The following is a 53,976-nucleotide window of genomic DNA, read 5'->3' on the forward strand; positions in this document are numbered from 1 at the left end:
CGCCGGCAGTGCCTTCGCGCTGTTCCTGGTGATGCTGCTGGGTGCGGGCGCCGCGATCGGGGGCGGGATCGTCGCCGCCCGCCGCTCCACCGAAACCGAAATCTGACGTCTAGCAACCAAGGAGAAGAAGCATGGATACCCATCGTATCGCAGGTGCCGTGAAGGAAGTCGTCGGCGGCGCCGAACAAGGTCTCGGCAAGGTCACCGGCGACCGCGAGACCGAGGCGCGCGGCGCCGCCCGCAAGGTAGAAGGCGGGCTTGAGCGCCGCTTCGGCGAAACGCTCGACCAGGTACGCAGCGCGGTGCGCGATCACCCGCTGCTCGCCCTGGCCGCCGCCGGCTCGGTGGCACTGCTCGCCGGGGCCGCGCTGATCGGCCGCCGCGACTGAATCGACCCGCATCACCGAAAGGAAGTTCGCATGATCCGCAAGACCATCCCCCTCGTCGCCGCGCTCGGCCTGCTCACCCTCGGTGCCTGCAACACCGTGAACGGCGCCGGCAAGGACATCCGCTCGGCCGGCTCGGCCATCTCGGATGCCTCGGGCCAGAGCCACAAGAAGTAACCGATCCGGCATCGCGGGCAGCACCGCCCGCGATGCCTCCCCTGGAGTTGCCGTCCGTGAACGATCCCGAACCCGACTATCTACTCAAGCGTCTTGCTCAGTCCCGCCGGGCCGCAGCCCGTGCAGCGGAGAGCAGCGCCCGCACCGCCCACCTCGCCATGGCCGACCATTATGCGGCCCAGCTCCGAGCCGCCGGGCATCCGGTGCCGGCCGACTTGGCCGGCGAGACACCGAGCTTCTCCTGATCTCGATCAGCGTGCTGGTGCCCGATCGCCATGTCCCCCCCCCCCGGTGCTGCGCGCCTTGATCGATCAGCTCCGCTGGCAGGTGGCTCGGCTCGGATGTAGGTGCAGCTGCCGTCGACTCTAAACTCTACACGCGTCTTTCGCAGATACAGGCCGCACCTCCAGCCCGAGCAACCGATCGAGCGACCAGGCCCCCGGCCCGGCGGCGATCAGCGGGAGCAGCAGCCCGGCCCAGCTGAGATGCGTCGGCCAGGCATCGGGGTAGACGAATACTTCGATCACGGTCGTCATGCCGAGCAGCGCCAGCGCGGCGGGCCGGGTGAAGAAGCCGAGCACGAGCAGGATCGGGAAGAAATGCTCGGAATAGGTCGCGAGATGCGCGGCGAGCACCGGCGGCGCGAAGGGCAGCGCATAATCGGTGCGGAACAGCTCATAGGTGGAGTCGGTGATCGTCAGCCAGCCCTCCACCTTGGTGCGGCCCGACAGGAAGAAGATCGCCGCGATGCCCAGGCGTGCTACGAGCAGCAAGAGCGAGGGCTGCAGGATCTGCGCGGCGAGTCTGCCGGCGCGCGTATAGAGAGATACGAAAGATCGCATGGCGGACTCCAGGCGTCGGAGGATGCCCGGCCACGCGCGGCCGGGCAGAGGCGTTATGCCTTGGGGGTCAGCGAACCATTGCCCTTGGGAGTCTTGATCGCGGTGCAGGTACCCGCCTTGACCAGCTTCCAGGCGTTGCCCTGATAGTTCTTGGTCGACGTGCCTGCACAGCTGGTGCCGGCACCTGCCTTGCAGTCATTCTTGCCGGCGAGCGCGACGCCGTAGCATTTCTCCATCTTGGGCTGCTGAGCATGGGCAGCGGTGGCGGCAATGCCGAGGGCGAGGGTCGCGGCGAGCGCGGCGGACGTCTTGATCATGGGACTACTCCGTTGAGAGGAGCCTCTCGCGCGCGACCCGCAGGGGGGCGCGGCCGCCGCGCGGTGACCCCGGGGAACGCGGAGGCTGCGGGTCACCTTTCGCCGTACGCGGAGCCCAGGACCGCGGTTACAAATCTGGTCCGGAAGGCCCGGCGATTTCTTTTCCGCACCGCTGCTGTAACCTGCCGCCGTTCGCCCACGTACGCCGGACCAGGAGTGGGAATGCGGCACAGCGAAGCAGAGCTACGAGCGTGGATGACGGCGGGACTGGACGGCGATGCCGCAGCACATGCGGCGTTGCTGCGCGCGCTCGTGCCGCTGCTGCGCGGCTTTTTTCGTCGGCGAATGCGGGGGGATGAGGATATCGAGGATCTGGTGCAGGAAACGCTGATTGCCATTCATACCAAGCGCGGCACCTATGATCGCGATCGTCCGTTCACCGCCTGGCTCTACGCCGTCGCCCGCTACCGGCTGATCGACCATCTCCGCCGACGCCGGGTGTCGGTGCCGATCGAGGAGGTCGAGGCGATCCTGGTGACCGAAGGCTTCGAGGACGCGGTGACGGCGCGTGTCGACGTCGAGCGGTTGCTTTCCAACCTGTCGGGCAAGCAGGCCCGCGCGATCCGCGACACACAGCTGGAAGGGTTGAGCATCGCCGAAGCGGCCGAAGGTGCGCGGATCGGCCAGTCCGACGTGAAGGTCTCGGTCCATCGCGGGCTGAAAGCCCTCGCCGCGCGGCTGCGGGGGCACGAATGATGGCGCCCGAACCCGATATCCACGGCACCGAGCGGCTGATCGCGGCGCTGTCCGCCGATGTGCAGCCCATCCCGCCCCGGTTCATCGGTCGTCGCATCGCGCTCGGTATCGCCGGCGGCGGGGTGGTGAGCATCGGGCTGGTCTTCGCCCTGTTCGGCATGCGCCCCGACTTCCCGCAGGCGATGTTCGGCTTCTCCTTCTGGATGAAATGGGCCTACACGCTGTCGCTCGGGCTGATCGCAGTCGCGGCGACGGTACGGCTGGCCAGGCCGACCGGCGGATCGCTGCGCGTGCTTTGGCCGCTTGCGCTGCCCGTCCTGCTGCTCGCGGCGCTCGCCATCGAGGAAATGTCGCGCACACCGATGCGCGACTGGCTGTCGATGTGGCTGGGCGGCAGCTGGAACCGCTGCCCGTGGCGCGTGCTGCTGCTCGCAGTGCCGATCTTCATCGGCCTGCTCTGGTCGTTCCGCAAGCTGGCGCCGACCAACCTGCGCGTGGCAGGCGCCGCCGCAGGGCTGGCGGCGGGCGCGTGGGCCGCCACCATCTACTGCCTGCACTGCGACGAGTTTGCCGCAGTGTTCGTGCTGACCTGGTACAGCCTCGGCATCCTGCTGGCGACGGGTCTGGGGGCGTTGCTGGGGCCGCGCGTGCTGCGATGGTGAGCGTGTAACCGGCCTTAGCGCCGGCCCGTAGAAGGAAGGCCGAACCGGCATCCATCCAGCCAAGGGAACCACTTCATGATCACGCTCCACACCGGCGCCAGCATCGCCGCCACCGCCGCCCTCGTCGCCCTTTCCGGCGCCAGCGTCGCCGCGTATGCGGCACCGGCCGGCAAGGTCGTCCACTGCTACGGCATCAACAGCTGCAAGGGCACGTCGGACTGCAAGTCGGGCACCCATGACTGCAAGGGCCAGAACGAGTGCAAGGGCCAGGGCTTCAAGGCAGTTTCCGCCAAGGCCTGCAAGGCGCAGGGCGGCAGCCTGACCGAAAAGAAGTGACGCGCCCGGCGGCCCGACCTCTCCGTCGGGCCGCCCCGTTTTGAAGGACGAGGGCATGACCCACCCGCATCGCTTCGGCCTGGGGCTCCGCAAGCCGCATTATGCCGATTTCCTGGAGACCGCAGCGCCGGTCCCGGTCGACTTCGTCGAAGTCATTTCCGAGAATTTCATGGTCCCCGGCGGCCGCCCGCGCGACGTTCTCCGCCGGGTGCGCGAACGCCATCCGGTGGCGCTCCACGGCGTGTCGATGTCGATCGGCTCGGCCGACGGCGTGGACCGTGACTACCTCATGCGCCTGCGCGCGCTCGTCGACGCGGTCGAGCCGCTGTTCGTCTCGGACCATCTCTGCTGGACGCGGTTCGGAGGCTTCCAGTCGCACGACCTGCTGCCCCTGCCCTATACCGAGGAAGCGCTGCGGACCGTGTGCGACAATGTCGATGCCGCGCAGACCACGCTCGGCCGCACGATGCTGATCGAGAATCCGTCGAGCTACGTCGCCTTCGAGGGCACCGAGATGACCGAGTGGGCGTTCCTCGACGCATTGTGCGCCCGCACCGGCTGCGAGCTGCTGCTCGACGTCAACAACATCTTCGTCAGCGCGACCAATCACGGGTTCGACGCGCATGCCTATCTGGCCGGCATTCCCGCCGCGCGCGTGCGGCAGATCCACCTTGCCGGGCATAGCCGCGGGGAGACGCTGCTGATCGACACCCATGACCGGCCGGTACCGGACCCCGTCTGGGCGCTCTACGCCGAAGCATTGGAGCGTATTGGGCCGGTCGCCACGATGATCGAGCGCGACGACGCCATTCCGCCGCTCGCCGAGCTGCTCGACGAACTCGATAACGCCCGCGCCATCGCCGCGCTGGAGATGGCGGCGTGATGCTGGCAACCCTCCAGGCCGATTTCGGCCGCTGGCTGCAGACCGAATGCCCGGACGCGGCGACGCGACTGGGCAGCGGTCCGGGTCTGGATGTCTATCTCAACAATTATCGCAGCCAGCTGGTCGCCGCGCTCGAGAGCAGCTTTCCGCAGCTGCAGCGCTGGCTGGGGGAGACCGCGTTCCTCGCCGCCGCCGCGCGGCATATCGAGACCGCCCCGCCCTCCGCCTGGACGCTCGACGCCTATGGCGAGGACTTTCCCGCCACCGTCGCGGCGCTCCATCCCGACGATCCGGAATGCGCCGAACTGGCGAGGATCGAATGGGCGCTGGCGGCCGCGTTCACCACGCCCGATATTGCCCCCCTCTCCGCGGCGTCGCTCGGCGCCGTGGAGTGGGAGATGGTGCGCTTCGCCTTCGTTCCCAACCTCGCCATGCTGCCCGTTACCACCAATGCCGCCGCCTTGTGGCAGGCCCTTGTTACCGAAACCGTTCCACCTGCCGCCCAGCGCCTGCCCGCGCCAGGGGCCGTGCTGCTCTGGCGCGACGGCTTCAACCCCAGCTTTCGCACGCTCGAGCAAGCCGAAGCGAAGGCGATCCTTCAGCTGGAAACGGGCATGCCGTTCGGCGCGCTCTGCGCGGCCCTGGCGGCCGAACACGGCGACACGAAGAGCGCCACGATCGTCGGCACCTGGCTGGGCAGCTGGCTGCGCGACGGTCTCATCGCTGCGATCCGCTGATCGCTCCCAGCACCTGGTGCGGCATCTCGGCCGCACGGCCTGCAGCGCAGGATGCACATGGCGGTACGTCACGGCGAAGCCCGCGCCTTCCTACCGCACCGTCGCGACAGACCATCGGGGGTGGGGAGACTCCGATGCGCCGCAATGCGGATACGCACTGGCGGGTCTCGCAGCGGACGCGCTGGTCGGCCTCGTCCTCATTGTACCCACGCCGCCGACGCCGATCGCGGGCTTTGTCGATCGCTTGACTTGACCGCCGAGACCTGCCCGCCGAACCCTACAACGCCGCACCCTTCTTCGCAGGAGTCTGGTGGGACGCAGGTGTTGCCTCCATCGTGCCAAGCCGTTATGCGCCGCACATTCGCAAGGACCCGGTGAAACTCCGGGTGGCTATTCCGGCCGCCTATCCGCCGGACAACAACACGCACCAATCCTGTCGGCGCTGCTTTGCGCCCTGTGCCCTGTTGTGGATATCCAATGACTTTCGATTTTACCGCGTACCGCCGCCAGTGGTTCACGGGCGGCATCGCCGCTCGCCGGGACGTGCTGGCCGGCATCGTTGTCGCCCTGGCGCTGATCCCCGAAGCGATCGGCTTTTCCATCATCGCCGGGGTCGACCCACGCGTGGGGCTCTACGCTTCCGTCGCGATCGCGATGACCATATCCCTCGTCGGGGGGCGTCCCGGCATGATCTCGGCCGCGACGGCGGCAGTCGCCGTCCTCGTCGGGCCGCTCGTGCGCGAACACGGAGTCGAATACCTCTTTGCGGCGACGATCCTGATGGGCGTGATCCAGATCGTCGCGGGCGTGCTGCGGCTCGATCTGGTCATGCAGTTCGTCTCGCGCTCGGTCATCACCGGCTTCGTCAACGCCCTCGCCATCCTGATCTTCCTCGCGCAGCTGCCCCAGCTGACCAATGTCGGCTGGCAGACCTATGTGATGGTCGCTGCCGGTCTCGCAATCCTCTACGGTTTCCCCCGCATCACCAAGGCGGTCCCCTCGCCGCTGGTCGCCATCCTCGTGCTGAGCGCGGTCAGCATCGCGTGTGCGCTGCCGGTCCATACGGTAGGCGACATGGGCAAGCTGCCGCAGGGCTTGCCTAGCTTCGCCCTGCCGCGCGTCCCGCTCACCCTGGAGACGCTGCGGATCATCCTGCCCTATGCGCTCACCATGGCGGCGGTGGGACTGCTGGAATCGCTGCTCACCGCGCAGATCGTGGACGACATGACCGATACGGACAGCGACAAGCGCCGGGAGTGCGCGGGTCAAGGCGGCGCGAACATCGTCGCGGCCCTGTTCGGCGGCATGGGCGGCTGCGCGATGATCGGCCAGTCCGTCATCAACGTCACGTCCGGGGGGCGTGGGCGCCTGTCCACCTTCGTCGCGGGCGCGTTCCTGATCTTCCTCCTCGCCGTGCTGGGTCCCTATGTCGGGCGTGTCCCCATGCCGGCGCTGGTGGCGGTGATGATCATGGTCTCCATCGGCACCTTCAGCTGGAATTCGATTCCGAACCTTCGCCGTCACCCGCCGACCTCCTCCGTCGTGATGCTGACCACGGTCGGGGTGGTGGTCGCGACGCACGATCTGTCGCTGGGCGTTCTTGCAGGCGCCCTGCTTTCCGGCATCTTCTTTGCGGGCAAGGTGCAGCGCATGTTCTCGGTGGAGCGGGAGCTTTCCACAGACGGGACGCGTGCCGTCTACCGGGTGTCGGGCGAAATCTTCTTCGCCTCGGTCAACCGCTTCACCCGCGCCTTCCAAGGGGAGGATCGCGCGGGCCAAGTGGTGATCGACGTGACGGCGGCCCATTTCTGGGACATCTCCGGCGTCGGCGCGCTCGACAAGATCGTCGCGCGGCTACGTCGCGATGGCCGCGACGTCGAAATGGTCGGCTATAACCGTGCCAGCGCGGACATCGTCGATCGCTTCGCGCTCCACGACAGAACCGGCGTCGAACTGGGACTTGCGCCGCATTAAGCGCCCAGGTGGCTCTCGACACGCTTCGGACGGGCTCCAAGGCACCACACGGGCGAGGTTCGAAGGGGCAGCCGCGTGCGCCGTCGCCAGCGGCCACCGCTTCGCCCGGCGGGCGTCCGGCGGTGCAAGGATGCCGAAAGCTGCAATCAACCCTCGCGTGTTCTCAGGCCCCCCAGCGCTCATCGCATCACCAGGCCGGGTCGGCTTTGTCCACGTCCCGGGCCACACGCCCGGCTCATCGCACACGGCGGAAATGAAAATTCCGGACGAAGGGCGTTCCGCCGGAGTCCGCCGCAGCAGCAGATTCTGTCATTTCCTTGCCGTCCGACGAGATCGCATAGACCCGTACCGAGCCGAGCATCTTGTTCTTCGAAAGGCTCATGACCAGCACATTGGGCGCGGGCTGGTTGATCGCGGCGCTATCTGCTTCCGACTGGTCGCCTTCGCCTGCCGACGCCGATCCGTCGCGTGCGTAGCGCACCGCCATGTGGCGGATGCTGCCATCCGGCGCGGTGATGTCTACGGTTGTCCGCCAATGGCCGTCGCCGGCATCCTCGAAGGTGTAGAGGACCCGGCGGGGCGGCGGGCCATAGTTGGCCGGCATCCGGCTGAGGTCTAGCTCCCAGGTTCCCAGGAAGGGGGACCGGCCGGCGGCGGAGTCCTCCTGCCCCGCGACGGCCGGCACGCCCGCCATCAGGAACAAGGCTGTCCCCGAACAGCGCAGGATGGAACGCAGGACTGCGGTTCGCATACGTCTTCTCCTTCTCCTTGCCCCGAGGGTGCGGCGGGGCTTCCGCGGCGACGAACGCGTCGCTTCGCGACACCGCTTGCGGCCATGCGGCCTCACGCTCCGGGGCGGTGCACCCGAAGGCCGTCGAATTCTGTCATCGTGCGACGCGCTTACCGGGCCGGATCGGGCGCAGGGCCGGGCGAGAAATGCGTGTGCCAGCGCGCCACGCTGGCGATGATCGCCAGCTCGATCGCCAGCACCGCGCTTTGAAGCAGCGCCTGCCGGCCATCGATGAACAGCACGCTCAGGAAGGTCACCAGTGTCGCCGATGCGGCTAGGCTCAGGCTGCCCCAGCGAAGCGCTGCCGCCCAATCGCGCTCCAGCACCACCCATGCGATCCGCAGATGCCCCAGGCCGATCAACAGCTGGAGCAACGCCAGCGACGGGATCGCCGCTTGGTAGACACCGCGCAGCAGGCTCTCCTGTAAGTCGCCGTCCATCATCGCGCCACCCAGCCCGTGATGACCGGGATAGAGATAGGGCAATCCGAACAGCGCGCAGCCGATCTGCAGCGCGGCCATCGGCAACAGGACACCAATCGCCACGGCATAGCTAGTGAGGACGAATTGTCCTTCCTCGGCCGCGAACAGCCCGCGCCCTGCCGCCAACAGGCACCCGAATGCGAACTGTACGGGCGCGCCTTCGGCGATCGCCGTGTCCAGCTCCGCTTCCATCGCCATGGCCCAGTCGCGCTTACGCTCGCCGAGACAAGCAGCCGTCAGGCGGAGTAGCGCGCGTGCGAAAGAAGCCTTCATGCCAGCGCGCCCTTGAACGGTTGGCCCGGCACACTGCCGGCGCGGTCACGCGCGAGGGCGGCGCCTGCAGAGGTCAGGCGGTATGCGTGCCGCGCGGGTGGCCCAGGCTGTGCGGGCTCGCGCCACTCGGCCTCCACGAGCCCCTCCTCCGTCATCCGCATCAGCAGCGGATACAGCGTCCCGGACAATAGGCCGGTGACCTTCATCAGGTCGTACCCGTGCCGCCATTCGCCATGCGTTCCCGAAAGCGCTTCGAGGAGGCGGCACATCTGTTTCGAGGGCTGGCGTTTTCGAACCATGGCGCCATGCAAACATATGTAGATTTAGGAGTCAAGCGCATGTGCCGTGTTGCCTGCGTCAGCGCCCCTTACCTGACGCCGCCGGCGCGCCCGCATCCGCAACGTCAGTTTAACGGCGCTCAGTGCAACCGACCTGGTCGGAAAGCCCCTTACGGCTCCTTACCGAATGGCTTCGGGAACATGACGTCCTGGGTGCGGGAATGGCAAGCCTCGGCAGTAGCGGCCGTTCGAGCGCGAACGGGGAAACGTCTCGAGTTGGTCGGTACCAGACAAGCTCACAGGCCGAGCTCTGACAACCCCGGATGATCCATTGGCCGCGCGCCAAGCGGCCAGAGGAGCAACCGTTCGCCTTCCGCAATGGGGTATTCGTTGATGCTGGCGTGACGCTCCTCCATCAGTCCGTCGCGGTTGAACTGCCAGTTTTCATTGCCATGGGCGCGGAACCAGGTGCCGCTGTCGTCGCGGTACTCGTACACGAAGCGGACCGCGATCCGATTGCCGGCCTGCGCCCACACCTCCTTGATCAGCCGGTAATCAAGCTCGCGTGCCCACTTCCGGGCGAGGAAAGCCTCGATCTCCCCGCGCCCGGTGACGAACTCCGCCCGATTACGCCAGCGGCTGTCGGGCGTATAGGCGAGGGCAACGCGCGCCGGATCGCGGCTGTTCCAGGCATCTTCGGCGGCGCGGGCCTTCATCGCGGCAGTTTCATCGGTGAAGGGCGGAAGCGGCGGACGGGTCATGGTTCGATCCTTTCGAGTTGTGCGCGCAGCGCTGCGTTTTGCTTTTCCAGCGCCGCAATGCGTTCCTCGAACCTGGCAATGGCGCTGGCGACAGCGTTCGCCTCGAGCTTGCGCGGAATGTGCTGGGGGCAATTGACGTCCCAGGCCGCCACGGTGAACAGGATCGCCTGCTCCGGTTGCGCGGGATAGTCGGCCGGCATCAACCGATCGATCAGGGCCGGGTCGTCGCGGACGATCTGCGCGCGGCCCCATAGCTTGATCCGGCGCCGGTTGGCATAGTCCATCAGGAACAGGAATGCCTTGTCGTTCTCGGCCAGATTGCCCGCGGTCAGATATTGGCGGTTGCCGGTATAGTCGGCAAAACCCAGCGTGTGCTCGTCCAGCACCCGGATGAACCCCTTGGGCCCGCCGCGGTGCTGGGCATAGGGCTGGCCGTCGGCCGTGGCTGTCGCCAGGTAGGCCGTATCGATCCCGGCCAGGAAGTCGGCGAGATCTGCGGTAATAGCCGTGCGAAAGCCCCCGCGCTGCTCGATCCTGGCATAGATCTGGCGCGATCCGCGCGCAGCCTGCAACGCTTTGACGGTAGGTGTGAAGGCAATGTCGCTGGAGGGATTCATGGCGTGCGCTCCCGGGCGTTGCAGGTCGGGAAACGGCGGGTGCCCGATGAAGCAGGCGCCCGCCCTCCTTCCGGTCAGGCAGCCTTGCGGCCGGTGACGACCGGGAAGTCGATCTCGGTCTGGAAAACCGAGTTGAACGTGTTGGTCCAGGTGTTGAGCGCGACATGCTGGACGATCTCGATGATCTGCGCATCGGTATACCCCGCCAGCTTCACCGCAGAGAATTCCGCATCGGTGACGTGTCCGCGGCTCTCGGCCACCCGCGCGGCGAACCGCACTGCGGCGTCGGCCTTGGGATCGTTCGACGCGCCGCTGCGGTTGGCGGCGATCTCGGCGTCGTCGAGCCGGGCGACGTTCTTGCCGAGGAAGGAATGGGCGGAGAGGCAGTAGTCGCACTGATTAATCTCGGCGACCGCGAGCGCGATCCGCTCCCGGGTCGCGGCCGGGAGAGCACCCTTGGCCAAGGCGCCCGATAGCGCCAGGTATCCTTCCAGTGCCTGCGGGCTGGTCGCGACGAGGCGGAACAGGTTCGGCGCGGAGCCGATTTGCTTGACGACGGCTTCGAGCAGCGGCTGCGAAGCGATAGGGGCGTCGGCGATGGTGGCGGGTTGGGGAATGCGGGGCATGATGAGATCCTTGCGATGGCGGCAGCCGGTATCGGCCGCTGCACAATCGCTAGAACCTTCGTGAATTTCTGAGTATCTGCTGAAATCGAAACCGTTCCTTCCGAAAAATGGAAGATCCAATGGACCGCTTCGAAGCCATGCGCACGCTGGTCGCTGCCGTCGACGGCGGCAGCCTTTCAGCCGCCTCGCGCCAGTTGGGCGTGCCCTTGCCGACGGTCAGCCGGCGGGTGTCGGACCTGGAGGCGCACCTGCGCACCCAGCTCGTCGTACGAACCAGCCGCAAGCTGCTGCTGACCGACGCCGGTCGGTCCTACCTTGACTCATGCCGGCAGATTTTGGACGATCTCGACGACGCCGAGCGCCTTGCCGCCGGCGAATACCGCATGCCCCGTGGGCAACTGGTCGTCACGGCGCCCGTCATTTTCGGGCAGCTGCATGTCGAACCGGTCGTGCTCGCGTTCCTTCGGGCCTATCCAGACATCGCGGTTCGCCTGACCCTGGCCGACTACTTCATCGACCTCGTCGAGCACCGCATCGATCTGGCGGTGCGGATCGGGCCGCTGCCGGACAGCGGGCTGATCGCCACCCGGCTGGGCACGGTGGATTGGATAACCTGCGCCAGTCCGGCCTACCTTGCGGCGCGCGGTATACCGGACACGCCGGGCGATCTTGCCCAGCACGACTGCATCGCGTTCGAGCGGCTCCAAGCCGGAAGTTCTTGGGCCTTCGGTGGGCAACAGGTGGACACACCCTGCCGGTTCTCGGTCAATACCGCCGCCGGTGCGATAGACGCCGCCCTCGCAGGGGCCGGCATCGTCCGCGTCCTGTCCTACCAGGTCGCCTCTGCCATCGCCGAGGGACGACTGGTCAGGGTGCTCGAGCCCTTTGTGTCGGCTCCGCAGCCGATTCATCTGCTCTACACGGCCCAACCGGCCATGCCGCTCAAGCTGCGCGCCTTTCTCGACTTTGCCACCTCCCGGCTCAGGGACAGGCTGGACGGTTGATCAATTACCAACATCGCGTGCAAGGACATCGCCACCTTCTGAACATTGCCGCTGCGCTTCCAAGGGCCGTTATTGCGTACGCGGACGTTCAGGTGCCTGTTGCTGGATGTCGTATATTGTTCGGGAGCAGGCATCAGCGGCGCGTATCTTGCGCGGAATGATGCCACGGTGCGGGACGACAGTCAGAACCTGCCCGGCGACTCCTGCCTATCCGCGCGTTCGCAATTTCGACTTGCTCACTGCGCCGCCGACCCGAAGCTGGCCAAGCTAGTCAGCCCGCGACGATCTCGAATGGCCCTTCGCCTTGTCGCCAAACACAATGAAATCGCGGATCAGCGCCAGCAGATTTTCGCGGGTGAACACCCCCCGCAGCAGCGTTTCGAGTTCCGGTGTGCCGCGATGAGCGAAGTCCTGCCCGTCTACCGTTCGCCACGGCATGAAGCGTTCATCATCGGCAGTGATGGAGCCGATCCGGGCTTCCATGCCATCGAACGTAACCAGCACCGCGTTGGTGCTGAACAAGCAAGGGATTTGATGGAGCTAGGTTTGAAGCTGGTTGAATGCGTCGGCAAAGCGAGCCGCGTGATCTTGTCTACACCACCGAGCAGGTCGCGGCGCTGCTGGAAGTCGCCTGGGCCTACGAGCAACGGCACCACATCCACATGTTTATCATGATCATGTTGAACACCAACGCGCGCGTGGAGGCTGTTCTCGAACTGGACAAAGACGTACAAGTCCGTGACGGACTCATCTACTTCGATGCACCTGGCCGTCAGCAGACCAAAAAGCGTCGGTCAATCGTTCCAATCTGCCCAACCCTGGCCCCTTGGCTTGAGATTCATCGCGGACGCGCAATCCAGTGGCGGAAGCCTCACCCTAATGCGATCACCGGTCAGACGGCCTGTCGCCTTGGACCGGTCGACAGCATTAAAACCGCTTTCGCCAAAACTCTCATTGAGGCGGGTCTATGTGAGCAAGCCGTTGATCCAGCCGGCGCTGAATGTTGGCTGCCGCCGCACCGCAAGTTTGGTGAAACGATGCCTCGCCCTAAGCTTATAGGCATCGGATCGCCTAACACGCTACGACACACCGCAAGCACCGAGAAGCACCGCCGCGGCGTGCCTGAACCGCAGATCGAGACAGCAGCGGGCCATCGAGGCACCGGCACGAACCAGAAGCATTACCGCCACCTTCGCCTTGAATATCTCAGCGACTTTATTGACGGGGTCGAGTCGTTCTGGGCGGAAGTCGGGCGCCACACAGACGCTCACCTGCGATACCGGCGCGATACCAAAATCATTGATCTCGCAAGCGCCCGGAACTCACCAAGCAAAAAACACAACGACGTCAGGAAGTTGAAATGGTGCGCTTATTGACCCCGGAATAGGTCCGACCGGTCAGCGCGTTGCGCGGCAGGCCGGGCTCGGTGCCCCCCCATGGCTGGACCCAGGGCAGCCGCCCGGCTTCGAGTTCGGCGACGATCCGCGCGGTTACCTCGTCATAGAGATTGGTTCGGGTCGCAGGCTGGCGATCCCCGCAGGCACCGCGCGAGCGGGCAGATCGGCGGGTGGCTTGGCGCATCGGTTCCTCCTCGCCGCCCCAAAAGGCACCATGCCTCCCCGCAAAGGCGGGGGGTGGGCGGCAGCAGCGACCCAGAGGCCCGGCTCCAGGGGCCGGCGGCACCGAAGGGCGGAGCGGAGCGGAGCACCCCGGAGCGCGAGCGAAGGGGTTGCCGCCGGCCACGCCGGGCCTAGCCGGGCGCGCCGCCCTCCCCCGCCGCGCCGGGAGAGGCACAGGCACGCCGCCGCGCGGGAGGCGCGGCGTCCACAGCCATCGCCCCAGTGCTCCGCCAACGGCGTGCACCAATCGCTTGAAGCCGAGGTAGCAAATTGCTACCTATGTACCTGGAGGTACGGGATGGCGCAGTCGATCAAGCTTGGCGACGACCTGATGAAGATCGTGCGCCGCGAGTCCGAGTTGCAGAGCCGGTCGCTGGCCGGGCAGATCGCCCATTGGGTCCGGATCGGGCGCGCGATCGAGAAATCGGGCAATTTCGACCATGCCCGCATCACTTCGGCGCTGACGGGCGAGATCGAGACGACGGCGCTCACCGAAGAGGAGAAGGACGTCTGGCTCGACGGCTTCGTCGAGAAGATGGGCCAGCCCAGCCCCGAGGAAGAGGCGTTCTTCGCCCAGCGTCGCCAGCTCGGGCTGGGCGTCGGGCTCGATGAAGGCGGCAACCTCGTGCGCGAGAAGGCCGGCCGCAAGGCATGAAGCCGACGATGATCGTGCTTGCCGGACCGAACGGCGCCGGCAAGTCGACGCTCTATGCCACGCGCGTCGCGCCGAGCTTCGCGGGCCCGTTCATCAACGCCGACCTGATCCAGCGCGACGAACTGCGCGATCCCTCGCCCGCAGCGTCCTATGAAGCCGCGCGGATCGCGACGGCGAGGCGTGCCGACCATCTCGCCCGGGCCCGCGACTTCGTCACTGAGACGGTTTTCTCGCACCCGTCGAAGCTCGACCTGATCGACGAAGCGAAGGCGCGCGGCTTCACCGTGGTGCTGATGCATGTCGGGGTGGAGACGCCAGAACTCTCGGTGGCGCGCGTCGGCGCGCGGGTGGAGGAAGGCGGGCATGTCGTCCCCGACGATAAGATCCGCGCGCGCTATGTCCGCGGCGCGCCGCTGATCCGGGAGGCCACGCTCCGGTCCGATCGCGCGATGGTGTTCGACAATTCGACGCTCAACCGACCGACCCGCCACTGCCTGACCTTTGCGAACGGAAGACTGGTGTTCGCCCTTCCCCACCTGCCCGCCTGGGTCCGCGCGGTGTACGCGGCGGACCTCCAACTCTAGCGCGGGCCAAGAGCCCGATCGTCGCGCGAACCGGCGCCCGTGCCGAGCAGCATGCGCCAGCCACCGGCGGCCATGCGCGCCGCCTCGTCGGCACGTCTACGGACGCGCGACAGCAGGAAGTCTGAGCGGCCCTTCCATTCCTCGCGGACCAAGTCCTCGCCGTAGAGCGCCGACGCCATCTCGCGATAGGTGGCACCCGCCGCAACCGCATCGCCGACGCGGAGCGCCTCGATCCTCCGCTCGATCCCCGGTTCGGGCGGGTGGAGTTTCCGGGAGAAGCGGCCGGTGCGCCACAGCTCCAGCATGCGCCGCAGGGTCAGGACATGGGCATCGACCCGCGTCATGCCCGACAGAAGATAGTCGAGTCGCGCCGGTGCTTCCTCGACGAGCGACCCGCCGACCACGTCCAGCCGGATCCGATGCCATCCGTCGGAGAGCGCGACATGCTCGCGGCCGCCGCCGCGGACGATGGTTGCCCAGCGGAGCAGGCGGGGGAGGTCGATGCCGTCAGACGTACCACTCGCACCACCGTCGATCCCAGTCGATGTACATGCCAGCCTGCACCGAACAGTACCATTTCAGCCCCAGACCAACCCTTCTGCCGGCAAGCCGTTCGGGTCCATCTTGCGTCGAAGCCCTCCACCAACCCCCGAACGATGCAAGGTGATAGCAATGCACTCCAACGCAACGGACCGCATCCTCCGGCTCAAGGCCGTCCTCGCTCTAACAGGCCTCACGCGTTCCACCCTTTACTGGAAGATGGAAGCAGGCACCTTCCCAGCTAGCATGCAGATCAGCACCCGCTGTATCGGCTGGCGCGAGTCTGCTGTTACCTGCTGGCTTAATGATCCGATGACATATGAGGCTGGCCCGCCTCCGGAGCGATGAGGTAACGATTGACCGGGTGTGGGACGAAGCGGCCGTTCCGAAACGGCTTGCTAAACGACGGTCTCTGACGACAGCCGCCGATCGCGTACCTGGCCTTTATCGGTTCGCTTCCGGTGAACAGCGGGCCTCTTGCTATTGGCGAGATGACCCAATCCCGGCCATTCACGGCCGCGGAAGCGGTCGTTCGTTCAGGTGCCGCTTGACGCTCGGAACTTGGCCGTTAGTTGGCAATCCGCGCGCTTGGAGCCGAGATGAAAATACTAAAGTTCCACTCGACATCAGTGGCGATTGCTGAGCCGCACGTTCAAAGCGAGCGGCCGTTCACAGCCGCTGATGGGAACGGCTTGAGTTGGCCAGGAGCTTCTTTAGTCGACAGCGCTACGTCGCCTGAACGTTGCGGCAGCAGTGAAAATGCCTCATCCCCACCGAGCCTGTACGAACCGGGACATCTCGACCGCGAGCTGATCGTCCTCCGGCGTGTTCCCCTGGAACCCTCCGTGCGGCATCGCCTCGAACACGTGCAGTTCGGCGGCCACGTTTGCCTGACGCAGCGCCCGGTGCATTCGTACCGCATTGGACAGGAACAGGTCGCGGGTGCCGGATTGGACGAAGGTCGGCGGAAAGTCCGTCAGGTCTCCGAACAGGGGTGAGAGACAGGGGTGAGAGACAGGGGTGAGAGACAGGGGTGCGACAGATCGGCCCCACCGGCATAGAGTTCATTGTTCCGCATCAGCGACCTGGGCAGCACCACATCGACCATCTGGTTGACCTGGAAGCTGTCGCCGGACTCGGTCAGGTCGACCTGCGGAGAAAGCAGGATCAACCCGGCGGGCATGGGAAGCCCTTCCTGCTTGGCGCGAAGGAGCATCGCGGCGGCCAGGTTGCCGCCCGCAGACCGTCCGCCCACGACGATGCGCGACGGCGCGTGCCGCTCCAGCACATAGCGGTACGCAGCCAAAGCATCGTCCAGGCCCGCAGGATAGGGATGCTCGGGCGGCATCCGATAGTCGACGCCGTAGCAGATCGCCTGGTGCTGATCCGCCTGCATCTGCGCTTGCATCCGACAGGCCTCGCCGCCACCAAACACGAATGCTCCGCCATGGAAATCCACATAGGCACGATCCGGGGCACCCACGGCTTCGGGCCTCGCGACATGGATCGTGGCCGTACCGGCTCGAACCGTCTCGATTGTGGCGCGCAAGGTACCGGCCAGCCCCTTTACCGCCGCCGCATAGTGCCCGTCCGCGGCGGCCTTGAGCTGCATCCAGCCGGCATGATCGTCCGGCGAGGGCATGGTGTAGCGCGCATTCAGCGGAACGCCGTCCTCGTTTACCTGCCGCCCGAGACGGTCACGCGCCGCCTCGCTTATCGACGTGGGGAAAGGGATCAACCGGGCTTGAACCAGGACGCCGTTTTTCCGATCGCTCATGTCGTTACGCTACTCGCCATGCTTGCCGGGTCGCGGGTACACCGACCCGCCGACCTTGGTGGGGCTGCTGCTGTAGCGCGCCCTCCCCGATATCCGCAAACGAACCATGCCTTGGAGACGGCCCTCCCTCTGATCCAGAGGGAAGACCGCCCAGGTTCGGTCGCTCAGACGCCTTGCTGGTAATCGGTCGAGCGCGTCACCGTTTCCCAGCGATCGATCTCGTCGATCACCGCGTCGAGTTTCTCGCGGGCGCGCCGCAGCGCGTCGCTCCCGAGCAGCAGGTGCAGCGGCGGGTTGGGCGCGTCGACCAGCGCGAGGATCGCCGCGGCCGCCTTGTCCGGATCGCCGATCTGGCGCCCAGCCATCGCATCCAGCCGTGCGATCCCCGACCCGACGCTTTCCGCATAATGCGCGCCGCCACCCTGACTGCGCCGGATCGAACGGTCGCTGAGAAAGTCGGTACGGAAGGCACCGGGCGCGATCGCCGTGGCCTTAAGACCGAAGGGCGCGATTTCCTGCGCCAGGCTCTGCGTCAGCCCTTCGAGCGCCGACTTGGTCGCGGAATAGAGGCCGGAGGACCCCGCCGGGGCACGCCCCGCAATCGAGGTGATGTTGAGGATGTGACCGCTGCCCTGCCGCCGCAACGCCGGGAGCGCCGCCCGGATCACCGCGAAGGGTGCGAAGACGTTGACCGCGAACAGCCGCTGGAATTCCGCGTCGGTCGCTTCCTCCAACGCGCCCAGCAGGCCGTAGCCGGCGTTGTTGACCAGAACATCGATTTGGCCAGCCTTGTCGAAGGCCGCGCCCACGGCGGGCGCGATCGCCGCCGCGTCGGTCAGGTCGACGGGGATGACATGCAGCGTCCCGCTGCCCGCATCGAGGTCCGGTGCCCCCTCACGCACCGTGCCAACAACGGTGTCGCCCCGCGCCAGCGCGGCCTGCGCAAGGGCCTTGCCAAGCCCGCGGGAAATGCCGGTGATGAACCAAGTCTTCATAGCTGTTCTCCTTCGATCCCGGAGATAGCCTTTAATTCGAGCGGGATAATCAGCCGGCTGCTACCCGGGCTTGTAAGACCAGCTTCACAATGCTGAGATGCGCCGCATGATCCATCCCAGCGAGTTCGGTGCCCTGCGCGCCTTTGCGGCCGTGGCCGAGCAGCGGAGTTTCAGCAGGGCGGCCGAGCAGCTGGGAGTATCCTCCTCAGCGCTAAGCCAGCTGATCCGCGGGCTGGAGGAGCGGCTGGGAATCCGGCTGCTCCATCGCACCACCCGCAGCGTCTCGCTCACCGAAGCTGGCGCCGCCCTGCTTGCCGAGGTCGCGCCGGCGATCGACAGCCTGGCCGGCGCGCTGGAACAGGCCCGCAGCGCCGCGCGGCAGCCGACCGGTACCGTGCGCCTGCACTGCTTCCATGCCGCCGCCGACCGGTTCGTCGTGCCGATCCTGCCGAAACTGGCGTGCGCCTTCCCCGACATCACGCTGGATCTCACCATCGACGACACGGTCGTCGATCTCGTCGGCAGCGGCTATGACGCCGGGATCCGCATCGGCGAACTGATCGAGCGCGATATGGTCGCACTCCGGCTTGGCGGCGATATTCGGCAGCTGGCGGTCGCTGCGCCTGCCTATCTTGCCGAGCACGGGGTTCCGCAAACGCCGAAGGACCTGCTGCAGCATCGCTGCATCCGCTGGCGCTGGCCGGGGCAGCCGGGCCCCTATGCGTGGGAGTTCTTCGAGAAGGGGCACTGGTTCTCGGTCGCCGTGGAAGGCCCGCTGATTACCAGCAGCCGCGCGGTGATGGTGGAGGCGGCGCTGGCCGGCGTCGGCATCGCCTTCCTCAAGGAGGAGTCTGTGGTCGACGCCTTCGCCCGGGGCGAGCTCGTCCCGCTCCTGACAGACTGGTCGGTCCCCTTTCCCGGCTATTATCTATGCTACCCCCAGCAGCGGCAGATGGCGCCGGCCCTTCGCGCGGTGATCGACACCATCCGCGCGGCTGCGCCCGAGTAGCAACAGGGTGCTTGATCGCGGGTTTCTTCGACCGCTTGATTTGGCTGCCGAGACCTGCCCGCCCGGGCCCTACCCCGCACCACCGTCGCAGGCGTCTTCGTGGCGCAGACATGTTGCGTCGAGACCGCCAAGCATCTATGCGCCGCACATTCGCAAGGACCCGGTGAAATTCCGGGTGGCTATTCCGGCCGCCGATCCGCCGGACAACAACACGCACCAATTCTGTCGGCGCTGCTTGGCGCCCTGTGCCCTGTTGTGGATTTTCAATGACCTTCGATTTTACTGCGTACCGCCGCCAGTGGTTCACGGGCGGCATCGCCGCTCGCCAGGACCTGCTGGCCGGCATCGTCGTCGCTCTGGCGCTGATCCCCGAGGCGATCGGCTTTTCGATCATCGCCGGGGTCGACCCGCGCGTGGGGCTCTACGCTTCCGTCGCGATCGCGATGACCATATCCCTGGTCGGGGGGCGCCCCGGGATGATCTCGGCCGCGACGGCGGCAGTCGCCGTCCTCGTCGGGCCGCTCGTGCGCGAACACGGAGTCGAATACCTCTTCGCGGCAACGATCCTGATGGGCCTGATCCAGATCGCGGCCGGCATGCTGCGGCTCGATCTGGTCATGCAGTTCGTCTCGCGTTCGGTCATCACCGGCTTCGTCAACGCCCTCGCCATCCTGATCTTCCTGGCGCAGCTGCCGCAGCTGACGAATGTCGGCTGGCAGACCTACGCGATGGTCGCCGCCGGCCTGGCGATCCTCTACGGCTTTCCCCGCATCACCAAGGCGGTGCCCTCGCCGCTGGTCGCCATCCTCGTGCTGAGTGCGGTCAGCATCGCGTGGTCGCTGCCGGTTCACACGGTGGGCGACATGGGCAAGCTGCCGCAGGGTTTGCCGAGCTTCGCCCTGCCGCGCGTCCCGCTCACCCTGGAGACGCTGCAGATCATCCTGCCCTATGCACTCACCATGGCAGCGGTGGGGCTGCTCGAATCGCTGCTCACCGCGCAGATCGTGGACGACATGACCGACACCGACAGCAACAAGCGCCGGGAATGTGGCGGACAAGGCGGCGCGAACATCGTTGCGGCCCTGTTCGGCGGCATGGGCGGCTGCGCGATGATTGGCCAGTCCGTCATCAACGTCACCTCCGGTGGCCGAGGCCGCCTGTCCACCTTCGTCGCAGGCGCCTTCCTGCTCTTCCTCCTCGCCGTGCTGGGTCCCTATGTCGGGCGGGTGCCGATGCCGGCGCTGGTGGCGGTGATGATCATGGTCTCGATCGGCACCTTCAGCTGGAACTCGATTGCGAACCTTCGCCGTCACCCGCCGACCTCCTCCATCGTGATGCTGACCACGGTCGCGGTGGTGGTCGCGACGCACGATCTGTCGCTGGGCGTCCTTGCGGGCGTCCTGCTTTCCGGGATCTTCTTCGCGGGCAAGGTGCAGCGCATGTTCTCGGTGGAGCGGGAGCTTTCCGCAGACGGCACGCGCGCCGTCTACCGGGTGTCGGGCGAAATCTTCTTCGCCTCGGTCAACCGCTTCACGCGCGCCTTCCAGGCGGAGGATCGCGCGGAGCGGGTGGTGATCGATGTGACGGCGGCCCATTTCTGGGACATCTCCGGCGTCGGCGCGCTCGACAAGATCGTCGCCCGGCTACGTCGCGACGACCGGGACGTCGAGGTAATCGGCTATAACCGTGCGAGCGCGGACATTGTCGATCGTTTCGCGCTCCACGACAAGACCGGTGTCGAACTGGGCCTGGCGCCGCACTGAACACTCCGGTGGCGCGCGACGGCAGTTGCCGCCACCTTTTCGCCCGACCAGCGTTCAGCGTGCACATATGCTGAAAAGTGCAATCAACCCCCGTGTGTTCTCGGGCGCCTCGGCGCTCATCCTGGCGTTGCTCGGCGTCACCATCGCGATGCCCGGCAGCGCCGACCTGGTCTTCAAGGCGGCGCAGGCCTGGACCATCGACACGTTCGGCTGGTTCTACATCGCCGCCGTCGCGGTGTTCCTGGTCGTCGTCCTCACGCTCGCCTTCGGGCCGGCGGGCAAGCTCAAGCTCGGGCCGGACGATGCCGAACCGGACTTCCCCTATCTTTCCTGGCTGGCGATGCTGTTTGCCGCCGGCATGGGCATCGGGCTGATGTATTTTGCCGTCGCGGAGCCGATCCAGCACTATATCTCGCCCCCCGAGGCCAAGAGCGGCACGATCGACGCGGCGCGGGAGTCGATGGCGATCACCTTCCACCATTACGGCGTCCATGCCTGGGCGATTTACGCGCTGGTCGGGCTGAGCCTCGCCTATTTCACCTATCGCAAGGATCTGCCGCTCACCCTGCGCTCGGGGCTGGCACCGATCCTCGGCAAGCGCATCAACGGACCGCTCGGCGACGCCATCGATATCTTCGCGGTGTTCGGCACGGTGTTCGGCGTCGCCACGTCGCTGGGCTTCGGCGTCTCGCAGATGACGGCGGGCCTGGCCTATATCTACGCGCTCCCCGACACGCTGACCGCCAAGATCGTCGTGATCGTGCTGGTGATGGGGGCGGCGACGCTGTCGGTGCTGAGCGGCGCGGACCGCGGCGTCCGGCGTCTGTCTGAGCTGAACCTGATCATGGCCGTGCTGCTGATGCTGTTCGTACTGGTGCTTGGCCCGACCCTGTTCCTGCTCCGCGCGCTGGTGCAGAATTTCGGCCTGTATCTCGATCACTTCGTGATGCGCACGTTCACGCTCTACGCCTATGAGCCGCGCGCCTGGATGGCGGATTGGACGCTGTTCTACTGGGCGTGGTGGATCGCCTGGTCGCCCTTTGTCGGCATGTTCATCGCCCGCATCTCGCGCGGGCGGACGATCCGCGAGTTCGTCATCGGCGTGCTGTTCGTGCCCACCGCATTCACCTTCCTGTGGATGACGGTGTTCGGCAACACCGCGATCTCGCTCGACCTGGGCGCGGCATCGGGCGGAATCGCGCAGGCGGTGCAGGCCAATCTCTCCACCGCGCTGTTCAAGTTCCTGGAGTATCTGCCCGCCGCGAGCGTCACCTCCACCCTGGCCATTCTGCTCGTGGCCGTGTTCTTCGTCACCTCCGCCGACTCCGGCGCGTTGGTGATCGACACGCTCGCCTCCGGCGGCAAGGAAGACACGCCGCGCTGGCAGCGGATGTACTGGTGCGTGCTGCTGGGCGCGACGGCGACGCTGCTGCTGGTGGCGGGCGGGCTCGGCGCGCTGCAAGCGGCGACCCTGCTGGCCGCCCTGCCCTTCTGCTTCATCATGCTGCTGCTCGCCTATGGACTGGTGAGACAAACCAACGCCGACTTGGCCGGCGTGGCGATCCCCGACGAGGCACCTGCGATCAGCGAACGATTGAAGCGGCTGGTACTCCCTGCGCGAAGGTCCGACATTCTCGAACAGATCCATCGCAACGGCGAGCCGGCGCTGCGCGCCGTCTACACAGCGATGCAGGCTGAGGGTTGGACCGATCTGCTGCTCGAGATCGAAGAAGGGCAGGTGGCGCTTATCGTCGGCAGCCAGAGCGAACGACCATTCACCTACCGCTTGTTGCCGCGCGCTCGGCCCCTGGCCGCCTATACGGCGCTGGAGGCGTCCGAAGCGCGCCGCAGCATCGGCTGGTCACTTGCCGTCGAAAGGCTTCCCCCCGCCAAGTCGCGCGACCTCACCGGATTCTCCAGGCGGCAGATTACCGGGGAGGTGCTCAGCGCGCTGGAACGATGGAAGCCTCGCTGATCGCACAAGGATCGTCGACACCGGAGATCATTCCCTGGCAGACAACGACATGCTCGACCGGAATGAAACCCAGGACATGATAGCGTGCGCCGTCGAGGGAACGGAAATTCATGGCCATAGGAAACGGATTGCCCCTCCCCGCCGGGTTTCGCCACGCTATGGGAGGGCAAGGACCATCGCCGCCGTCCCGACGACGAGCACGACGAGGACGGCACCCATGCGCGCATAATCGGTGAAGCGGTAACCGCCGGGCCCCATCACGAGCAGGTTATTCTGGTGGCCGATGGGTGTGAGGAAATCGGCTGAGGTGCCAATCAGCACCGCCAGTAGCGCCGCGTCCGGTCCGATGCCCAGCACCCGCGCGGCATCGATCGCGAGCGGACCCATGATGATCGCGGTCGCAACGTTGTTGAGGAAGATCGACAACAAGAGCGTCATGCTGCAGAGCGCGGCGATTACCACTACGGGTGGTAGGCCGGCGAGCGTAGCACCCAGCCATTCGGCGGCGATGGCGGCGGCGCCGCTCGTCTCGAAGCTGTGGCCGACGGGTATCATTGCCGCGAGCAGTACGATCACGCTCCAGTCGATCGCCTGGTACACTTCGTCCGCTCCCATCAGCCGTGTCGCGACCAATGCAACGGCAGCAGCCAGGAAGGCGAGCGCCGGTGGCGCTCCGAACCCAACAATCGAGACGATCGCGGCGATGAAAATCATCAGGATCGGCGCCGCCTGCCTACGGGCGACGGGCAGGCGATCGACCCGGTCGACCTCGAGCAGTCGCGCAGTGCCGACGAAGCGCGCGAGATCCGCCGGGCGGCCGCGCACGAACAGTTGATCGCCCGCCTCTATACGGAGCGAAGCGAGCGGCGCGCGCCGCCGCGCAGCGCGCGGCCCCACGGCGACAACGGTAAGCGTGTCGTTGCTGCGGATCCGGATCGCCTCGTGACTGAGGCCGATGAGGAACGAACCATGGGCGACGACGACACGCGCTGTAACGCTGTCGCCCTCCGCTTCCTCGATGTCGGACCGTAGCCCGGTGGCCTCCGCAGCGATCCATTGCTGGCGGCGCGACACCACCAGCAGGCGGTCTCCGGCCTCCAGACCGGTTTCCAGCCGGATCCGATGCCCCTCCCGGAAGACGGCAAGCAGCCGTACCGCTGCCGTCCGTAGGCGCGGAAGCAGACCGGCGAGCGACACGGCAGCCGGTACGGTCAGCTCATAGACCCGCCAGGGCGGCCGCACCGGTCGGTCCATCCCCTGCCGCACCGGCAGCAGCCGCCAACCGACCAGCACGAGGTACAGCAGCCCCACCGCCGACACCGCCACCCCTACCGGCGCCATCTGGAAGAAGCCGAAGCCCGTGCCCAGCTCCTTGGCGCGCACCGAGGACAGGATGAGGTTGGCGGGCGTCCCGATCAGCGTCGTCATGCCGCCCAGGATGGTGGCGAAGGCAAGCGGCATCAGCGTCGCGGCAGGCGGCCGCTTCGCCTCCCTAGCCACCTGCGCGGCGATCGGCATGGTGACGACCAGCGCGGCGATGTTGTTCATGAAGGCGGAAAGGAACGCGCCCAACACCAGCAACACCGCGAGCCGGACGGTAAAGCCTGCGCGCGCCGGCATCAGCACACGCGATACGCTGGCAGCGACGCCGGACAGCTCGATCGCGCGACCGATCACCAGTACAGCCGCCACCGCGATCACGGCGGGATCGGCGAAGCCGGCAAAGGCCTCTCCCGGTGGCGTAAGGCCGAGCAGCACGCAGGCCAGCAATGCCAGCAGCGCGACGAGATCGTGGCGCACGCGCTCCGAAACGAACAGCACCAGTGCGCCCAGTAGCACGGCGGCGCTGAGAATCGCCGGGGTCATCCGCGACCCGCCCGCCCAAGCGCGGCACAGGCACGATGGACCGATCTGCGGCGCGGGGGCGTTTGCAAGGACATGACTGTTTCAAACCTTCGGTTTCGCTGCATGGTTGCAGCCCCGCTTCTCCTGTCCGTTGCACCTCCCGCTGCCGCCGCTGCCGTTCGCCAGGGTGCCGCTGTTCTCAAGTCCGCGGGGCAGGCGCAGGCTGCGCTCCGGTCGCTCGCAACCGAGCCCGAGCTTCAGCGCTTCTATGATCGGGCACAGTGGCGCCTCGTCTGGACCGACGCGGCCGCGCGCGCCCTCGAAGATGCGATCGCGCACCGTGCCGATCATGGGCTGGATCGGCTGTCCTTTCCGTCCTCTGTCGAGCCTGCCGCAAGTCCCGAGGCGCTGGATGTCGCGCGCACGCGCGCCGCGCTCCGCTATGCCCGCGCGCTGGCCATGGGCGTGGTGGATCCGGCAACGCTGCACGCCGTGTATACGCTGCCCCGCCCCGACGTCGACATCGTCGCAGGGCTCGGTACCGCACTCGACCGCGGCGACCTGCCCGCCTGGCTTGCCGGCCTCGCCCCGCAGGAAGCAGACTATCGCCGCCTTTCCGAGGCCTATCGCGCCGCGGTGGCCGAGCAGCGCCTCGGCAACGGCTCCGCCCCCCCAATCGCAGCGAACGGCCTGATCCGCCCCGCCGACCGCGACGATCGCGTTCCAGCGATCATCAAGCAACTCGCGGCGGAAGGCTATCTGCTGGACCTCGGTACGACCTCGCCCCCTGCCCCCGCCCCCTCGCGCCTCTACACCAGCGACATCGTCGATGCGGTGCGCGCGCTGCAGCGCGACTATGGCCTTGCCGAGGACGGGGTCATCGGTCCGCGCACGATCGAAGTGCTCACCCTGAGCCCCGCCGACCGCGCCCGGGCGCTCGCTGTCGCGCTCGAGCGGCTGCGCTGGCTGGCCCGCAACCCGCCGGCGACGCGCATCGACGTGAACATCGCCGCCGCGCGCCTAACTTACTATCGCGACGGCGTGCCGGTCGACAGCCGCAAGGTCATCGTCGGAAAGCCGGGCCGAGAAACGCCGCTTTTGTCGTCCCCTATCTATCGCCTGGTCGCCAACCCGACCTGGACGATCCCGAAGTCGATTGAGAATACCGAGCTGGCACATGTCGGCCCGGACTATCTCGCCAACCACAACATGGTGCGCCGGGGCGGCTATATCGTCCAGCAGCCGGGGCCGGACAATGCCCTGGGAATGGTCAAGTTCGACATGGTCAACGACCAGGCGATCTACCTTCACGATACCAGCGCGCCGGGCCTGTTCGAACGCAGCCAGCGGCATCTCAGCCATGGCTGCGTGCGGGTGGAGGACGCGCTGGGCTTCGCGCAACGCATTGCCGAGGACGAAGGCGTGGCCGATCGCTGGCAGGCGGCGAGCGCCAGCGGCGCGCAGACCTTCGTGGCCCTTCCGGTACGCATCCCGGTGCGGCTGCTCTACCAGAATGCCTTTGTCGACGAGATCGGCCGGGTGACGGTCCGCACCGATCCCTATGACTGGAACGGCCCGGTGGCGCGGGCGCTCGGCTTCGATGACGGTTCGCACACTAAGACCCAAGCCGACGCCATCGACATCGGCCCTTGAATCAATGTTCGGCATCCTCCGCGCCGGTCAGCTTCCACCGGCGGAGCAGCGGCGGCATGGTAAGTCCCTGAGCGAAGACCGAGAAGGCGACGACGCCGAAGGTGACCACGACGATGGCGCCGCGCTCAGCGACGTTCGCCGGCACCGCCAGCGCCAGTGCAAGCCCCACCGCCCCGCGTAGCCCGCCCCAGACGAGCACGTGCTGATAGGTTGCCGGCAGCCGCAGCTTCGTATGCGCAAACAGCGCCGCCAGCGGATAGACCGCCGCCGCCCGACCGAGTAGCGTCAGCAGGATCCCGGCGATCAGCGCGCCGCTGACCAGTGCGATCGGCTGGTGCGCCTCGTGGCTACCGATCAGCAGGAACAGGCAGGAATTGGCGAGGAAGGCGGCATAGGCCCAGAAATCCTGGACATGCTGGCGCCCGGCAACCGAGATCGAGCCGCGCGGGCCGATCGCGCCGACGATGATCCCGGCAGCGAGCGCGGCGAACACGCCCGAAGCATGGACATGCTCCGCCAGCAGGAAGCTCGCCCAGGCGATGACGGTGGTCAGCGTCACCTCGACAAGATGGTCCTCGGTCCGCCCCGCGACGGTCAGCACCACGAAGGCGATCCCGCCGCCGATCGCCACGCCGCCCAGCACCGTCCAGAGCAGAGAGGTCGCGACGCTACCGACGCTGAGCCCGCCGCCCTCGGCGACCGCAATGAGGATCGCGAAGCCCACCGCGGCAACGCCGTCGTTGAGCAGGCTTTCCGATTCCACCACCATGCTCAGCCGCGGCTTGGCCTTCATCTCCTTGAAGGCCGCGATCACCGAGACGGGGTCAGTCGCCGCGATCAACACGCCGAAGAAGGCCGCGCCCAGCCAGCTCCAGCCCAGCAGCCAGTGCATGCCGACGGTGACCAGCAGCGCGGAGATGGCGACGCCGAGGAACGCCAGCACGATGGTGAGCGGCAGCTCCTCGCGGAAGCGCTGCCAACGCAGCTGCAACGCCGCCTCGAAGATCAACGGCGGCAGGAATATGTTGAAGATCAGTTCGCGCGACAGCGGCAGGTTGGCGCCCACCGGCAGGAACGCGAGCGCGATCCCAGCCAGCACCAGCCCGGCCGTATAGGGCAGCCCGATCCGCCGCGAGATCATCGCCACCAGCGACGCGACGATCAGCAACGTGCCGAGTTCGGGAAGACCGATTTCGTTCAACGCGGGCACTCCTGTTGCGGCTGGGCGGGAGAAAATCCCTAGGGCAGAACCGGTGCGGGCACGAGCGCAAAGCGCTGCCCGGCAGGCGGGGCTGCGCTTGGAGCGAGACCGGCGCGGCGCAATTGCTCGGCAATGGCGAGCGCGCGTCGCTGCGTGAGGTTAGGTTTCGCTGGCGCATTTCCCGTGGGCAGCCCCGGCACGCCGAGCGCACCGATGTTCCAGCGCCTCGCCGCCCAGATCGAGGCAGCGACGGCCTCGGTCGCCCGCGCGTCGAGGCTATCGACATTGTCCGCGAAGCCGATCTCCGGCAGCGGCCCCTGCGGCGGAACGATCGCCACCGTCCAGTCGCCCGCGCGCTGCGCGGCCCGCGTCTCAAGCATGCGGTAGGTCTCGATCCGTGCCCCCGGCAGCGGCGTCGCGGCGGCGGTGGCGCGGTGATGGTCGCGGTCGACGGTCACGTCGTCGGGCTTCAGGCCCGCGATCAGCGCCACCATCTGCGCGATTTCGGTCGCGCGCTGCGTCTCCTGGTTCGACGCCTCCCCTGCCCGCCGCAGTTCCTCGCGCTGCGCTGCAAGCGCGTCGGCGCCTGCGCCGAGCAGCACCTGGTCCAGATTGAGGCGGACCGGACGGCCGAGTTGCGTCGCCAGCGCCTTCTGGATGGTCGCGGTCTTCTGCATCGCGTCCTGCGGGGTGATCACCACGGCGCGGACGACGAGCGGCTCGCGGGTGAAGTCGAGGTCGAGCTGGGTGACCCGCGCCTTGGCGCCGAACCGCTCCGCCAGCAGCGATCGCGCCTGCGTCACCGCCACCGCCTCGCGACCGATGCGGTTGAGCGAGATGCCGAGCGGGATCGCCATCGCGACGAAGACGAGGATCAGGATCGCCGTCTGGGTCCAGGTCTGGCGGCTCGATAGATGATGGCCGAAGCCGTAGAAGCGCGCCATCGCCGTGGCGGAGAGCGCAATGGTGATGAAGTTGGTCACGAACAACGCCAGCGCACCCATCCCCACCGGCGCGTTCCAGGTGGCGATGCCATAGCCGACCACCGCCAGCGGCGGCATCAATGCGGTGGCGATGGCCACGCCGACAATGGTTTCGCCGCGCCCGCGAATGATCGCATAGGTGCCCGCCAGCGCCGCGAACAGCGCAACGGCCAGGTCGAACAGATTGGGCCGGGTGCGCGCCACGATCTCCGAGGTTGGCGCCTGCAGAGGCGAGATGGTGACGATGAGCGCCGTGAATGCGACGGCGGCGAAAGCGCCGATCGCCAGCGCCTTGAGCGACCTCCGCAGCTCGACGAAATCGAACAGCGCGAGGCTGAAGCCGAAGCCGAGGATGGGGTTCATCAACGGAGAGATCAGCATCGCGCCGATCACCACCGCCGGCGAGGACAGCAGCAGCCCTAGCACCGCGATCCCGGCGGACATCATCGTCATGAAGGCGAAGCGTCCCGACCAGCCGCTGTCCTCCACGATGCGGGCGACCACCGCCTCGTGGTCGATCGGCGCAACGACCGACTGGCGCCACCAGCGATACAGGGCCAGATGCAACAGGCGCTCGCGAATGCGGGCACGACGATCCGTTGCTTCGATGGCGTCGTCCAAGGCGATCTTCGTCCCTTTTTCTGTTCGTCGGACCCAGGTTAGGCGATTTCTACCCGGAAAGCGAAGACGCGCCTCCTTCCGCCGTGCGGATCACCGCACGGGTGACGTCACCCATCAGCCGCATCCGCACCGGGATCGGCTGGCGCGTGCTCGCGATCATCACCGCCACTGCATAGCGGTGGCCGTCAGGAGCGGTGAGCAGGCCGACATCGTTATAGCCAGTGGCGAGATTGCCGAGTTCCTGGCCGGTGCCGGTCTTGTGCGCTATCTTCCAGCCTGGGCGCAGGCCGGACTTCAGGCGCAAGGGGCCGGTCTTGCTCGCGAGCATGATCCGGAAAAGCCTATCGGTAGAGCCATGGCTGAGCAGCTTGTCCTGCGCTAGCAGCGACAGGCCCAGCGTGATGCCATTGGCAGTCGCGCCGTCATAGGGCGCGGCCAGATAGCGATCGAGCGCCTTGCGGCGTTCTGCCGCAGGCATGGCCGCGCGCGCCTGGAGGAAACCCCAGCCTCCCGCCCATTCTTTGCGCCAGACCAGACCGGCGGTCTTGGCTTGCAGCTCACGCTCGCCGGGGCCGAAGCCGACGCCGTTTACGCCTTTCTCCTTCAGCATGCGGCGGATGGCGGCGGGACCGCCGACCTTCCACAAGAGCACGTCGTTGCAGGTGTTGTCGCTGCGGGTCAGCGCGCATTCGAGCAGCGCGCCGACCGTGGTGCGATAGCCGTTCGGCCCGACCAGCGGGCGGATCGGCTGATGGAAGACGGTAAGGTCGCTGCGGGTTACCGTCACCGGCGTGGCAAGCGACAGCCGAGCATGATCGATCGCGTCGAACACGGCGATCGCCACCCACAGCTTGCTGACGCTCTGCTGCGGATGCGGTCGGTCACCGTTCCATGCGACCATCCAGCCACGATCGACATCCCGTACCGAGATTGCAACCTGCCCCTGGAACCCGGCGCCGAGGGCCTGCACCGCGTTGAGCAAGGCGGCCGGCGGCTCATCGGACCGCCTGGGCCTTGGCGTTGCGGAGGTTGCGTCGATCGGCGGCGCGACCAGCGTCGGGCGTGCAACGGGCGGCGGCGGTGGCGCCTTTACGGCGACAGGGGGTGCAGCGGGTACACAGGCGGCGAGCAGGATAGCCGGCGCAACGTGCGCGCCGAAGCGGACGACAGTATCGATACGTGGCAAATAGCCCTCCTTTCCAAACGGCTTACCGTCGGAAGCTCAGGAATGCAGGGCGCGCTGCCTCGGTTCGTCGCCCAGCAGTGGTCATTCGTCGCCAACGAGGATCGTTGCCCGCACCGCGCGCGCTGCCGCGACGACACGTCGCGCATCATGGTCCAGGAGAGCCTCGTTCGCCTTGAACTCGATCCGGTCCACCCACCGCGCGAGAAGCGCGCGGCGATCGGCATTGTCGCAGTCCGCGGCAATCTCCCCCAGTGTGTGCAGGTAATGGAGCGCCGCGATCGTGCTGGTCCCCGCATGCTGCAGCAGTGCACCGAACGAACGTTCCAGCAGCGCCGGGAAATCAAGCGGATGCGCGATCACCCGCACCACGCCCGCCTCGTCCCGACGCAGCGGCTCCGGCAGCTTTCTGCGACCGAGATCCGAAAGCGCCGCCCCGAGCCAGTCCATGCAAGTGACCGCAGTGAAGGGATCATTGATGCCGGGAGAGAGCGCCCGGTCGGCAATCTCGACAAGTTCGTCGATCAGAAAGCGCAGGTCCTGCAACGCGGTACGCTGGGCGCCGAGCGCGAAGGCGCCTTGCAGTTGGCCTATGCACGCATCGTCGCACCGCTCGGCCGGCCACAGCTCCAGCAGCGTTCGACCTTCATGCACGAAATCTCCCGGCCGGTAGCGGATGCGGCACACCAGATCGGAATCCGTAGCGGTCCGCATCAGCAGATCCTCGTCGATCAGCTGGATATAGCCGGTGCCCCGCGCCCCGACCGCGCGCGGGCTGCCGTCCGGCTCCAGGCGATCTTTCGCTTCCGTTTCGGCGGCATCGGGGTCGGCGGTACCGATCACGCTCGGGAAGCGGCGGTCCACTTCGTGCAGCAGGCGGCGACCGATATCCTCGATCACGCTGTTGATGTGGATGCGCTGCGGCACGTGGTGGATGAAGAAGATCAGCACGCCCACGGAACAGACCGCAAGCAGCAACGCCACCAGCACCGCGAGATTGGGCACGAACGCGGCGGCACCGGACTCCTCCGGGGACCGCACCGTCCGCAGCACGATGATACAGTAGAGGAAGGTGGCGATAAAGGTGCCAAGCGTGATCTGGTTGCCCCGATCGCGCATGAAATTGCTGAGCAGTCGCGGCCCGTATTCGCCCGAGGCATAGACGACCGCGGCAATCGTCACCGAGAAGACGGTGCCGGCCACGGTGATCATCGATCCGCCGATCGCGGAGAGCAGTTGCCGCGCGCCGCTGGGTCGCGAGGCATGCAGCCAGGCAAAGCGGTCCATCCAGCCCGATCCGTCCTGCCCGTCCAGCCACACCATGCCGCCGGCCAGCAGTACCGCCGCCAGCGTCATTACCGTGGGGATGAACCAGTAGCTCTGGCGGAGCTGATCGGCGAGGCGGACCATCACAGCTTTCATGCCAGCTCTCGAGCAAGCGCCGTCGTGGCGAACACCATGCCTGTTTCTCCTTCCGCATTCCAACGCATCGACCAGCCGGAAGGCGCCGTGGCTGCTCGCTTATGCCCGTGACGTTTCGCGCATCCTGTCTTCAAGCCGCAGCCGCTCATGCGCCAAGGCAGCCTGCGCGATCAGCGTGTGCAACAGCAGTTTCTGCACCGCATTCACCGGATCCCGTCCGTCGTCGCGCGCGATGCCGAGCACGGCGAGCATGCCAAGTGAGGTTTTCAATGGATGGAACTGCCAGTCCGCTGCGCCCAGCACGGCGGTTCCGACACCGGCCGCCTCCCCATTCGCCCAGGCCCAGTCGAGCGCGGCCTGGTTGACCGGGCCGAGCCGGATCTGGCTGGGGATCGACGCCACGTGGCAAATCGCACCGTCGACTTCGCGGTACATCGTCGCCTGCACGTCGAACAGGCGATGGACGTGCTCGCAAACCGTCCGCGCAGTCGTCTCCCAATCGGCGTCCCGCGTCAGCTTCTGCGCGAGCGCGGCGATGCTCGCATTCTCCTGCGCGCTGCGGTCGCTGAGCACCAGCCGGCCGCGCAGCCGTGCGGTAATCGTGCTCGTATAGACCGCCACTGCCCCGAGGACGCCGCCCATCACCAGGTTGAGCGGGGCGTGCAGGTTGAACGCGTTGAGCGGGCGCATGAGGAAATAGTTATAGCCTAGCACCGCGAGCGCCACGGCGAGCAGGGCCGGGCCAAGCCCCAGTCGCGCAGCGACAGCGATCACCGGGAAAAGGAACAGCAGATCGAGCGTGCGAAGCCCGACAAGGGCCTGCAACAGACCCGCTACCACCAGGGTTAGCGCTACAGCGCCAGCCGAAAGCAGATAATGGTGGAAGGGTATCGAAGCGGCCGGCCGGCCGGCGCTGTTCCACCGGCCGCGATCCTCCTCGCGGGCATGGGGGAAGCGATGGACCGCCAGGCGCTGTTCGTCCGCGAGAAGGCGGTCGGCGATGCCGGGGCTGCGAAACCAGCTGCGGCGACCTTCCGCGGTGTGGCCCAATACGAGATGCCGGATCGGCGTGGTTCGAAGATGCGCCTGGATTCCGTCTGCGGCCGATGCGGCGGGCACCCGCGCGATGGTGGCTCCCAGCTTTGCCGCCGTGGCAAGCGCCGCCGCGGCCCGAAGCCCGCGAGGCGAATCGCGGTCGGCGGCAGGCGTCTCGACATGCAGCGCTTCCCAGGGAACGCCGAGCCGCGCCGCAAGCGATCGTGCCTGCTGTACAAGCCATTCGGAATGCGGCGAGCCGCTGACGGCGACGGTGAGCATCCCCATCCCCTCCGGATGATGGGAACCGGCGCCGGAGGCGGAGGGACCCGTTGTCATGCCGCAGCCTTCCCATACGGCCTGCCGCCAATGGGGTAGCGTAGCGATCCTCCGCTTGGGGCGCGCAGCGTCAGGACGGCAAAATGGGCGTGTCGCCGAGCCGCTCCGCGCCCGAAAACAGGCCTTCGAGCCTGCGCCGGAGATGCGCTGCGAAGGCCGCGTCGTGCCGGCGCGCAGGGGCGGCCTGCTCCATCAACTCGTTGAACATGGAGTCGCGCACGCGATCGATCGCATCGGGAGATAGAAGCTTCGCCGCTTCGAGCTCCCGGCAAAGCTGCAACAGGCCGGCGGCGGTCGCCAGCGCGCGGAAGCCCGCCAGATTGAGCGAATGGTGTAATTCGGTCCTTGATTCCTCTGCCATAAGTCTTCCCGGTTCTATGCCGTGAATGATCGTGTAGCCCGTCGCCCGCGAAAGGCACGCTCTTCTCTAGTCGGGCTGAACAAAGGATACGCCCAGCAACCCCTTGGTACCATTGCAGTAAGAACAATCGCGGGTGCGCTTCCCCGAAGGCGGTACAGGTCTCCATCAACGCCCTAGGACGGCAGCGCATAGGCCACCACTTCATCGCCGATCGGCGTCTTCATGAAATGATGGCCGCCCGCATAGATCACCAGATACTGCCTGCCGCCGATCTCGTAGGTGATCGGCGTCGCCTGGCCGCCGGCCGGTAGCACGTCCTTCCACAGCGTCTTGCCGGTGCGCAGATCGATCGCGCGGATCAGGTTGTCGGTGGCGGCCGCGACGAAGATGAGCCCGCCCGCGGTCACTACCGATCCCCCATTGTTGGGCGTGCCGATGGTGATCGGCAGCATCGAGGGAATACCGAACGGGCCGTTGGTGCGCGCCTCGCCCAGCGGGCGGTCCCAGATCGTCTTGCCGGTCGCCATGTCGATCGCGCGAATGCCGCCATAGGGGGGCTGCTTGCAGAGCATGCCGGTGAACGGCAGCTGCCAGCCTGCATTGACGTCGATCGCATAGGGGGTGTGCGCCTGGGGATCGCCTGCGCCTTCCGCTCCGCCGATCTTGCCGCGGGCCTGATCGCGCGGTTGCCATCCCCGCTTGTTCGCCTCGGCGCGCGGCACCAGCCGGACATAGTTGGGCATGTCGTTATAGTTGGCGACGATCACGCCGCGTTGCGGATCCACCGCGATGCCGCCCCAGTCGGTGCCGCCATTGTACCCGGGATATTCGATCGAGTGCCGGTCGGCCTCGGGCGGGGTGAAGAAGCCCTTGTAGCTCGCCTCGCGGAACTGAATGCGGCACACCATCTGGTCGATCGGCGACATGCCCCACATGTCGCGCTCGGTCAGGTCACGCTTGCGCAGCGTGTGCCACAGCGACACCGGCTGGGTGGCGGCGCGCTGCTGCGGCTCGACGCCGATCTGCGGTGCCTTGATCTCGCCGACGGGCGCCAGCTGACGACCGGTGCGGCGGTCGAGGATGTAGATGTCGCCCTGTTTTGACGGCAGCACCATCGCCGGGACGCCCTTGTAATCGACCAAGGTCGCCTGCGCGCCGAAATCATAGTCCCATACGTCCTTGCGCACCGCCTGGAAGCGCCACCGCGGCTTGCCGGTGGTCACGTCCAGCGCGACCAGCGAGGTGGCGAACTGGTTCTCCTCCGGGCGACGCAGGCTCGAATAATAGTCCGCCGCCGCATTGCCCATCGGCAGGTAGACCAGACCGAGCTGCTCGTCGCCGCTGGCCATGGTCCACATGTTCGGCGTGCCGCGTGCCCATTCCTGCCCCGCGGGCGGATAGCCGTTCCACTCCGGGTGCATCATGTCCCACGCCCAGCGCAGCTTGCCGGTGCGCGCGTCGAAGCCCTGGATCACGCCCGAGGGCGCCCAGCGGTCCTGCCCGTCGAGCACCTGGTGGCCGACGACGAGGATGCCGCGCACCAAGGTCGGCGGCGAATTGATCGAGACATAGCCCGCCGGTACCTGCCCCATGCCCTGCTTGATATCGGCCTGGCCGTTGGTGCCGAAATCCGAGCACGGACGGCCGCTGCGCGCATCCACCGCGATCAGCCGCGCGTCGAGCGTGCCTTCGATCACGCGCGTCGCGCAGGGCTGGTTCGCCGCCATGCCGGGCACGGCATAGTAGACGACCCCGCGGCACGCAGCAGTGTAGGGAATCGCTTTGTCGGGCACGTTGGGGTCGTAGCGCCAGCGCTGCTCGCCCGTGGCGGCATTGAGCGCGATCAGGATGTTCTTCGGGGTGCAGAGGTAGAGGCTATCGCCGATCTTGAGCGGCGTGTTCTCGGCTCCATAGGTCTTGGCGATCCTGGGCGAGCTCGGCATGTCGCCGGTGTGGATCAGCCAAGCGCGCTTGAGGCTGCCGACGTTGGACGCGTTGATTTGCGCGAGCGGGGAATAGCGCCGGGCGCTACCCGTACCGCCATAGCTCGGCCAGTCGGCGCCGGTCTGCTGGCCCGACGGATCGGCCATGCCCTGGGTACCCGGCGCGGGCAGCGCACCCTGCACCCAGTCGGGCTGACCGGCCGCGGCCACAGCAAGGTCCACGCCGGTGATCGCCACCGCGGCCAGCACGCCGGCCAACGCGAACCGCCACCGCTCACGTCGGACGCTCATCGTCGCCATCGCCGCGAGCACCGCCACCAGCAGCACGACCGGCGCGATGATCCGCGGCACCTGCGCCCAGGCATTGGCGCCGACTTCCCACCAGGCCCAGAGGAAAGTGAGGACGACGATCGCGAGATAGAGCCAGCCGCCAAGCGTCCGCCCGCGCACCAGCAGCACCCCCGCTCCCACCATCGCGACGCCGGTGACGAGGTAGTAGAGCGAGCCGCCGAGCACCGCCAGCCAGGCGCCGCCGATCGCTAGCACCAGCCCGATCAACGCCACCACCGCACCCACTACCCGTCCGGTCCAACTCAGATGCGACGGATCGCTGAAAATGGCGCGAGTGATGGTGCGGGCGTCGGACATCAAGGGCTCTCCCGAGAGCGCGGAACGGCAGCGGCACAACCGTTCGGCCTGCGAAGGCAACAGGTTCAGACCCCAAGCGATTCCTCGGCAGCAATGTTCCGTAACAGTCGAAAAAGCACCGCAGCGCTGCGGTTGCTTCCGCGTCCGGCATCACGCTAAACCCCCGACCGATGGCCCGGCGCAATCCTCGTCGATGGATCGGAGAAGCGCCCGTCCTGCGCCATCGTGGGCGTACGCCCGCCTGGGTGTCGCTGGGCTGGCGGATGGCACTGGCACTTGCGCTGATCGGGGTCGCACTTGCCGGCCACTGGTTGGATCGGGACGGGCTGCGCGACAACACCGACGGCAAGGTCAGTTTCGTGGACGTCGTCTATTTCACGATGATCACCGTGACGACGGTGGGCTATGGCGACATCGTGCCGGTGACGGACCGGGCGCGGATGTTCGATACGTTCGTCGTCACCCCCGTGCGGCTGTTCGTCTGGCTGATTTTTCTCGGCACGGCCTATGATTTCGTGCTGCGCGGGGTCTGGGAGAAGTGGCGGATGCGAAACCTGCAGCGCGATCTGAATGGCCATGTCATCGTCGCCGGCCATGGAACGAGCGGCACGGAGGCGGTGGCCGAACTGCTCCGCCGGGGCAAGCCGCACGATGCCATCGTGGTGATCGACCCGGACGCGGATGCGGTGGCCCGCGCGGAAGCCGAAGGCGTGATGGTGCTGGAAGGCGATGCCAGCCGCAACGCCACGCTCGACGCCGTGAAGGTGGCAAAGGCGAGCGCCATGATCGTGGCGGCGGGGCGCGACGACACGTCCATCCTGATCGTGCTGACCGCGCGGCGCCTGGCCCCGACGCTTCCGATCAGCGTCGTCATCCGATCGGAAGACAATGAAGCCCTGGCCGTGCAGGCCGGCGCCACCACCGTGATCAATCCGGCGAGCTTCGCCGGATTGCTGCTGGCGGGATCGACGACCGGCCCGCATCTCGCCGAATATATGATGGACCTGGCCGGGCTGCACGGCGCTGTCTCGCTCCGCGAGCGCCCGGTGGCCGCGAGCGAGATCGGCTCGCCGCTGTCCGCCATCACCACCGGCGCAGGCCTGCGCCTGTATCGCGGAGGCCAGCGTTACGGATTCTGGCAAGCCGAGGCACGGTCGCTCCAGCCCGGCGACACGATCATCGAGGTCGTCCCCTCAGACGATGCTTAAGCGGGCGGGCCTCCCTTCGTTTTCCACTTCACCGGGATGCGCAGATAGGTGACGCCATTTGCCTCGGCCTGGTGGAAATGCCCGGCGCGGATGTTGACCTGGATCGAGGGCAGCAACAGCTTGGGCACGGACAGCCCGGCATCGCGCTGCTCGCGCATCGTCACGAACGCATCTTCACTTACACCGTCATGGATATGGACGCTTGATCGGCGCTGTTCGCCTACCGTCGTCTCCCAGCGATAGTCGTCGCGCCCGGGCGCCTTGTAGTCGTGGCACAGGAACAGCCTAGTGGCGTCGGGAAGCGCGAGCAGGCGACGGATCGAGCGGTATAGCGTGCGCGCATCGCCGCCAGGGAAGTCGGCGCGCGCAGTGCCATAATCCGGCATGAACAGTGTGTCGCCGACGAAGACCGCATCTCCGATCCGGTAGGCCAGATCGGCGGGCGTGTGGCCGGGCACGTGCAGCACCTCTACCGCCAGCGTGCCGATTGCGAAGCGATCACCGTCCTCGAACAGCCGGTCGAAATCCGAACCGTCGGTCTTCAGGTCATCCATCGCGAAGACCGGACGGAAGATCTTCTGCACATCGCGGATATGCACGCCGATACCGACCCAGGCCCCGGTCTGCGCCGCGAGAAACGGCGCGGCCGACAGGTGATCGGCATGGGCATGCGTCTCCAGCACCATCTCGATCCGCCAGCCATGATCGCGTGCAAAGGCAAGGATCGCCTCGGCCGAGCGCGTATCGGCGACGCCGCTCGCCTGATCGAAGTCGAGCACCGGGTCGATCACCGCGGCAACGCGCGTGGCGGGATCGCCGACGAGGTAGCTGATCGTATTGGTGGCATCGTCGAAGAACGCTTCGATGCAGGGCTGCGCCATGATTTCCTCCGTTAGCACTTGCTAATATATTAGAGGATGCTACATAAGCAAGTGCTAATGGAGTTTGCACAATGCTCAAGCCACCGATGGACCTGGCGACATTCGAGACAAAGGCCGGCCTGGTTGCCGACACGCTGAAGGCGATCGGCAACGCCCGGCGACTGATGCTGCTGTGCAAGCTCGTCGAGCATGGCGAGAGGACGGTCGGCGATCTCGCCCGCGAGGTGGGGCTGTCGCAATCTGCCTGTTCGCAGCACCTCGCCAAGATGCGCGACGAGGGCCTCGTTACCTATCGGCGCGAAAGCCAGACGCTCTGGTACGCCATCGCCGACCCGCGCGTCGAAACGCTGCTCGCCACCCTGTACCAGCTCTACTGCAAGGATTGATGCGATGACGCTTGCGCCCCTTTCCCCCGCCGACACCCGCGCCGCGATCGAGGCCGGCGCGCGACTGGTCGACATCCGCGGTACCGACGAACACGCGCGCGCGCGCATCCCCGGCGCGTTGAACCTCCCGCTCGAGCGGATCGGCGAGATGCCCCGCGACGGGCGCCAGGTCATCTTCCACTGCCGTTCCGGCATGCGCACCGCGGCGAACGCGGCACAGCTACGTGCTGTCGCAGCAGACGCCCCGTCCTATGTCCTCGCAGGCGGAATCGATGCATGGCGGACGGCAGGCCATCCCGTGATCGCCGACCCTTCGCAACCGATCGAGATCATGCGCCAGGTGCAAATCACGGCAGGCGCGCTGGTGCTGGCCGGGGTGCTGCTCAGCCTCTTCGTCGCCCCGGGATTTATGGGCCTTTCCGCCTTTGTCGGCGCAGGGCTGATGTTCGCCGGCATTACCGGCTGGTGCGGGATGGCAAACCTGTTGCGGTTGATGCCTTGGAATCGGCGCGCAGGCGCTTGAGGCGAGAATGGACACCGCCACGCTTCTCGCCACGCTCGCCTCGGGAGGCGTGATCGGTCTGGTTCTCGGCCTGGTCGGCGGGGGAGGATCCATCCTCGCCGTACCCCTGCTAGTCTACGTCGTCGGCATCGGATCGCCGCACGCCGCGATCGGCACCGCTGCCGTTGCCGTCACGGTCAACGCGCTCGCCAGCCTTCTCGGCCATGCCCGGGCCGGACGCGTGAAATGGCGATGCGCCGGCGTCTTCGCAGTCTCGGGCATGATCGGGGCGGCATTGGGCGCCGAACTCGGCAAGGCGTTCGACGGCAAGCGGCTGCTTGTCCTGTTCGGGCTGCTGATGATCGGCGTCGGCCTGTCCATGCTACGCAAGCGCCGCGCAACCGAGGCTCCCGACGTCCGCCTCACCCGCAGCAGCGCCGCGACGCTGCTGCCCCGGCTTGTACCGATTGGCCTCGCCGTCGGGCTGGCGGCTGGCTTCTTCGGGATCGGCGGCGGATTTCTGATCGTGCCCGGGCTGATCCTCGCGACGGCCATGCCCCTCCCCTTCGCGATCGGCACATCGCTGGTCGTGGTGAGCGCGCTCGGTCTCACGACGGCGACCTCCTACGCCCTGTCCGGTCTGGTCGACTGGAGCGTAACGGCGGTGCTGATCATGGGCGGGGTTGGCGGGACGCTGGCAGGAATATCGCTGGGCAAAATGCTCGGCGCCAGGAAGGGACTGTTAGAACGTGGATTCGCTGCCGTCGTGATCAGTGTTGGCGGCTACGTCATCGCCTCAGTGTTATAAAATTCGCTTCCCAGTCTAATACAGAAGCAGTGTCCCGTAAATAATTTACCATGCATATAGGAAAAATACTTCCCAGGCACAAAGCAAAAAATACTTAAGATCCGCTGACGCGATGGATAAAAACCTAAACTTCGCCGTATCATCGGTCAGATCCAACCCACCAAAATGCACGCGCGCTGCCTCGACGCACGCGCGCACGTTGACCGAAGCGCGTCGGGCTTCGTCGCCTGCCTATCCGTCATGACCGGCGCACTCGCGACGGCGGAGAGTGGCGTGTTCCTGTTGACTCAGGCCGCTATAGAGACGCTGCCGTTGCCAGGCCGATCGCCAAACGACGCATTCTGGTCGAGGCTGCCGAGCGATCATGGGACATCTCCGACGTTCGTAGTTGCCCAACCCGATACGTTTGTGCTTCGAACCCGATTTACGAAAAGGGGAGTGGGGCCTGACCCCTGGGGCCCCGTTTTTGCTGCAGCGCGGTAAGTACTTGTTTTGATGTGCGCATTATGATGCGTTCGATTCCTGCAACCGCAGGCGAATAGGCCAACTCTACCCGCGCTTTCGGAATTTCGCCTTGATCACCGCACCGCCAACGCGAAGCTGGTCAAGGTAGTCAGACCACCACTGCGCCATGCGGACCCGCTCATCCCAGTGGGCGCCCCGGTGGTACGCTGCCCGGACGCGATCCCTTTCGCCGTGCGCCAATGCACGTTCAATGACATCAGGATGCCAGAGGCCAGATTCATTAAGCAGCGTACTCGCCATGGCGCGGAAGCCGTGGCTGGTCATTTCGTCATGCTCGAAGCCCAGGCGCCGAAGTGCGACATTCAGCGTGTTGTCGGAGATCGGACGCAACGTCGTATGCAGCGCGGGGAAAAGGAACTCGCTGGATCGCGCAAGCGACCGCAGATCCTGGAGCAGATACAGCACCTGCCGGGAAAGTGGCACAGCATGCGGCTGCTTCATCTTCATGCGCTCCGCAGGCACGCGCCAGACCTTCTCGGCGAAGTCGATCTCGCTCCACTTAGCCTGCCGGAGCTCGCCCGGTCGCAGGAACACATGCGGCGCGATCCGCAGTGCATACAGCGTCTCCGGGCGACCCTGATAGTCTTCGATCGCGCGAAGTAGTTCGCCCACCTTCTTCGGTTCAACGATCGCGGCGTGGTGCTTCACACGAGGTACGGTCAGCGCCCCCCGGAGAATGTCCGCCGGGTTCTTTTCGGTGCGTAGCGTTGCGAAGCCATAGCGGAACACGCGGCCCGCAAAGGAGCGCAGCCGCACCGCCGTTTCATGATGCCCTCGGCGCTCGACCCGCTTCAGCACGTCGAGCAACTCGTGCGGGGTTATCGCCGCGATCGGCCGCCGGGCTATGCCCGCTAGCAGTTCCAGAAACCAGCGCGCCTTCTTGAGGGTGGCCGCCGACTTCCCCTCCCGCTCCATCTTTTCGATGTACTCCGTCGCGACGACCTCGAAGGTGGTCTTCACCGCCAATTCCGCTTGGAGGCGCTTCTGCCGCTTCTCCTCGACGGGATCGATGCCGTCGTCGAGTTCGGCCTTCGCCAAGTCCCGCGCCCTCCGAGCCTGCTGGAGCGATACGTCCGGGAAGCTGCCGAGCGACAGCTTCCGCTCGATCCCGCAGCAGCGATAGCGGAACCGCCAGAGCAGGGCGCCGCTGGGTTGAACGAGCAGATAGAGCCCGTCCGAGTCGAAAACCTTGAAGGGCCGGGGTGCCGGCTGAAGCGCTCGAATCTGGACCACGGTAAGCATGGGGCCACGGCTCCTGAAGCGTTCGTGGCCCCATGATTCGTGGCCCCTTTTGAGTGGGCCACAGCGGAACATAATGAGAAAATATGGGACCGCGTTAGGCCCATTTTATCGCAGTTTTCTGCGGTTTTCTAGCGATGTTCTCTAGATGTACTGGTGCCGCTTACAGGACTCGAACCTGTGACCCCCGCATTACGAATGCGATGCTCTACCAGCTGAGCTAAAGCGGCACATCTTGTATCCGGGCGCTGGATTGCCCGGAGGACGGGGCGCTTACCAGTGGTTCCGGGCGCTGGCAAGCCCCTGCAGATAGAGCCCTTGCATTCTTTATCCTCCCGTACGCGCGCTGCAGCCTCCGGCGTTTCCCCGTGCCGGCTTTTACGCGCCATTTACCATGGACCCTGCACAAGGTGTCGGATCAGCGTTTCGGGCTTGGCCCGCAGTGGAGCACTCGCATGAACATGGCGCGCGGCATTCCTTCTCCGGCCGATTCCGAGCCCGCGACTGTGTCCGACGAGGCGATCGACGAGCGCCCGGTCGCGATCGGCGGCGACGAGCGGCGCATGCATGTGCGCGCGTATAACCACTGGGTGTCGCTGCTGCGCGGCCGCCCCTATCCCGCGATCCAGGATCTCGATCCCGCCAACATCGCCGATTTCGGCCCCAACAGCGTGCTTCTCGATTTCACCGACGGCATCGAGAACCCCGCCATCCGCTATCTCGGCACCGCGCTGCGCGAGGAATGCGGAATCGAGCGCGCGATCGCCCATGTCGGCGAAGTGCCGAGCCGCTCGCTGCTCTCGCGCCTGACCGACCATTATCTGCAGATCATCGCCAACCGCGCGCCGATCGGCTTCGAGGCCGAGTTTGTCGGCCAGCGCGGGCACCAGATGTTCTACCGCGGCATCCTGATGCCGTTCGCCTCCTGCCCCGAAAAGATCGACTTCATCTACGGCGTGATCAACTGGAAGGAAGTCGTCGACCCCGCGCTCCAGGCGCAGCTCGATGCCGAGATCGAGGCCTCGCGCCGCGCCGCGCCGCACCCGGTGCCGGCGGTACAGTCGGTCTGGGCGGACGGCCCCAGCGCCGGCTTCGAAACCCCCGCCAGTGCCGATCTGCCCCACACCGAAATGGCTTCTCCGCTGGCCGACCAGCTGATGCTGGCGCGCGAGTCCGCCGCGGCGGCGCGGGCGTCCGACGTGCGGGGGCGCGCGGCGCTCTACCGGGCGCTCGACCGTGCCTATGGCTTCGCGCTCGCCGCCGAGCAGGATGGTGCCGGCTATGCCGCCCTCCTCGCCGAGGCCGGCCTCATCGCGCAGGCGCGCGCACCAATGACGCCGGTGGTGAAGCTCGTCTTCGGCGCCGATTACGACAAGACGCGGCTGGCCGAATTCGCCACCGTGCTGACCCATGCCAAACGCCTGGCGGTGCCGAGCGGCGGGCTGGACGCGTTTCTCGAGATCACCCCCGGCGGCATCAAGGGCGTGGTGAAGGCCGAGCGCGAGCTGCGCGCCACGATCGCCGGCGACCGTCGCCCTGCCGCCTTCGCCCGCGCCGCCGACAGCCTGCGGACGCGCGCGCCGCTGGCACAAGTGGCGATGCCCGCCGGCGAGTCGGATTTCGTGCTGCTGCTCGCCCGTGCGGGCGCCAAGGGCCTGGATATCGTGGCGCGGCTGGAAGACGATGCAGCGCTTACCGATCGCGCCGTGCGCCGCGCCGCGGGGTGACTCGTGCCGCGGCGGGTGGTCGCTTCTGCGCCTATCCTCGCGGTTTTTCCAGACTTGAGGTGCCCTCCGCACGGGAGCATAGCCCACCCCATGAAGAACCTAGAAAAAAAGATCATGCAGGCCTTTGAAGATCGGATCTTCGAGGGGGCCCTGCCCGGAGAGCTGGAAGGACTGGACGACGCCGAGCGCACGGAAGTGGCGCGGTTCGTCGCGGAGACGGCGGCGGAACGCCCGCCGCAGACGGTTCGGCTCAATCTCGAAACCTACCAGGACGATGCCAGCCGCAAGATGCGGCTCGCCGTGATCAACGACGACATGCCGTTCCTGGTCGATTCGATCGCCGGCGCGATCGCCTCGTTCGACCTCGGCATTTTCCGCATCATCCACCCGATCCTGCCGATCGAGCGCGATGCCACGGGGCTGGTTACCGATATCGGCGAGAAGGCGAAGGACGCGCGACCCGAATCGATGATCTATATCGAGATGGAGCGCGCCGACGCCCGGACCCGCCGCGCGCTCACCGCCGAGATCGAGCGCGTCCTCGGGCATGTGCGCGACGTGGTTTCCGACTGGCGCCCGCTGCAGCAGGCGATGTCGATCGACGGTGCCCGCGTCCCCTCGCGCGAGGGCGAAGCACTGCTGCGCTGGTTCGCCGACGATGCGATGACGCTGCTCGGCCATGAGAAATGGACGATCGGTGGCGATAGCAGCGACCAGATCGGCCTTGCCCGCTATACCCATGACGTGCCGCTGCTGGCGGACACCTCGCGCCGCCTCGCGGTCGATTATTTCGAGATGGGCGGCGAGATCCCGCTGCTGCTCAAGTCCAACGCCACCTCCACCGTGCACCGCCGCGTACCGCTCGACATCGTCGTCACGCCGATCATGACCGGCCAGGACGTGACCGGCCTGTCGATCCATTACGGCCTGTGGACGAGCCAGGCGCTCAACACGCCGCCGGCGATGGTGCCGATGCTGCGCGGCCGGATCGAGATGCTCGAATCGAAGTTCGGCTTCGATCCCGCCGGCCACACCGGCAAGGCGATGACGCACGCGCTCACCGGCCTGCCGCACGACCTGACCACCGCCTTCGACCTGGAGGCGCTGGAAAGTCTGGTGCTCACCGCCATGTCGGTCGCGGACCGTCCGCGCTCGAAGCTTGTGCTGGTGCGCAGCACGCTGGGTCGCCACCTGTTCGCCTTTGTCTGGCTGCCGCGCGAGCAGGTGGCCGCCGGCCACCGCGAGACGATCGGCAATATGCTGACCGAGGCGGCGCACGCCAAGATGATCAACTGGTCGATCGCGCTGGAAGACGGCGTGCTGGCGCAGCTGCGCTACACGCTCGACCTGCGCGGCGACACGACGATGCCGGACGAAGCCGAGCTGGACGCGCGCATCGCGCGCATGGTGCGCGGCTGGGCGCCGGCGGTGGAAGCGTGCCTGAGCGAGATCGCCGGCAGCGGCGCGGCGCGCCTCTCGCTGCGCCTCGCCAACGCCTTCCCCGACGTCTACCGCCTCACCCACACGCCCGAGGAAGCCGCGCAGGACATGGTGCGAATCGGCGGGCTGGAGGACGAACACGCCCGTTCGGTGCGGATCGTCCCCCTCCCCGACGAGCCCGGCACATACCGGATCAAGCTCTATCGCCTGGGCGGCGCGCTGGCGCTGTCGGACGCGGTGCCCGCCTTCGAGAATTTCGGCTTCCGCGTGCTCGAGGAAGTACCGACCGAACTGACCAACGGCGCCTTCATCCACGACTTCAAGGTCGAGCCGGCGAACCGCAGCGAGATGCTGGAGCGTGAACCGGCAATCGTCGAGGCGGCCGTTGCGGCCGTTCTGGAAGGTCGCGCCGAGAACGACCTGTTCAACCGGCTGATCGTCGAGGCCGGCATCAGCCCCGATGCCGTGGTGCTGCTGCGCGCCTGGTTCCGCTATTTGCGGCAGACGGGCATGCTCTACGGCCTCGGCACGGTGGTCGATGCGCTGCGCCGCGCCCCTTCGGTCGCGCTGGCGCTGGTGAATCGGTTCGAAGCCGCGCATAACCCCGCGCGCGGTGGCGACGTCGACGCGATCGCCAATGCCGAAAAGGCGATCGACGCCGGCCTCGCACAGGTCAATGCGATCGACGACGACCGCATCCTGCGCCTGTTCAAGGGCGTGGTGCTAGCGACGCTACGCACCAACGCCTATGCGCCCGCCGGCGAAGAGGCGCTGGCGTTCAAGCTCGATTCGGCCAAGGTGCCGGGCCTGCCGGCGCCGCTGCCCTGGCGCGAAATCTGGGTGTACAGCCCGCGCGTCGAGGGCATCCATCTGCGTGCCGGCCCGGTCGCGCGCGGCGGCCTGCGCTGGTCCGATCGCCGCGACGACTTCCGCACCGAGATTCTCGGCCTGATGAAGGCGCAGCGCGTGAAGAACGCGGTGATCGTACCGACCGGCGCCAAGGGCGGCTTCTATCCGAAGCACCTGCCCTCGCCCGCCGTCGATCGCGACGCCTGGCTGGCCGAAGGTACCGAAAGCTACCGCATCTTCATCCGCGCGCTACTGTCGATCACCGACAACATCGTCTCGGGCGAGGTGGTGCACCCGCAGGGCGTGACGGTGCTCGACGGCAACGATCCCTATTTCGTCGTCGCGGCGGACAAGGGCACGGCCACCTTCTCCGACGTCGCCAATTCGCTCGCCATCGAGCGCAATTTCTGGCTGGGCGATGCGTTCGCGTCCGGAGGAAGCGTCGGCTACGACCACAAGGCGATGGGCATCACCGCCAAGGGCGCCTGGGTCTCGGTCCGCCGCCACTTCCTCGAAATGGGCACCGACATCCAGTCCGAGCCGGTGACGGTGGCGGGTGTAGGCGACATGTCGGGCGACGTGTTCGGCAACGGCATGCTGCTGTCGAAGGCGATCAAGCTGGTCGCCGCGTTCGACCATCGCCACATTTTCCTCGATCCCAATCCGGATCCCTCGACCAGCTGGGAAGAGCGCGCCCGCATGTTCGCGCTGCCGCGTTCGAGCTGGGCGGACTATAACCCGGCGCTGATCTCCGAGGGCGGCGGCGTGTTCCCGCGCACCGAAAAGTCGATCCCGCTCAGCCCGCAGGTCAAGGCGCTGCTCGACCTCGACGTCGACAGCATCGATCCCAACGGGCTGATGATCGCCATCCTCAAGGCGCGCGTTGGGCTGCTCTGGTTCGGCGGCATCGGTACCTATCTGAAGGCGGCGAGCGAGAGCAACGGCGAGGTGGGCGATCCCGCCAACGACCGCATCCGCATCAATGCCGAGCAGGTGCGGGCCCAAGTGGTCGGCGAAGGCGCCAATCTCGGCGTGACCCAGGCGGCGCGCATCGCGTTCGCGCGGAACGGCGGCCGCCTCAACACCGACTTCATCGACAATTCGGCAGGCGTCGACTGCTCGGACAATGAGGTCAACATCAAGATCGCGCTCAACCGCGAGATGATCGAGGGCCGCCTCGCTTTCGAGGACCGCAACACCCTGCTGGCCTCGATGACCGACGACGTGTCGCACCTGGTGCTGGAGGATAACCGGCTCCAGACGCTTGCGCTTTCCTTCATGGAGAATGACGGCGCGCTCGACCTGCCCAGCTATGTGCGGGTGATCGAGATCCTGGAGGCCAGCGGTCGCCTCGACCGCGGGGTCGAGGGGCTGGGCTCGAACGAGGACCTGCTGCGCCGCGCCCAGGAAGGGCGCGGGCTCACCCGGCCGGAGCTGGCGGTGCTGCTCGCCTCGGCCAAGCTGGCCCTGCAGGACGCGATCGAGAAGGGCGAACTCGGCCATGATCCGGCGCTGGTCGGCGATCTGCATGCCGCCTTCCCCAAGGCGATGCAGGAACAGTTCGGCAAGGCGATCGACGAGCATCGCCTGCGCAACGAGATCGTCGCGACAAAGCTGGCCAACCGCGTGGTGAACCGCCTCGGCGTGCTCCACCCGTTCGAACTGGCCGAGGAAGAGGGCGCCGCGATGCGCGACATCGCCGCGATGTTCGTCGTCGCCGAACAGCTGCTCGGGCTGCCGGCGCTGTGGGCGGCGGTGGAAACCGCCGAGATCAGCGAAGGCGCGCGCGTTGCGCTGCTCGACGAACTCGCGGTGGCGGTGCGAGGACAGATCGCCGATCTGCTGCGCATTACCCGGCCCGGGGCGAGCCCGGCCGAAGTGATCGCGCGGCTCAAGCCCGGCATCGAGGCGCTGGGCCGCGAGGCCAAGGGACTGATGCTCACCGAAGTACGCGCGCAGGCGGATCGCATCTGCGGCAAGCTTACTGCGGCGGGCGCGCCGCGCGAGCTGGTCGACCGTATCGTGCACGTGTTCGAGCTGGACGGCTGCATCGGCCTCGCCGATCTCGGCCAGCGCCGCGGCATCGACGAGGTGGTGCTCACCCGCGCCTTTACCTCGCTCGGCCAGGCGCTGGGCCTCGACTGGGCGCAGGCGACGGCGGCGCGGATCACCACCGGCGATGTGTGGGAACGCCTGCTGATCGCCGGCCTCGCCCGCGACTTCCAGCAGCTCCGGCTGGAGTTCCTGTCGCGCGTCGAAGGGCAGGATCCGCAGGCGACGGTGGACGCCTGGCTCGCCGAGCACCGCGCCCGCGTCGACCAGTTCAGCGCGCTGGTCCGGCGTGCGCGCCAGGCGGCGGTGCCCAATGCGGCGATGCTGGCGCAGATCGCAGGCCAGGCCCGGGTGCTGCTCGGGCGGGAGTGATACAGGACCCGCCGCGTCGGCGACGACGCGGCGGGCTACCTCCCCGCGCCGTTGCCCCAGCGAACGCTGGGGCCTCCCGCAGAAGCGCGGCGCCGTCCTCCCGCACCGTTTGAAGACCCCAGCATTCGCTGGGATGACGGTTGTGGAAAACCAGGGCCGGACAACTAGAGCGCTGCGAGCATCTCGAGCAGGTCTTCGGGGAAGATCGGCTCGTCATGCACGGCGATCTCGGCGCGGGTGAACCAGCGCCAGCCGCGCATCACCCGCTGTTCCAGCGCGGTATGCCCGCCGGTCTCGATCGCTTCCACATCGGTGCGCACCAGGAAATAGCGCTCGTCGGCCCAGACCGGCACGCCCTCGATCGTCACGAACTCGACGACGCGCCGTGCGACCTCGGGCCCCGGATCGGCACGAATGCCGGTTTCCTCCCACAGCTCGCGCCGCGCAGCGTCTTCATAGCGCTCGCCCGGATCGACCGCGCCGCCCGGCGTGCACCAGAAGGGTGGCCGGTCGCTGGGATCGAAGCGGAACAGCAGTACGCGGCCCGCGCGATCGAGCAGCAGGATCCGCGCCGCGGGGCGCGCGATGCGGCCGCTCATTCGCCCGGCGCAGTCGCCTTGATCGCCAGCGCGTGGATGCGGGTGGCGAGCAGATCGGCGAGCGCATGGTTCACTTTGCGCTGGCGGGCGACGCGGTTCAGCCCGGCGAAGGCGGGGCTCTCGATGGTGACGGTGAAGTGGCTTTCGCCGGTGCCGTCATCGCCCAGATGCCCGCGATGCTGGGCGCTGTCGTTGCTGACATGGAGGTGCGACGGGGCGAGCGCGGTGCGCAGGCGATCGGCGATCAGATCGGCCAAAGGGCCGGTGGCGAGGTCGGTCATCGCGCCTATATAGGCGGTTTGCTCGAGGGAGTCGCGTGGCTAGCCATCAGCCGAGAAGGGATCGTCCGAATGCCCGTTTCCATGGTCGCATGGAAGCGGAGGGAAGGGTGTGCGCAGAGCCGGGCTGCACCGCTCCCGGCGAATTTCGCGCGCCGCCGATCGAAGGCGCGCGCAGCAGCTTCGACGGTCCGCCGCCGTTCCGCTGGCTGTGCCTCGACCATGTTCGCGCGTTCAATTCCGGCTACAACTTCTTCGCGGGCATGAGCCCCGACGAGATCCACGAGGCACAGCGCCCGATCGCCGGCTGGGAGCGCGAGACCCGCGTGTTCAGCGCCAATCCTGACATGCCGCCACGCTGGGCCGATTTCGCCGACCCGCTCGACGCGATCGGCGCGCGCTATCGCGACCGGATGAAGGATCGCGGCGAGCGTAAGGACGGCAGGCCGCTGTCCGGCGCAGACCGCGACGCGCTGAAGGTGCTGGACCTGGAGATCGACTCCGACCGCACGGCGCTGCGGAAGCGCTATTCGGAGCTGGTGCGGAAATTCCATCCCGACCGCAACGGCGGCGACCGCAGCCATGAGGCGCGTCTCCAGCGGGTGATCGCGGCGTACCAGCAGTTGAAGGGATCGGAGGCGTTCGCGTAACGCCGCCCCCGGGTCAATCGCGATCCGGTGCGCCGGGCGGGAAATAGCCGCGGTAGGGCCGCGCATCCTCGACGCAGCGCGCAACCGACGGGCGCGCCAGCAGGCGGGCACGATAAGCGGCCACCCTTGGGTATGCGTCCGCAATGGGATGCACCCAATCGGCGTAGAAGAGCGCGGGCGCTGCCGCGCAATCGGCCAGGGTGAACGCGCCGCCCGACGCCCAGTCGCGATCCTCCAGCCGGGTTTCCAGCCAGCCATAGGCGCGCGCCAATGCCGCCTTCGCCTGCTCCACCTCGACAGGGTCCCGACGTTCGGGCGGTCGCATGGCGTCGGCCACCACCCGCTGCATCGGCGCCATCACATGGTTGTCGAAGATGCGATCGAGCATCCGCACCTCGATGGCCGCATCGGCGTCCTCGGGCAGGAAGCGCGTGGCACCGGGATGATGCAGATCGAGATATTCGATGATGATGGTGGACTCCATCACGGCGCGCCCAGCGTCGACGAGCAACGGGAACTTGGCCAGCGGCCAGTGCCGTGCCAGTTCCGCGCCATTCTCCGGCTCGTCCGGCCCGAGAGCCCGAAACCGGAACGCGGTGCCGTTCTCGTAGAGCGGGATCAGTACCTTCCAAGTGTAGGACGAGAAGGGGTGCCCGAACAGCTCAAGCATCCGCCGCCGCCCCGCTCACCAGACCGAACATCGCGCCGTCCGGGTCAGCTGCCTGGAGCACGCGCTCGCCGCCGGGCACGTCCATCGGCCCGTTGAGCACCGTTCCCCCGGCCCCTTCCACCCTGTCCTTCGCTGCATCGACATCGTCGACCCGGAAGTAGAAGCTCCAGCCCGGCCGCGCGCCGGGCGGGCAGCGCATGATCGCGCCCATCGGCTCGCCGCCGTCATGGCCGATGAAGCTGTACTCGCCCAGTTCGCCCATCGGCATGCCGCCCATGCGGGTGAGCCCGAATTTCCGGTGGTAGAAGCCGAGCGCCGCGTCGGCGTCCGGCGCATAGAGCTCGTTCCAGCCGACATGGCCGCGACCGTGACGCTGGTAGACGGTGCTGGTCGCGCCTTCGGTGGCGCCGCGCATCACGTAGAAGGGCACCGCTTGCGGATCGGTGACCATCGCGATCCGGCCGACGCCGGGGGCGTTCCAGGCGGGCATCAGCACCTTGCCGCCCGCGCCGGCGATCGCCGCGACACTCGCATCGACATCGTCGACACCGAAATAGGCGAGCCAGGTCGGGCTTGCGCCTGCCGCGCGCATCGCATCGTCCAGCTGGAGCATGCCGCCGGCATTGCCGTCGCGCGCCACCAGCATCCGATAGTCCGGGCCGCCGGCCATCGGCGCGCCGACCTGCCAACCGACCACGGCCCCGTAAAAGGCCGCAGCGCGGTTCGCATCCTGCGTCATCAGCTCGTACCAGATGATCTCGCCCTGCCGGTTCGTCATGCCACTCTCCCCTGTGTTCAGCCGTCGCCGCGATCGACGATCGGTTCGAATCCGCCCCAGAACATGCGCTTGCCGTCGAACGGCATGGTCCGCCCCTGCATCTCCGGCGCTTCCATCAGCTTGCCCCAACCGGCATCGCGCGTCGCCTTGTCCGGCCACAGCACCCAGGCGAACACCACCGCCTCGCCCGCCTCGGCCAGCGTCGCGCGGTAGAAGTCGGTCGCGGTGCCGTGCGGCACATCCTCGCTCCAGCCCTCCAGCACGCGAACCGCACCGAACTTCAGGAACAGCGTCGCCGTCTCTTCCGCCAGCGCGCGATAGGTCTCCTTCTCCGCCTCGGGCACGGGAATCACATATCCGTCGAGATAGGCTTGGGACGACATTCCCGGTCTCCTCCAGGGCTCAGGCGGGTTCGACGGCGGCCTCCAGCGCGGCGATGTCGATCTTGCGCATCGTCATCATCGCCTGCATCGCGCGGGCGGCGCGGTCCCGGTCCGGATCGGCCATCAGCTCGGACAGGCGCCGCGGCACGATCTGCCAGCGCAGGCCCCAGCGATCCTCGCACCAGCTGCATGCGCGCTCGGCACCGCCCTCGGCGGTGATCGCCGCCCATAGCCGATCGGTCTCGGCCTGGTCCTCGGTGTGGATCTGGAAGGACACGGCATCGTTGAAGCGCGCTTGCGGGCCGCCATTGAGCGCGACGTAGCGCGATCCCGCCAGCGTGAACTCCACCACCAGCACCGCGCCCGCCTCGCCGGCAGGATAGGCGGCCGGCGCCCGCACCACCTGGTCGATCCGGCTGTCCGGCAGCAGCGTGGTGTAGAAGCGCGCCGCATCCTCGGCGTCACCGTCGAACCAAAGGCAGGGGACGATCTTCTGCGCCATGGCTCAGGCTTCCGCCGGTGCCATGGCGGCCGCGGCTGCGGCGGCATCCATGTGGAAGGGCTCGAACACATGCCCGTCCGGATCGGTGAAGGTGCGGCCGTACATGAAGCCCATGTCCTGCACCGGCCGGATGTCGCCCGATCCGCCACCCGCAACGGCCGTGTCGACCAGCGCATCGACGGCGGCACGATCGTCCAGCGGCAGCGCGATCAGCACCTCGGTGACCGCCGTCGCATCGGCCACGGCACGCGGGGTGAAGGTCTGGAAGAAGTCACGGTGGAGCAGCATGAAAGTCAGCGCCTCGGACCAGACCATCGCGCTGGCGGTAGGGCCGCTGAACTGCCGGTTCATCGTGCAGCCGATCGCTTCGTAGAAGGCGGTGGCGCGCGGCACATCGGCTACGGGCAGGTTCACGAACACCGGCTGGACCACGTTCTCTCTCCCCGGCGGCCTTCGTTGAGTCGCCGCCTGCTTGATTTGTGCCTTGGCCGATCCTAGAAAACAACCGTGAAGTTAGAAAAGATAACTAACCTAGGTCAGAAGCGCCGCTACGAGGATGCGTGCGGCACGGCGCTCGCGCTGGAATTCGTCGGCGAGCGCTGGGCACTGCTGATCATCCGCGAACTGCTGCTCGGCCCCCGTCGCTTTGGCGAGATCCGCGCCGGGCTGCCGGGCCTCAGCGCCAATGTTCTGACCCAGCGTCTCGCCGGGCTGGAGGCGGACGGGATCGTGGTGCGCGAGAAGCTGCCGCCGCCGGCCAGCGTGCAGGTCTATGCGCTCACCCCCTGGGGATATGAGGCCGAGCCGGTGGTACTGGCGATGGGCCGCTGGGCACTGCGCTCGCCGCGGCACGATCCCTCCCTGCCCTTTTCGCGCGTGTCGCTGATGCTGGCGCTGCGGATGCTGATGCTGCCCGACAAGACCGCCGGCTGGTCGGGGCGGATCGGCTTCCGGCTGGGCGAGGAGACCTATCTCGCCACCATCGAGGACGGTGCCTTCGGCATCACTCGCGGCACGCTGGCCGGTGCCGAGGCGGTGTTTGTCGGAGAACCCAACGACTTCCTGCCCGTGCTGTTCGGCACCATGCCCCTTGTCGCGGCGTTGTCCGAAGGCAGGTTCGTCGTGGACGGGGACGTGCCCCGCGCGGCAGAATTCGCCACGCTGTTCCTGCTGCCGCCCAAGCTTGCCGCCTGACCTACCCCGAAGGACATGCGGTTGCAGTGCGGCAAACAAGCCTCTAGGTCCCGTTCGGACTCAAGGATTCAAGACCATGGCCGATCTGCCCAACACCTTCCCCGACAGCCGGGATTCCACGATCCTCGACGCACCCGACAAGATGGTGAAGGTGCGCGATCTGTTCGGGATCGACATCGACATGGAAGTGCCTGCCTTCAGCGAGGCGGATGAGCGGGTGCCCGATCTCGACCCTGCCTATGTGTTCGATCCGGACACCACGCTCGCGGTGCTGGCCGGCTTCGCGCACAATCGCCGCGTGATGATCCAGGGCTATCACGGCACCGGCAAGTCCAGCCACATCGAGCAGGTGGCGGCGCGGCTCAACTGGCCCTGCATCCGCATCAACCTCGACGCGCATATCAGCCGCATCGACCTGATCGGCCGCGACGCGATCGTCCTCAAGGACGGCCAGCAGATCACCGAATTCCGCGAAGGCCTGCTGCCCTGGGCGCTGCAGACCCCGACCGCGCTCGTGTTCGACGAATATGACGCGGGCCGCCCGGACGTGATGTTCGTGATCCAGCGCGTGCTGGAGACCGAGGGCAAGCTGACCCTGCTCGACCAGAACCGGGTGATCCGCCCGAGCCCCTGGTTCCGCCTGTTCGCCACCGCCAACACGGTGGGCCTGGGCGACACCAGCGGCCTGTATCACGGCACGCAGCAGATCAACCAGGGCCAGATGGACCGCTGGAACATCGTCGTCACGCTCAACTATCTGCCTGCCGCCACCGAGGCGCGGATCGTGCTCGCCAAGTCGGGCGAATATGACAAGCCGGGCGGCAAGGAGACGGTGGAGAACATGGTCCGCGTGGCGGAGCTCACCCGCCGCGGCTTCATCA

Annotated in this window: 58 protein-coding genes, 1 tRNA gene, 1 pseudogene and 2 other annotated features (2 of these 62 running past the window's edge); of the genes and pseudogenes, 28 read left to right on the top strand and 32 right to left on the bottom strand. The window is 67.0% G+C overall.

Annotated elements, in window-relative coordinates; all coding sequences use genetic code 11:
* The 4 genes in view from QZ814_RS00255 to QZ814_RS00270 are tightly spaced (at most 56 nt apart) and all read left to right on the top strand, a layout consistent with a single transcriptional unit that may run on beyond the window.
* Positions 1-106: the 3' portion of a hypothetical protein gene (locus QZ814_RS00255; RefSeq protein ID WP_294329004.1), read on the top strand. It extends 767 nt beyond the left edge of the window; 106 of the gene's 873 nt are visible here — the last part of the coding sequence; its start codon lies beyond the left edge, outside the window; its stop codon occupies positions 104-106.
* A gap of 25 nt (positions 107-131) precedes the next feature.
* Positions 132-389 (top strand): CsbD family protein, encoded by a 258-nt coding sequence (locus tag QZ814_RS00260; RefSeq protein WP_294329005.1) that lies wholly within the window; start codon positions 132-134, stop codon positions 387-389.
* A gap of 30 nt (positions 390-419) precedes the next feature.
* Positions 420-563 (top strand): entericidin A/B family lipoprotein, encoded by a 144-nt coding sequence (locus QZ814_RS00265; protein ID WP_294329006.1) that lies wholly within the window; start codon positions 420-422, stop codon positions 561-563.
* A 56-nt stretch (positions 564-619) separates the two neighbouring features.
* Positions 620-808: a hypothetical protein gene (locus QZ814_RS00270; protein ID WP_294329008.1), complete on the top strand. Its 189-nt coding sequence runs from the start codon at positions 620-622 to the stop codon at positions 806-808.
* 120 nt (positions 809-928) lie between these two features.
* Here QZ814_RS00270 and QZ814_RS00275 read toward each other — a convergent pair whose 3' ends face one another.
* Both QZ814_RS00275 and QZ814_RS00280 read right to left on the bottom strand, forming a co-directional pair.
* The gene (locus tag QZ814_RS00275) at positions 929-1,405 is read right to left on the bottom strand and encodes a DoxX family protein (protein ID WP_294329010.1); all 477 of its coding nucleotides are present in this window, start codon (positions 1,403-1,405) and stop codon (positions 929-931) included.
* Between the two features lie 53 nt (positions 1,406-1,458).
* Positions 1,459-1,722, bottom strand: coding sequence for a DUF2282 domain-containing protein (locus tag QZ814_RS00280; RefSeq protein WP_294329012.1), 264 nt, complete (start codon positions 1,720-1,722; stop codon positions 1,459-1,461).
* 222 nt (positions 1,723-1,944) lie between these two features.
* Between QZ814_RS00280 and QZ814_RS00285 the strand changes: the two genes are divergently transcribed.
* The 6 genes from QZ814_RS00285 (at position 1,945) to QZ814_RS00310 (ending at position 7,070) form a co-directional block, all read left to right on the top strand.
* The gene (locus tag QZ814_RS00285) at positions 1,945-2,478 is read left to right on the top strand and encodes a sigma-70 family RNA polymerase sigma factor (RefSeq protein ID WP_294329013.1); all 534 of its coding nucleotides are present in this window, start codon (positions 1,945-1,947) and stop codon (positions 2,476-2,478) included.
* Complete coding sequence (locus QZ814_RS00290) at positions 2,475-3,140, top strand: DUF1109 domain-containing protein (RefSeq protein ID WP_294329015.1); 666 nt, start codon at positions 2,475-2,477, stop codon at positions 3,138-3,140. Before QZ814_RS00285 ends, QZ814_RS00290 begins: the two co-directional genes overlap by 4 nt.
* A 75-nt stretch (positions 3,141-3,215) precedes the next feature.
* Positions 3,216-3,476 (top strand): hypothetical protein, encoded by a 261-nt coding sequence (locus QZ814_RS00295; protein ID WP_294329016.1) that lies wholly within the window; start codon positions 3,216-3,218, stop codon positions 3,474-3,476.
* 55 nt (positions 3,477-3,531) lie between these two features.
* The gene (locus QZ814_RS00300) at positions 3,532-4,359 is read left to right on the top strand and encodes a DUF692 domain-containing protein (protein WP_294329017.1); all 828 of its coding nucleotides are present in this window, start codon (positions 3,532-3,534) and stop codon (positions 4,357-4,359) included.
* Positions 4,359-5,096, top strand: coding sequence for a DNA-binding domain-containing protein (locus tag QZ814_RS00305; RefSeq protein ID WP_294329163.1), 738 nt, complete (start codon positions 4,359-4,361; stop codon positions 5,094-5,096). The genes QZ814_RS00300 and QZ814_RS00305 overlap by 1 nt, the downstream gene beginning before the upstream one ends.
* 364 nt (positions 5,097-5,460) lie before the next feature.
* Positions 5,461-5,516, top strand: a sequence feature (sul1 is cis-regulatory element that is thought to sense ions involved in sulfur or methionine metabolism; They are found in Alphaproteobacteria).
* Between the two features lie 57 nt (positions 5,517-5,573).
* On the top strand, positions 5,574-7,070 hold the full coding sequence (locus QZ814_RS00310) for a SulP family inorganic anion transporter (RefSeq protein WP_294329018.1): 1,497 nt from the start codon (positions 5,574-5,576) through the stop codon (positions 7,068-7,070).
* Positions 7,071-7,305: 235 nt separating this feature from the next.
* On the opposite strand, the gene QZ814_RS00315 is transcribed toward QZ814_RS00310, so the two are convergent.
* From QZ814_RS00315 to QZ814_RS00340, 6 genes are all read right to left on the bottom strand, one after another.
* Complete coding sequence (locus QZ814_RS00315) at positions 7,306-7,821, bottom strand: hypothetical protein (RefSeq protein WP_294329019.1); 516 nt, start codon at positions 7,819-7,821, stop codon at positions 7,306-7,308.
* A 149-nt stretch (positions 7,822-7,970) separates the two neighbouring features.
* On the bottom strand, positions 7,971-8,615 hold the full coding sequence (locus tag QZ814_RS00320) for a hypothetical protein (protein ID WP_294329021.1): 645 nt from the start codon (positions 8,613-8,615) through the stop codon (positions 7,971-7,973).
* Positions 8,612-8,914: a PadR family transcriptional regulator gene (locus QZ814_RS00325; protein WP_294329022.1), complete on the bottom strand. Its 303-nt coding sequence runs from the start codon at positions 8,912-8,914 to the stop codon at positions 8,612-8,614. Before QZ814_RS00325 ends, QZ814_RS00320 begins: the two co-directional genes overlap by 4 nt.
* A 275-nt stretch (positions 8,915-9,189) precedes the next feature.
* Complete coding sequence (locus QZ814_RS00330; RefSeq protein WP_294329023.1) at positions 9,190-9,654, bottom strand: nuclear transport factor 2 family protein; 465 nt, start codon at positions 9,652-9,654, stop codon at positions 9,190-9,192.
* Complete coding sequence (locus tag QZ814_RS00335; RefSeq protein ID WP_294329025.1) at positions 9,651-10,271, bottom strand: pyridoxamine 5'-phosphate oxidase family protein; 621 nt, start codon at positions 10,269-10,271, stop codon at positions 9,651-9,653. Before QZ814_RS00335 ends, QZ814_RS00330 begins: the two co-directional genes overlap by 4 nt.
* A gap of 74 nt (positions 10,272-10,345) precedes the next feature.
* Positions 10,346-10,897 carry a carboxymuconolactone decarboxylase family protein gene (locus QZ814_RS00340; protein ID WP_294329026.1) on the bottom strand — a complete coding sequence of 184 codons (552 nt, stop codon included), beginning with the start codon at positions 10,895-10,897 and terminating at the stop codon, positions 10,346-10,348.
* A 119-nt stretch (positions 10,898-11,016) separates the two neighbouring features.
* Between QZ814_RS00340 and QZ814_RS00345 the strand changes: the two genes are divergently transcribed.
* Positions 11,017-11,901: a LysR family transcriptional regulator gene (locus QZ814_RS00345; RefSeq protein ID WP_294329027.1), complete on the top strand. Its 885-nt coding sequence runs from the start codon at positions 11,017-11,019 to the stop codon at positions 11,899-11,901.
* A gap of 267 nt (positions 11,902-12,168) precedes the next feature.
* Here the strand turns inward: QZ814_RS00345 and QZ814_RS00350 are convergent, their stop codons facing one another.
* A complete protein-coding gene (locus QZ814_RS00350; protein ID WP_294329028.1) occupies positions 12,169-12,423 on the bottom strand; it encodes a hypothetical protein in 255 nt (84 codons plus the stop codon).
* A 38-nt stretch (positions 12,424-12,461) separates the two neighbouring features.
* On the opposite strand from QZ814_RS00350, the gene QZ814_RS00355 reads away from it, so the two are divergent.
* On the top strand, positions 12,462-13,277 hold the full coding sequence (locus QZ814_RS00355) for a hypothetical protein (RefSeq protein ID WP_294329029.1): 816 nt from the start codon (positions 12,462-12,464) through the stop codon (positions 13,275-13,277).
* Here QZ814_RS00355 and QZ814_RS00360 read toward each other — a convergent pair.
* Positions 13,273-13,482 (bottom strand): annotated as a pseudogene (locus QZ814_RS00360) (ArdC family protein); the annotation flags it as partial. The gene QZ814_RS00355 and the pseudogene QZ814_RS00360 overlap by 5 nt on opposite strands.
* 336 nt (positions 13,483-13,818) lie before the next feature.
* Between QZ814_RS00360 and QZ814_RS00365 the strand changes: the two are divergent.
* Both QZ814_RS00365 and QZ814_RS00370 read left to right on the top strand, forming a co-directional pair.
* Entirely contained in the window at positions 13,819-14,175 is a 357-nt protein-coding gene (locus QZ814_RS00365) for a ParD-like family protein (protein WP_294329030.1), read from the top strand.
* Positions 14,172-14,759, top strand: coding sequence for a zeta toxin family protein (locus tag QZ814_RS00370; protein ID WP_294329031.1), 588 nt, complete (start codon positions 14,172-14,174; stop codon positions 14,757-14,759). The genes QZ814_RS00365 and QZ814_RS00370 overlap by 4 nt, the downstream gene beginning before the upstream one ends.
* Here the strand turns inward: QZ814_RS00370 and QZ814_RS00375 are convergent.
* Positions 14,756-15,163, bottom strand: a complete 408-nt coding sequence (locus QZ814_RS00375) for a DUF2285 domain-containing protein (RefSeq protein ID WP_294329032.1) — start codon at positions 15,161-15,163, stop codon at positions 14,756-14,758. The genes QZ814_RS00370 and QZ814_RS00375 overlap by 4 nt on opposite strands.
* 268 nt (positions 15,164-15,431) lie before the next feature.
* On the opposite strand from QZ814_RS00375, the gene QZ814_RS00380 reads away from it, so the two are divergent.
* Positions 15,432-15,647, top strand: coding sequence for an AlpA family phage regulatory protein (locus QZ814_RS00380; RefSeq protein WP_294329033.1), 216 nt, complete (start codon positions 15,432-15,434; stop codon positions 15,645-15,647).
* Between the two features lie 416 nt (positions 15,648-16,063).
* Here the strand turns inward: QZ814_RS00380 and QZ814_RS00385 are convergent, their stop codons facing one another.
* From QZ814_RS00385 to QZ814_RS00395, 3 genes are all read right to left on the bottom strand, one after another.
* Positions 16,064-16,330, bottom strand: coding sequence for an alpha/beta hydrolase fold domain-containing protein (locus tag QZ814_RS00385; RefSeq protein ID WP_365897874.1), 267 nt, complete (start codon positions 16,328-16,330; stop codon positions 16,064-16,066).
* Positions 16,276-17,076: an alpha/beta hydrolase gene (locus QZ814_RS00390; protein WP_294329034.1), complete on the bottom strand. Its 801-nt coding sequence runs from the start codon at positions 17,074-17,076 to the stop codon at positions 16,276-16,278. The genes QZ814_RS00385 and QZ814_RS00390 overlap by 55 nt, the downstream gene beginning before the upstream one ends.
* A 164-nt stretch (positions 17,077-17,240) precedes the next feature.
* On the bottom strand, positions 17,241-18,071 hold the full coding sequence (locus QZ814_RS00395; RefSeq protein ID WP_294329035.1) for an oxidoreductase: 831 nt from the start codon (positions 18,069-18,071) through the stop codon (positions 17,241-17,243).
* Positions 18,072-18,177: 106 nt separating this feature from the next.
* On the opposite strand from QZ814_RS00395, the gene QZ814_RS00400 reads away from it, so the two are divergent.
* The 3 genes from QZ814_RS00400 (at position 18,178) to QZ814_RS00410 (ending at position 22,818) form a co-directional block, all read left to right on the top strand.
* Entirely contained in the window at positions 18,178-19,080 is a 903-nt protein-coding gene (locus QZ814_RS00400; RefSeq protein WP_294329036.1) for a LysR family transcriptional regulator, read from the top strand.
* Between the two features lie 153 nt (positions 19,081-19,233).
* Positions 19,234-19,289, top strand: a sequence feature (sul1 is cis-regulatory element that is thought to sense ions involved in sulfur or methionine metabolism; They are found in Alphaproteobacteria).
* A gap of 57 nt (positions 19,290-19,346) precedes the next feature.
* The gene (locus QZ814_RS00405) at positions 19,347-20,843 is read left to right on the top strand and encodes a SulP family inorganic anion transporter (RefSeq protein ID WP_294329037.1); all 1,497 of its coding nucleotides are present in this window, start codon (positions 19,347-19,349) and stop codon (positions 20,841-20,843) included.
* Between the two features lie 67 nt (positions 20,844-20,910).
* On the top strand, positions 20,911-22,818 hold the full coding sequence (locus QZ814_RS00410; protein ID WP_294329038.1) for a BCCT family transporter: 1,908 nt from the start codon (positions 20,911-20,913) through the stop codon (positions 22,816-22,818).
* Positions 22,819-22,974: 156 nt separating this feature from the next.
* Here QZ814_RS00410 and QZ814_RS00415 read toward each other — a convergent pair whose 3' ends face one another.
* Positions 22,975-24,684, bottom strand: a complete 1,710-nt coding sequence (locus QZ814_RS00415; protein WP_294329039.1) for an SLC13 family permease — start codon at positions 24,682-24,684, stop codon at positions 22,975-22,977.
* A 102-nt stretch (positions 24,685-24,786) separates the two neighbouring features.
* Here QZ814_RS00415 and QZ814_RS00420 point away from each other — a divergent pair, with 102 nt between their 5' ends.
* Positions 24,787-26,316 carry a L,D-transpeptidase family protein gene (locus QZ814_RS00420; protein ID WP_294329040.1) on the top strand — a complete coding sequence of 510 codons (1,530 nt, stop codon included), beginning with the start codon at positions 24,787-24,789 and terminating at the stop codon, positions 26,314-26,316.
* 1 nt (position 26,317) lies between these two features.
* On the opposite strand, the gene QZ814_RS00425 is transcribed toward QZ814_RS00420, so the two are convergent.
* The 7 genes from QZ814_RS00425 to QZ814_RS00455 all read right to left on the bottom strand — a co-directional run bounded on the left by QZ814_RS00425 (position 26,318) and on the right by QZ814_RS00455 (position 36,052).
* The gene (locus tag QZ814_RS00425; protein WP_294329042.1) at positions 26,318-27,517 is read right to left on the bottom strand and encodes a cation:proton antiporter; all 1,200 of its coding nucleotides are present in this window, start codon (positions 27,515-27,517) and stop codon (positions 26,318-26,320) included.
* Between the two features lie 38 nt (positions 27,518-27,555).
* A complete protein-coding gene (locus QZ814_RS00430; protein ID WP_294329044.1) occupies positions 27,556-29,121 on the bottom strand; it encodes a DUF389 domain-containing protein in 1,566 nt (521 codons plus the stop codon).
* 49 nt (positions 29,122-29,170) lie between these two features.
* Positions 29,171-30,307 carry a serine hydrolase gene (locus tag QZ814_RS00435; protein ID WP_294329045.1) on the bottom strand — a complete coding sequence of 379 codons (1,137 nt, stop codon included), beginning with the start codon at positions 30,305-30,307 and terminating at the stop codon, positions 29,171-29,173.
* Positions 30,308-30,388: 81 nt separating this feature from the next.
* On the bottom strand, positions 30,389-31,726 hold the full coding sequence (locus tag QZ814_RS00440) for a DUF2254 domain-containing protein (RefSeq protein WP_294329047.1): 1,338 nt from the start codon (positions 31,724-31,726) through the stop codon (positions 30,389-30,391).
* A 99-nt stretch (positions 31,727-31,825) separates the two neighbouring features.
* Entirely contained in the window at positions 31,826-33,043 is a 1,218-nt protein-coding gene (locus tag QZ814_RS00445; protein ID WP_294329049.1) for a DUF4118 domain-containing protein, read from the bottom strand.
* A 127-nt stretch (positions 33,044-33,170) separates the two neighbouring features.
* On the bottom strand, positions 33,171-33,461 hold the full coding sequence (locus QZ814_RS00450; RefSeq protein WP_294329050.1) for a hypothetical protein: 291 nt from the start codon (positions 33,459-33,461) through the stop codon (positions 33,171-33,173).
* 173 nt (positions 33,462-33,634) lie between these two features.
* Positions 33,635-36,052: a membrane-bound PQQ-dependent dehydrogenase, glucose/quinate/shikimate family gene (locus tag QZ814_RS00455; RefSeq protein WP_294329051.1), complete on the bottom strand. Its 2,418-nt coding sequence runs from the start codon at positions 36,050-36,052 to the stop codon at positions 33,635-33,637.
* Positions 36,053-36,315: 263 nt separating this feature from the next.
* On the opposite strand from QZ814_RS00455, the gene QZ814_RS00460 reads away from it, so the two are divergent.
* On the top strand, positions 36,316-37,260 hold the full coding sequence (locus QZ814_RS00460) for a potassium channel family protein (RefSeq protein ID WP_365897841.1): 945 nt from the start codon (positions 36,316-36,318) through the stop codon (positions 37,258-37,260).
* Here QZ814_RS00460 and QZ814_RS00465 read toward each other — a convergent pair.
* Complete coding sequence (locus QZ814_RS00465; RefSeq protein WP_294329053.1) at positions 37,257-38,141, bottom strand: MBL fold metallo-hydrolase; 885 nt, start codon at positions 38,139-38,141, stop codon at positions 37,257-37,259. The two genes, QZ814_RS00460 and QZ814_RS00465, sit on opposite strands and share 4 nt — an antisense overlap.
* Before the next feature lie 71 nt (positions 38,142-38,212).
* On the opposite strand from QZ814_RS00465, the gene QZ814_RS00470 reads away from it, so the two are divergent.
* The 3 genes from QZ814_RS00470 to QZ814_RS00480 are packed head-to-tail and all read left to right on the top strand — an operon-like array spanning position 38,213 to position 39,837.
* Positions 38,213-38,527, top strand: coding sequence for a metalloregulator ArsR/SmtB family transcription factor (locus QZ814_RS00470; protein WP_294329055.1), 315 nt, complete (start codon positions 38,213-38,215; stop codon positions 38,525-38,527).
* A 4-nt stretch (positions 38,528-38,531) separates the two neighbouring features.
* Positions 38,532-39,050, top strand: a complete 519-nt coding sequence (locus QZ814_RS00475; protein WP_294329057.1) for a rhodanese family protein — start codon at positions 38,532-38,534, stop codon at positions 39,048-39,050.
* A gap of 7 nt (positions 39,051-39,057) precedes the next feature.
* Positions 39,058-39,837 carry a sulfite exporter TauE/SafE family protein gene (locus QZ814_RS00480; RefSeq protein ID WP_294329058.1) on the top strand — a complete coding sequence of 260 codons (780 nt, stop codon included), beginning with the start codon at positions 39,058-39,060 and terminating at the stop codon, positions 39,835-39,837.
* Positions 39,838-40,386: 549 nt separating this feature from the next.
* Here QZ814_RS00480 and QZ814_RS00485 read toward each other — a convergent pair.
* Together QZ814_RS00485 and QZ814_RS00490 are read right to left on the bottom strand one after the other, a co-directional pair.
* The gene (locus QZ814_RS00485) at positions 40,387-41,604 is read right to left on the bottom strand and encodes an integrase arm-type DNA-binding domain-containing protein (protein ID WP_294329059.1); all 1,218 of its coding nucleotides are present in this window, start codon (positions 41,602-41,604) and stop codon (positions 40,387-40,389) included.
* Positions 41,605-41,755: 151 nt separating this feature from the next.
* Positions 41,756-41,831: transfer RNA gene (locus tag QZ814_RS00490), tRNA-Thr, on the bottom strand.
* Positions 41,832-42,056: 225 nt separating this feature from the next.
* Here QZ814_RS00490 and QZ814_RS00495 point away from each other — a divergent pair.
* Positions 42,057-43,328 (top strand): hypothetical protein, encoded by a 1,272-nt coding sequence (locus QZ814_RS00495; RefSeq protein ID WP_294329061.1) that lies wholly within the window; start codon positions 42,057-42,059, stop codon positions 43,326-43,328.
* A gap of 90 nt (positions 43,329-43,418) precedes the next feature.
* Positions 43,419-48,041, top strand: coding sequence for an NAD-glutamate dehydrogenase domain-containing protein (locus tag QZ814_RS00500; protein WP_294329063.1), 4,623 nt, complete (start codon positions 43,419-43,421; stop codon positions 48,039-48,041).
* Positions 48,042-48,205: 164 nt separating this feature from the next.
* Here QZ814_RS00500 and QZ814_RS00505 read toward each other — a convergent pair whose 3' ends face one another.
* A complete protein-coding gene (locus tag QZ814_RS00505) occupies positions 48,206-48,640 on the bottom strand; it encodes an NUDIX domain-containing protein (protein WP_294329064.1) in 435 nt (144 codons plus the stop codon).
* Entirely contained in the window at positions 48,637-48,921 is a 285-nt protein-coding gene (locus QZ814_RS00510) for a BolA family protein (RefSeq protein ID WP_084584523.1), read from the bottom strand. The genes QZ814_RS00505 and QZ814_RS00510 overlap by 4 nt, the downstream gene beginning before the upstream one ends.
* A gap of 89 nt (positions 48,922-49,010) precedes the next feature.
* On the opposite strand from QZ814_RS00510, the gene QZ814_RS00515 reads away from it, so the two are divergent.
* A complete protein-coding gene (locus QZ814_RS00515) occupies positions 49,011-49,568 on the top strand; it encodes a J domain-containing protein (protein WP_294329065.1) in 558 nt (185 codons plus the stop codon).
* Positions 49,569-49,581: 13 nt separating this feature from the next.
* Here QZ814_RS00515 and QZ814_RS00520 read toward each other — a convergent pair whose 3' ends face one another.
* Genes QZ814_RS00520 through QZ814_RS00540 form a run of 5 tightly spaced genes read right to left on the bottom strand, consistent with a single transcriptional unit; the run spans position 49,582 to position 52,333 of the window.
* Positions 49,582-50,238, bottom strand: coding sequence for a glutathione S-transferase family protein (locus tag QZ814_RS00520; RefSeq protein WP_294329066.1), 657 nt, complete (start codon positions 50,236-50,238; stop codon positions 49,582-49,584).
* On the bottom strand, positions 50,231-51,016 hold the full coding sequence (locus QZ814_RS00525; RefSeq protein WP_294329067.1) for a VOC family protein: 786 nt from the start codon (positions 51,014-51,016) through the stop codon (positions 50,231-50,233). Before QZ814_RS00525 ends, QZ814_RS00520 begins: the two co-directional genes overlap by 8 nt.
* A gap of 17 nt (positions 51,017-51,033) precedes the next feature.
* On the bottom strand, positions 51,034-51,399 hold the full coding sequence (locus QZ814_RS00530) for a DUF1428 domain-containing protein (protein WP_294329068.1): 366 nt from the start codon (positions 51,397-51,399) through the stop codon (positions 51,034-51,036).
* A 19-nt stretch (positions 51,400-51,418) separates the two neighbouring features.
* On the bottom strand, positions 51,419-51,901 hold the full coding sequence (locus tag QZ814_RS00535) for a VOC family protein (protein WP_294329069.1): 483 nt from the start codon (positions 51,899-51,901) through the stop codon (positions 51,419-51,421).
* A 3-nt stretch (positions 51,902-51,904) separates the two neighbouring features.
* A complete protein-coding gene (locus tag QZ814_RS00540) occupies positions 51,905-52,333 on the bottom strand; it encodes a VOC family protein (RefSeq protein WP_294329071.1) in 429 nt (142 codons plus the stop codon).
* Between the two features lie 75 nt (positions 52,334-52,408).
* Here QZ814_RS00540 and QZ814_RS00545 point away from each other — a divergent pair, with 75 nt between their 5' ends.
* Both QZ814_RS00545 and cobS read left to right on the top strand, forming a co-directional pair.
* A complete protein-coding gene (locus tag QZ814_RS00545) occupies positions 52,409-53,095 on the top strand; it encodes a helix-turn-helix domain-containing protein (RefSeq protein ID WP_294329073.1) in 687 nt (228 codons plus the stop codon).
* Between the two features lie 76 nt (positions 53,096-53,171).
* Positions 53,172-53,976: the 5' portion of a cobaltochelatase subunit CobS gene (gene cobS / locus QZ814_RS00550; protein WP_294329074.1), read on the top strand. It continues 200 nt past the right edge of the window; 805 of the gene's 1,005 nt are visible here — the first part of the coding sequence; it begins with the start codon at positions 53,172-53,174; its stop codon lies off the right edge, out of view.

The organism is uncultured Sphingomonas sp., assembly GCF_913777625.1.
GTDB lineage: Bacteria > Pseudomonadota > Alphaproteobacteria > Sphingomonadales > Sphingomonadaceae > Sphingomonas.

Excerpts from the sequence above, each read along its gene's own strand:
- QZ814_RS00440 (WP_294329047.1), bottom strand. The coding sequence starts at position 31,726 with ATGAAAGCTGTGATGGTCCGCCTCGCCGATCAGCTCCGCCAGAGCTAC.
- QZ814_RS00340 (WP_294329026.1), bottom strand. The coding sequence starts at position 10,897 with ATGCCCCGCATTCCCCAACCCGCCACCATCGCCGACGCCCCTATCGCT.
- QZ814_RS00470 (WP_294329055.1), top strand. The coding sequence starts at position 38,213 with ATGCTCAAGCCACCGATGGACCTGGCGACATTCGAGACAAAGGCCGGC.
- QZ814_RS00275 (WP_294329010.1), bottom strand. The coding sequence starts at position 1,405 with ATGCGATCTTTCGTATCTCTCTATACGCGCGCCGGCAGACTCGCCGCG.
- QZ814_RS00495 (WP_294329061.1), top strand. The coding sequence starts at position 42,057 with ATGAACATGGCGCGCGGCATTCCTTCTCCGGCCGATTCCGAGCCCGCG.
- QZ814_RS00365 (WP_294329030.1), top strand. The coding sequence starts at position 13,819 with ATGGCGCAGTCGATCAAGCTTGGCGACGACCTGATGAAGATCGTGCGC.
- QZ814_RS00420 (WP_294329040.1), top strand. The coding sequence starts at position 24,787 with ATGGTTGCAGCCCCGCTTCTCCTGTCCGTTGCACCTCCCGCTGCCGCC.
- QZ814_RS00330 (WP_294329023.1), bottom strand. The coding sequence starts at position 9,654 with ATGACCCGTCCGCCGCTTCCGCCCTTCACCGATGAAACTGCCGCGATG.
- QZ814_RS00415 (WP_294329039.1), bottom strand. The coding sequence starts at position 24,684 with ATGACCCCGGCGATTCTCAGCGCCGCCGTGCTACTGGGCGCACTGGTG.
- QZ814_RS00290 (WP_294329015.1), top strand. The coding sequence starts at position 2,475 with ATGATGGCGCCCGAACCCGATATCCACGGCACCGAGCGGCTGATCGCG.
- QZ814_RS00310 (WP_294329018.1), top strand. The coding sequence starts at position 5,574 with ATGACTTTCGATTTTACCGCGTACCGCCGCCAGTGGTTCACGGGCGGC.
- QZ814_RS00510 (WP_084584523.1), bottom strand. The coding sequence starts at position 48,921 with ATGACCGACCTCGCCACCGGCCCTTTGGCCGATCTGATCGCCGATCGC.
- QZ814_RS00285 (WP_294329013.1), top strand. The coding sequence starts at position 1,945 with ATGCGGCACAGCGAAGCAGAGCTACGAGCGTGGATGACGGCGGGACTG.
- QZ814_RS00465 (WP_294329053.1), bottom strand. The coding sequence starts at position 38,141 with ATGGCGCAGCCCTGCATCGAAGCGTTCTTCGACGATGCCACCAATACG.
- QZ814_RS00265 (WP_294329006.1), top strand. The coding sequence starts at position 420 with ATGATCCGCAAGACCATCCCCCTCGTCGCCGCGCTCGGCCTGCTCACC.
- QZ814_RS00400 (WP_294329036.1), top strand. The coding sequence starts at position 18,178 with ATGATCCATCCCAGCGAGTTCGGTGCCCTGCGCGCCTTTGCGGCCGTG.
- QZ814_RS00530 (WP_294329068.1), bottom strand. The coding sequence starts at position 51,399 with ATGTCGTCCCAAGCCTATCTCGACGGATATGTGATTCCCGTGCCCGAG.
- QZ814_RS00535 (WP_294329069.1), bottom strand. The coding sequence starts at position 51,901 with ATGGCGCAGAAGATCGTCCCCTGCCTTTGGTTCGACGGTGACGCCGAG.
- QZ814_RS00525 (WP_294329067.1), bottom strand. The coding sequence starts at position 51,016 with ATGACGAACCGGCAGGGCGAGATCATCTGGTACGAGCTGATGACGCAG.
- QZ814_RS00445 (WP_294329049.1), bottom strand. The coding sequence starts at position 33,043 with ATGCTCACCGTCGCCGTCAGCGGCTCGCCGCATTCCGAATGGCTTGTA.
- QZ814_RS00515 (WP_294329065.1), top strand. The coding sequence starts at position 49,011 with ATGGAAGCGGAGGGAAGGGTGTGCGCAGAGCCGGGCTGCACCGCTCCC.
- QZ814_RS00390 (WP_294329034.1), bottom strand. The coding sequence starts at position 17,076 with ATGAGCGATCGGAAAAACGGCGTCCTGGTTCAAGCCCGGTTGATCCCT.
- QZ814_RS00315 (WP_294329019.1), bottom strand. The coding sequence starts at position 7,821 with ATGCGAACCGCAGTCCTGCGTTCCATCCTGCGCTGTTCGGGGACAGCC.
- QZ814_RS00370 (WP_294329031.1), top strand. The coding sequence starts at position 14,172 with ATGAAGCCGACGATGATCGTGCTTGCCGGACCGAACGGCGCCGGCAAG.
- QZ814_RS00505 (WP_294329064.1), bottom strand. The coding sequence starts at position 48,640 with ATGAGCGGCCGCATCGCGCGCCCCGCGGCGCGGATCCTGCTGCTCGAT.
- QZ814_RS00395 (WP_294329035.1), bottom strand. The coding sequence starts at position 18,071 with ATGAAGACTTGGTTCATCACCGGCATTTCCCGCGGGCTTGGCAAGGCC.
- QZ814_RS00380 (WP_294329033.1), top strand. The coding sequence starts at position 15,432 with ATGCACTCCAACGCAACGGACCGCATCCTCCGGCTCAAGGCCGTCCTC.
- QZ814_RS00300 (WP_294329017.1), top strand. The coding sequence starts at position 3,532 with ATGACCCACCCGCATCGCTTCGGCCTGGGGCTCCGCAAGCCGCATTAT.
- QZ814_RS00480 (WP_294329058.1), top strand. The coding sequence starts at position 39,058 with ATGGACACCGCCACGCTTCTCGCCACGCTCGCCTCGGGAGGCGTGATC.
- QZ814_RS00455 (WP_294329051.1), bottom strand. The coding sequence starts at position 36,052 with ATGTCCGACGCCCGCACCATCACTCGCGCCATTTTCAGCGATCCGTCG.
- QZ814_RS00460 (WP_365897841.1), top strand. The coding sequence starts at position 36,316 with ATGGCACTGGCACTTGCGCTGATCGGGGTCGCACTTGCCGGCCACTGG.
- QZ814_RS00260 (WP_294329005.1), top strand. The coding sequence starts at position 132 with ATGGATACCCATCGTATCGCAGGTGCCGTGAAGGAAGTCGTCGGCGGC.
- QZ814_RS00305 (WP_294329163.1), top strand. The coding sequence starts at position 4,359 with ATGCTGGCAACCCTCCAGGCCGATTTCGGCCGCTGGCTGCAGACCGAA.
- QZ814_RS00295 (WP_294329016.1), top strand. The coding sequence starts at position 3,216 with ATGATCACGCTCCACACCGGCGCCAGCATCGCCGCCACCGCCGCCCTC.
- QZ814_RS00485 (WP_294329059.1), bottom strand. The coding sequence starts at position 41,604 with ATGCTTACCGTGGTCCAGATTCGAGCGCTTCAGCCGGCACCCCGGCCC.
- QZ814_RS00410 (WP_294329038.1), top strand. The coding sequence starts at position 20,911 with ATGCTGAAAAGTGCAATCAACCCCCGTGTGTTCTCGGGCGCCTCGGCG.
- QZ814_RS00355 (WP_294329029.1), top strand. The coding sequence starts at position 12,462 with ATGCGTCGGCAAAGCGAGCCGCGTGATCTTGTCTACACCACCGAGCAG.
- QZ814_RS00325 (WP_294329022.1), bottom strand. The coding sequence starts at position 8,914 with ATGGTTCGAAAACGCCAGCCCTCGAAACAGATGTGCCGCCTCCTCGAA.
- QZ814_RS00320 (WP_294329021.1), bottom strand. The coding sequence starts at position 8,615 with ATGAAGGCTTCTTTCGCACGCGCGCTACTCCGCCTGACGGCTGCTTGT.
- QZ814_RS00520 (WP_294329066.1), bottom strand. The coding sequence starts at position 50,238 with ATGCTTGAGCTGTTCGGGCACCCCTTCTCGTCCTACACTTGGAAGGTA.
- QZ814_RS00345 (WP_294329027.1), top strand. The coding sequence starts at position 11,017 with ATGGACCGCTTCGAAGCCATGCGCACGCTGGTCGCTGCCGTCGACGGC.
- QZ814_RS00405 (WP_294329037.1), top strand. The coding sequence starts at position 19,347 with ATGACCTTCGATTTTACTGCGTACCGCCGCCAGTGGTTCACGGGCGGC.
- QZ814_RS00280 (WP_294329012.1), bottom strand. The coding sequence starts at position 1,722 with ATGATCAAGACGTCCGCCGCGCTCGCCGCGACCCTCGCCCTCGGCATT.
- QZ814_RS00475 (WP_294329057.1), top strand. The coding sequence starts at position 38,532 with ATGACGCTTGCGCCCCTTTCCCCCGCCGACACCCGCGCCGCGATCGAG.
- QZ814_RS00500 (WP_294329063.1), top strand. The coding sequence starts at position 43,419 with ATGAAGAACCTAGAAAAAAAGATCATGCAGGCCTTTGAAGATCGGATC.
- QZ814_RS00450 (WP_294329050.1), bottom strand. The coding sequence starts at position 33,461 with ATGGCAGAGGAATCAAGGACCGAATTACACCATTCGCTCAATCTGGCG.
- QZ814_RS00335 (WP_294329025.1), bottom strand. The coding sequence starts at position 10,271 with ATGAATCCCTCCAGCGACATTGCCTTCACACCTACCGTCAAAGCGTTG.